Origin of the sequence: Roseomonas indoligenes, from assembly GCF_017813365.1 — a bacterium.
Taxonomy (GTDB): domain Bacteria; phylum Pseudomonadota; class Alphaproteobacteria; order Acetobacterales; family Acetobacteraceae; genus Roseomonas; species Roseomonas indoligenes.
In genome coordinates this window covers 331,711-387,459 of sequence record NZ_JAGIZA010000005.1, presented here as the reverse complement: position 1 = coordinate 387,459, position 55,749 = coordinate 331,711, and the positions used below count along the sequence as shown (strand labels likewise).

The 55,749-nt window shown below is 71.3% G+C and carries 49 protein-coding genes (2 of these 49 cut by a window edge); 20 read left to right on the top strand and 29 right to left on the bottom strand.

The annotated features are described in order from the left end of the window. Positions 1-1,826: the 5' portion of an efflux RND transporter permease subunit gene (locus J5Y10_RS11495; protein WP_209373629.1), read on the bottom strand. It extends 1,345 nt beyond the left edge of the window; 1,826 of the gene's 3,171 nt are visible here — the first part of the coding sequence; it begins with the start codon at positions 1,824-1,826; its stop codon lies beyond the left edge, outside the window. Positions 1,827-1,835: 9 nt separating this feature from the next. After that, the gene (locus J5Y10_RS11490; RefSeq protein ID WP_245214555.1) at positions 1,836-3,308 is read right to left on the bottom strand and encodes an efflux RND transporter periplasmic adaptor subunit; all 1,473 of its coding nucleotides are present in this window, start codon (positions 3,306-3,308) and stop codon (positions 1,836-1,838) included. A 268-nt stretch (positions 3,309-3,576) separates the two neighbouring features. Between J5Y10_RS11490 and J5Y10_RS11485 the strand changes: the two genes are divergently transcribed. The 3 genes from J5Y10_RS11485 to J5Y10_RS11475 all read left to right on the top strand — a co-directional run bounded on the left by J5Y10_RS11485 (position 3,577) and on the right by J5Y10_RS11475 (position 5,957). Beyond that, a complete protein-coding gene (locus tag J5Y10_RS11485; protein WP_209373625.1) occupies positions 3,577-4,410 on the top strand; it encodes an IclR family transcriptional regulator in 834 nt (277 codons plus the stop codon). 93 nt (positions 4,411-4,503) lie between these two features. After that, positions 4,504-5,553 (top strand): SPFH domain-containing protein, encoded by a 1,050-nt coding sequence (locus tag J5Y10_RS11480; protein WP_209373728.1) that lies wholly within the window; start codon positions 4,504-4,506, stop codon positions 5,551-5,553. Beyond that, entirely contained in the window at positions 5,538-5,957 is a 420-nt protein-coding gene (locus J5Y10_RS11475) for an NfeD family protein (RefSeq protein WP_342452896.1), read from the top strand. Before J5Y10_RS11480 ends, J5Y10_RS11475 begins: the two co-directional genes overlap by 16 nt. 1 nt (position 5,958) lies before the next feature. On the opposite strand, the gene glpK is transcribed toward J5Y10_RS11475, so the two are convergent. After that, positions 5,959-7,452 carry a glycerol kinase GlpK gene (gene glpK / locus J5Y10_RS11470; protein ID WP_209373724.1) on the bottom strand — a complete coding sequence of 498 codons (1,494 nt, stop codon included), beginning with the start codon at positions 7,450-7,452 and terminating at the stop codon, positions 5,959-5,961. A gap of 69 nt (positions 7,453-7,521) precedes the next feature. On the opposite strand from glpK, the gene J5Y10_RS11465 reads away from it, so the two are divergent. From J5Y10_RS11465 to J5Y10_RS11455, 3 genes are all read left to right on the top strand, one after another. Continuing rightward, entirely contained in the window at positions 7,522-8,220 is a 699-nt protein-coding gene (locus J5Y10_RS11465; RefSeq protein WP_209373623.1) for a glutathione S-transferase family protein, read from the top strand. Between the two features lie 3 nt (positions 8,221-8,223). Beyond that, positions 8,224-9,153: an AEC family transporter gene (locus tag J5Y10_RS11460; protein ID WP_209373621.1), complete on the top strand. Its 930-nt coding sequence runs from the start codon at positions 8,224-8,226 to the stop codon at positions 9,151-9,153. Between the two features lie 119 nt (positions 9,154-9,272). Then, the gene (locus J5Y10_RS11455) at positions 9,273-10,268 is read left to right on the top strand and encodes a Bug family tripartite tricarboxylate transporter substrate binding protein (RefSeq protein WP_209373620.1); all 996 of its coding nucleotides are present in this window, start codon (positions 9,273-9,275) and stop codon (positions 10,266-10,268) included. Positions 10,269-10,456: 188 nt separating this feature from the next. Here the strand turns inward: J5Y10_RS11455 and J5Y10_RS11450 are convergent, their stop codons facing one another. Next, on the bottom strand, positions 10,457-10,795 hold the full coding sequence (locus J5Y10_RS11450; RefSeq protein WP_209373619.1) for a hypothetical protein: 339 nt from the start codon (positions 10,793-10,795) through the stop codon (positions 10,457-10,459). Between the two features lie 415 nt (positions 10,796-11,210). Beyond that, complete coding sequence (locus tag J5Y10_RS11445) at positions 11,211-11,462, bottom strand: hypothetical protein (RefSeq protein WP_209373618.1); 252 nt, start codon at positions 11,460-11,462, stop codon at positions 11,211-11,213. 828 nt (positions 11,463-12,290) lie between these two features. On the opposite strand from J5Y10_RS11445, the gene J5Y10_RS11440 reads away from it, so the two are divergent. After that, positions 12,291-13,331 carry an SAM-dependent methyltransferase gene (locus J5Y10_RS11440; RefSeq protein WP_245214554.1) on the top strand — a complete coding sequence of 347 codons (1,041 nt, stop codon included), beginning with the start codon at positions 12,291-12,293 and terminating at the stop codon, positions 13,329-13,331. Between the two features lie 240 nt (positions 13,332-13,571). On the opposite strand, the gene J5Y10_RS11435 is transcribed toward J5Y10_RS11440, so the two are convergent. Both J5Y10_RS11435 and J5Y10_RS11430 read right to left on the bottom strand, forming a co-directional pair. Next, entirely contained in the window at positions 13,572-15,890 is a 2,319-nt protein-coding gene (locus tag J5Y10_RS11435; protein ID WP_209373616.1) for an NADP-dependent malic enzyme, read from the bottom strand. A 131-nt stretch (positions 15,891-16,021) separates the two neighbouring features. After that, positions 16,022-17,605 carry an ABC transporter substrate-binding protein gene (locus tag J5Y10_RS11430; protein ID WP_209373614.1) on the bottom strand — a complete coding sequence of 528 codons (1,584 nt, stop codon included), beginning with the start codon at positions 17,603-17,605 and terminating at the stop codon, positions 16,022-16,024. A gap of 110 nt (positions 17,606-17,715) precedes the next feature. On the opposite strand from J5Y10_RS11430, the gene mutS reads away from it, so the two are divergent. From mutS to J5Y10_RS11415, 3 genes are all read left to right on the top strand, one after another. After that, complete coding sequence (mutS, locus tag J5Y10_RS11425; protein WP_209373612.1) at positions 17,716-20,436, top strand: DNA mismatch repair protein MutS; 2,721 nt, start codon at positions 17,716-17,718, stop codon at positions 20,434-20,436. Beyond that, a complete protein-coding gene (locus tag J5Y10_RS11420; RefSeq protein ID WP_209373610.1) occupies positions 20,433-23,159 on the top strand; it encodes a [protein-PII] uridylyltransferase in 2,727 nt (908 codons plus the stop codon). Before mutS ends, J5Y10_RS11420 begins: the two co-directional genes overlap by 4 nt. A gap of 110 nt (positions 23,160-23,269) precedes the next feature. Continuing rightward, on the top strand, positions 23,270-23,608 hold the full coding sequence (locus tag J5Y10_RS11415; protein ID WP_209373608.1) for a hypothetical protein: 339 nt from the start codon (positions 23,270-23,272) through the stop codon (positions 23,606-23,608). Positions 23,609-23,623: 15 nt separating this feature from the next. On the opposite strand, the gene J5Y10_RS11410 is transcribed toward J5Y10_RS11415, so the two are convergent. The 4 genes from J5Y10_RS11410 to J5Y10_RS28725 form a co-directional block, all read right to left on the bottom strand. Continuing rightward, positions 23,624-24,829, bottom strand: coding sequence for an MFS transporter (locus J5Y10_RS11410; RefSeq protein ID WP_209373606.1), 1,206 nt, complete (start codon positions 24,827-24,829; stop codon positions 23,624-23,626). Positions 24,830-24,926: 97 nt separating this feature from the next. Continuing rightward, positions 24,927-26,318 carry an FAD-binding oxidoreductase gene (locus J5Y10_RS11405; protein ID WP_209373604.1) on the bottom strand — a complete coding sequence of 464 codons (1,392 nt, stop codon included), beginning with the start codon at positions 26,316-26,318 and terminating at the stop codon, positions 24,927-24,929. Positions 26,319-26,353: 35 nt separating this feature from the next. Then, a complete protein-coding gene (locus tag J5Y10_RS11400; RefSeq protein ID WP_209373602.1) occupies positions 26,354-27,232 on the bottom strand; it encodes a dimethylarginine dimethylaminohydrolase family protein in 879 nt (292 codons plus the stop codon). 62 nt (positions 27,233-27,294) lie between these two features. Further along, positions 27,295-28,416, bottom strand: a complete 1,122-nt coding sequence (locus tag J5Y10_RS28725; protein WP_342452899.1) for a sensor domain-containing phosphodiesterase — start codon at positions 28,414-28,416, stop codon at positions 27,295-27,297. 230 nt (positions 28,417-28,646) lie between these two features. Between J5Y10_RS28725 and J5Y10_RS11390 the strand changes: the two genes are divergently transcribed. Further along, entirely contained in the window at positions 28,647-29,414 is a 768-nt protein-coding gene (locus J5Y10_RS11390; protein ID WP_245214553.1) for an HpcH/HpaI aldolase family protein, read from the top strand. A gap of 114 nt (positions 29,415-29,528) precedes the next feature. Here the strand turns inward: J5Y10_RS11390 and J5Y10_RS11385 are convergent, their stop codons facing one another. The 3 genes from J5Y10_RS11385 to J5Y10_RS11375 all read right to left on the bottom strand — a co-directional run bounded on the left by J5Y10_RS11385 (position 29,529) and on the right by J5Y10_RS11375 (position 33,385). After that, positions 29,529-31,097, bottom strand: a complete 1,569-nt coding sequence (locus tag J5Y10_RS11385; RefSeq protein WP_209373598.1) for a Na+/H+ antiporter — start codon at positions 31,095-31,097, stop codon at positions 29,529-29,531. Between the two features lie 133 nt (positions 31,098-31,230). Then, positions 31,231-32,733 (bottom strand): tripartite tricarboxylate transporter permease, encoded by a 1,503-nt coding sequence (locus J5Y10_RS11380; protein ID WP_209373596.1) that lies wholly within the window; start codon positions 32,731-32,733, stop codon positions 31,231-31,233. Positions 32,734-32,764: 31 nt separating this feature from the next. Further along, positions 32,765-33,385, bottom strand: a complete 621-nt coding sequence (locus J5Y10_RS11375) for a tripartite tricarboxylate transporter TctB family protein (protein WP_209373595.1) — start codon at positions 33,383-33,385, stop codon at positions 32,765-32,767. Between the two features lie 276 nt (positions 33,386-33,661). Here J5Y10_RS11375 and J5Y10_RS11370 point away from each other — a divergent pair, with 276 nt between their 5' ends. Beyond that, positions 33,662-34,855 carry a M20 metallopeptidase family protein gene (locus J5Y10_RS11370; RefSeq protein WP_209373594.1) on the top strand — a complete coding sequence of 398 codons (1,194 nt, stop codon included), beginning with the start codon at positions 33,662-33,664 and terminating at the stop codon, positions 34,853-34,855. Then, complete coding sequence (locus J5Y10_RS11365) at positions 34,852-35,838, top strand: ketopantoate reductase family protein (RefSeq protein ID WP_209373593.1); 987 nt, start codon at positions 34,852-34,854, stop codon at positions 35,836-35,838. Before J5Y10_RS11370 ends, J5Y10_RS11365 begins: the two co-directional genes overlap by 4 nt. Positions 35,839-35,906: 68 nt before the next feature. Here J5Y10_RS11365 and J5Y10_RS11360 read toward each other — a convergent pair whose 3' ends face one another. The 3 genes from J5Y10_RS11360 to J5Y10_RS11350 form a co-directional block, all read right to left on the bottom strand. Further along, the gene (locus J5Y10_RS11360; protein ID WP_209373592.1) at positions 35,907-36,227 is read right to left on the bottom strand and encodes a hypothetical protein; all 321 of its coding nucleotides are present in this window, start codon (positions 36,225-36,227) and stop codon (positions 35,907-35,909) included. A gap of 106 nt (positions 36,228-36,333) precedes the next feature. Then, on the bottom strand, positions 36,334-37,176 hold the full coding sequence (locus J5Y10_RS11355; RefSeq protein ID WP_342452895.1) for a hypothetical protein: 843 nt from the start codon (positions 37,174-37,176) through the stop codon (positions 36,334-36,336). 143 nt (positions 37,177-37,319) lie between these two features. After that, positions 37,320-37,559 carry a hypothetical protein gene (locus J5Y10_RS11350; protein ID WP_245214552.1) on the bottom strand — a complete coding sequence of 80 codons (240 nt, stop codon included), beginning with the start codon at positions 37,557-37,559 and terminating at the stop codon, positions 37,320-37,322. Between the two features lie 111 nt (positions 37,560-37,670). Between J5Y10_RS11350 and J5Y10_RS11345 the strand changes: the two genes are divergently transcribed. Together J5Y10_RS11345 and J5Y10_RS11340 are read left to right on the top strand one after the other, a co-directional pair. Beyond that, complete coding sequence (locus J5Y10_RS11345) at positions 37,671-38,003, top strand: DUF1491 family protein (RefSeq protein ID WP_209373591.1); 333 nt, start codon at positions 37,671-37,673, stop codon at positions 38,001-38,003. Positions 38,004-38,091: 88 nt separating this feature from the next. Continuing rightward, positions 38,092-39,696 (top strand): ABC transporter substrate-binding protein, encoded by a 1,605-nt coding sequence (locus J5Y10_RS11340; protein WP_209373590.1) that lies wholly within the window; start codon positions 38,092-38,094, stop codon positions 39,694-39,696. A 6-nt stretch (positions 39,697-39,702) separates the two neighbouring features. Here J5Y10_RS11340 and J5Y10_RS11335 read toward each other — a convergent pair whose 3' ends face one another. From J5Y10_RS11335 to J5Y10_RS11300, 8 genes are all read right to left on the bottom strand, one after another. Beyond that, positions 39,703-39,948, bottom strand: a complete 246-nt coding sequence (locus J5Y10_RS11335) for a hypothetical protein (RefSeq protein WP_209373589.1) — start codon at positions 39,946-39,948, stop codon at positions 39,703-39,705. Between the two features lie 59 nt (positions 39,949-40,007). Further along, entirely contained in the window at positions 40,008-41,735 is a 1,728-nt protein-coding gene (locus J5Y10_RS11330; RefSeq protein WP_209373587.1) for a peptidoglycan -binding protein, read from the bottom strand. Between the two features lie 31 nt (positions 41,736-41,766). After that, the gene (locus tag J5Y10_RS11325) at positions 41,767-42,906 is read right to left on the bottom strand and encodes a MotA/TolQ/ExbB proton channel family protein (RefSeq protein ID WP_209373585.1); all 1,140 of its coding nucleotides are present in this window, start codon (positions 42,904-42,906) and stop codon (positions 41,767-41,769) included. A gap of 5 nt (positions 42,907-42,911) precedes the next feature. After that, complete coding sequence (locus tag J5Y10_RS11320; RefSeq protein ID WP_209373583.1) at positions 42,912-43,562, bottom strand: hypothetical protein; 651 nt, start codon at positions 43,560-43,562, stop codon at positions 42,912-42,914. Positions 43,563-43,608: 46 nt separating this feature from the next. Continuing rightward, positions 43,609-44,793 carry a GAF domain-containing sensor histidine kinase gene (locus tag J5Y10_RS11315; protein ID WP_209373581.1) on the bottom strand — a complete coding sequence of 395 codons (1,185 nt, stop codon included), beginning with the start codon at positions 44,791-44,793 and terminating at the stop codon, positions 43,609-43,611. Between the two features lie 60 nt (positions 44,794-44,853). Then, the gene (locus J5Y10_RS11310) at positions 44,854-45,729 is read right to left on the bottom strand and encodes an inositol monophosphatase family protein (protein ID WP_209373579.1); all 876 of its coding nucleotides are present in this window, start codon (positions 45,727-45,729) and stop codon (positions 44,854-44,856) included. Positions 45,730-45,739: 10 nt separating this feature from the next. Next, positions 45,740-46,309: an elongation factor P gene (gene efp / locus J5Y10_RS11305; RefSeq protein ID WP_209373577.1), complete on the bottom strand. Its 570-nt coding sequence runs from the start codon at positions 46,307-46,309 to the stop codon at positions 45,740-45,742. A gap of 342 nt (positions 46,310-46,651) precedes the next feature. After that, positions 46,652-47,638: a tripartite tricarboxylate transporter substrate-binding protein gene (locus J5Y10_RS11300; protein WP_209373575.1), complete on the bottom strand. Its 987-nt coding sequence runs from the start codon at positions 47,636-47,638 to the stop codon at positions 46,652-46,654. Between the two features lie 183 nt (positions 47,639-47,821). On the opposite strand from J5Y10_RS11300, the gene J5Y10_RS11295 reads away from it, so the two are divergent. Further along, positions 47,822-48,748, top strand: coding sequence for a manganese catalase family protein (locus J5Y10_RS11295; RefSeq protein WP_209373573.1), 927 nt, complete (start codon positions 47,822-47,824; stop codon positions 48,746-48,748). A 69-nt stretch (positions 48,749-48,817) separates the two neighbouring features. On the opposite strand, the gene J5Y10_RS11290 is transcribed toward J5Y10_RS11295, so the two are convergent. Beyond that, a complete protein-coding gene (locus J5Y10_RS11290; protein ID WP_209373571.1) occupies positions 48,818-49,201 on the bottom strand; it encodes a hypothetical protein in 384 nt (127 codons plus the stop codon). Between the two features lie 83 nt (positions 49,202-49,284). After that, complete coding sequence (locus J5Y10_RS11285; protein WP_209373569.1) at positions 49,285-50,394, bottom strand: lysine-2,3-aminomutase-like protein; 1,110 nt, start codon at positions 50,392-50,394, stop codon at positions 49,285-49,287. 105 nt (positions 50,395-50,499) lie between these two features. On the opposite strand from J5Y10_RS11285, the gene epmA reads away from it, so the two are divergent. The 3 genes from epmA (at position 50,500) to J5Y10_RS27825 (ending at position 54,074) form a co-directional block, all read left to right on the top strand. Beyond that, on the top strand, positions 50,500-51,519 hold the full coding sequence (gene epmA, locus J5Y10_RS11280; RefSeq protein WP_209373716.1) for an EF-P lysine aminoacylase EpmA: 1,020 nt from the start codon (positions 50,500-50,502) through the stop codon (positions 51,517-51,519). Positions 51,520-51,637: 118 nt separating this feature from the next. Further along, the gene (locus J5Y10_RS11275; protein WP_209373567.1) at positions 51,638-52,846 is read left to right on the top strand and encodes a nucleotidyl cyclase domain-containing protein; all 1,209 of its coding nucleotides are present in this window, start codon (positions 51,638-51,640) and stop codon (positions 52,844-52,846) included. 64 nt (positions 52,847-52,910) lie between these two features. Further along, entirely contained in the window at positions 52,911-54,074 is a 1,164-nt protein-coding gene (locus tag J5Y10_RS27825) for a tellurite resistance TerB family protein (protein ID WP_245214550.1), read from the top strand. A 7-nt stretch (positions 54,075-54,081) separates the two neighbouring features. Here J5Y10_RS27825 and J5Y10_RS11265 read toward each other — a convergent pair whose 3' ends face one another. Beyond that, positions 54,082-54,786 (bottom strand): FkbM family methyltransferase, encoded by a 705-nt coding sequence (locus J5Y10_RS11265; RefSeq protein WP_209373565.1) that lies wholly within the window; start codon positions 54,784-54,786, stop codon positions 54,082-54,084. An 84-nt stretch (positions 54,787-54,870) separates the two neighbouring features. Here J5Y10_RS11265 and J5Y10_RS11260 point away from each other — a divergent pair, with 84 nt between their 5' ends. Continuing rightward, the gene (locus J5Y10_RS11260) at positions 54,871-55,140 is read left to right on the top strand and encodes a hypothetical protein (RefSeq protein WP_209373563.1); all 270 of its coding nucleotides are present in this window, start codon (positions 54,871-54,873) and stop codon (positions 55,138-55,140) included. Between the two features lie 85 nt (positions 55,141-55,225). Here J5Y10_RS11260 and thiE read toward each other — a convergent pair whose 3' ends face one another. Beyond that, positions 55,226-55,749, bottom strand: the 3' portion of a protein-coding gene (gene thiE, locus J5Y10_RS11255) for a thiamine phosphate synthase (RefSeq protein WP_209373561.1). It continues 100 nt past the right edge of the window; only the last 524 of its 624 coding nucleotides appear in the window; the start codon falls outside the window, past its right edge — the gene reads right to left on this strand; it ends in the stop codon at positions 55,226-55,228.

Sequence of the window (55,749 nt, the reverse complement as noted above, 5' to 3'; positions counted from 1 at the left end):
ACGATCCCGAGCGTGCCCTGCACGGAGGGGATGGGGCGGACGATCTCCTCGATCTGGCGCACCACCTCGCGCGTGCGGGAGACGCTGGCGCCGGGCGGGAGCTGGGCCTGGACGAAGAAGGCGCCCTGGTCCTCCTGCGGCAGGAAGCCCGTGGGCGTGATCTTGCTGATGGTGAAGATGCCGAATGCCAGGCCGGCGGTGATCACCAGGGAGAGGGCGGCGACGCGGACGAGGCGGCGGACGCCGCCGGCATACTTGTCCCGCGTCCAGTCGATGCCGCGCAGCACGTAGCCGATCGGGCCGCGCCGGGGGCCATGATGCGGCTTGAGGATGATGGCGCAGAGGGCGGGGGAGAGGGTGAGGGCGTTGATCGCCGAGATCACCATGGCGGCGGAGATGGTGACCGCGAACTGGCGGAACAGCTCGCCGGACAGGCCGGGGATGAAGGCGATGGGGACGAAGACGGAGAGGAGGACGAGGGTGATGGCGATGATCGGGGCCGTGATCTCGCTCATCGCCTTCTTCGTGGCGTCGGGCACCGAGAGCTCGGGGTGCTCCTCCATCACGCGCTCGACGTTCTCGACCACCACGATGGCGTCGTCCACCACGATGCCGATGGCGAGGACCATGGCGAGCAGGGACACGGTATTGGCCGAGTAGCCCATGCCTAGCAGGATGATGAAGGCGCCGATGAGGGAGACGGGGACGGCGATGGTCGGGATGATCGTGGCCCGCCAGGAGCCGAGGAAGAGGTAGACGACGATGACGACGAGGACGAAGGCTTCCAGCAGGGTCTTGATGACCTCGTGGATCGTCTCGTTCACGAAGTCCGAGCTGTCGTAGAAGACCTCCGTGTCCAGGCCCTGGGGGAAGCGGGCGGAGAGTTCCTTCAGGCGCTGCTTGACGGCCTGGGAGACGGAGACGGCGTTGGCGCCGGGCGAGAGATAGATGCCGAAGGCGATGGCCGGCTGGCCGTTGAACCGGTTCTCCGTGTCCATGTTCGCCGCGCCGATCTCGACGCGCGCGACGTCCCGCACGCGCAGGACCGAGCCGTCCTGGTTGGCGCGGACGACGATGTTGCCGAATTCCTCGGGCGATTGCAGGCGGCCGCGGGTCTCCAGGTTGATCTGGAAGGACTGGTCGTCGCTGATCGGGCGGCCGCCGAGCCGGCCGACGGCGGCCTGGACGTTCTGGCCCTGGATGGCGGCGATGACGTCCTGCGCGGTCATGTTCAGGCTGGTGAGGCGGTCCACCTCGAACCAGATGCGCATGGAGTAGTCCTGCGCACCGAAGACGTTCACCTGGCCGACGCCGGAGACGCGGGCGAGGTCGTCCAGCATGTTGATGGTGAAGTAGTTGGAGAGGAAGAGCGGGTTGAGCGCGCCCTCCTTCGCGTAGAGGAAGGCGAACATCAGCACGGCGGAGGACTGCTTGCGGACGGTGACGCCACTGCGCTGCACCTCCTGCGGCAGACGGGCCATGGCGGCCTGGACGCGGTTGTTGACGTTCACCGTCGCCAGGTCGGGATCCGTGCCGAGCTGGAAGGAGACATTGAGGGAGTAGGTGCCGTCGTTCGCGGAGTTGGAGCGCATGTAGATCATGCGGTCCACGCCGTTCACCTGGCCCTCGATCACCTGCCCGATCGTCTGCTCGATGACGCCGGCGGAGGCGCCGGGGTAGCGGGCCGCGACCGAGACCTGGGGCGGCACGATGTCCGGGAACTGGGACACGGGGATGCGGATGAGGGAGATCGCGCCCGCGATGAGGGTGAGCAGCGCGATGACGATCGCCAGCCGCGGGCGATCGACGAAGGTACCGGAGATCATGGGGGCGCCTTACCGGGCCGTGCCGGACTGGTTGGCCGGTGGCTGCGCGGCCTGGGGCTGGGAGGTGCCGGGCTGGCCGGTGTTGGGCGCGGCCGGCGCGCCCGGCGGGGAGGCACCGGCGCCGTTGGGGCCGCCCTGCGCGGTGCCCTGGTTCGCGCGGCCGGGGGCGGCGCTGGCGGGGGCGTTCCCCGTCGCGGCGTTGCCTGCCGGGGTGTTGGAGTTGGCGGCGTTGCCCGAGGGGGCCGAAGCGGGTGCGGCGGCCGGCGTTCCGGCAGCGCCCTGGGCCGGGGGACCGGGCGGGGGATTGGCGGCGGCGGCATTCACCGGCTGGCCGGGGCGGACGCGCTGGATCCCCTCCACGATCACCTTGTCGCCGGGGTTCAGGCCTTCCTCGATCACTGCGGTCTGGGGCGTGCTGCGGCCGAGGCGGAGGTTGCGGCGCTGGGCCTTGTTCTCGGCGTCCACGACGAAGGCGTAAGTGCCCTGCTGGTCCTGCAGCACGGCGGAGCGGGGGATGGTGATGGCCTGGACGGGCTCCGCACCTTCCACCGCGACATTGACGAACTGGCCGTCGATCAGCTGGCGGTCGCCGCCCGGCCCGTTGGGCGGGTTGGGCACGCGGGCGCGGATCAGGATGCTGTCCGTGTTGCGGTTGATCTGGTTGTCGATGAACTCGATCCGTCCGGTCTGGGGATAGGTCTTCCCGTCCACGGTGCGGAAGCGGATCACCACGGCATCCACGCCGCCGCGTCCGGCGTAGCGGTCCCGCAGCTCCAGCGCCTGGCGCTGGGAGACGGGGAAGGAGACGCGCATCGGATCCTGGCTGACGATGACGGCGAGGGAGCCGGCGCTGGGCCCGACCACGTTGCCGATCGTCAGGTTCGTGCGGCCGATCTTGCCGTCGATGGGGGAGGTGATCTCGGTATAGCCGAGGTTGATCTCGGCGGCGCGGGCGGCGGCGCGTGCGGAGAGGAGCTGCGCGTTCGCCGTGCGCTCCTGCGCGACCGCGTTGTCCAGCGAGACGCGGGTGCCGGCGCCGGTGCGGGAGAGCTCCTGCGCGCGGGAGAGGGTGACGCGGGCATTCGCCAGTTCGGCATCCGCCGAGGCGACGGTGGCCTGGGCGCGGGCGAGGTCGGCCTCGAAGGTCTGGCGCTCGATCCGGTAGAGGGGGTCGCCCTTCTTCACCTCCTGCCCTTCCTGGAACAGCCGCTCCTGGAGGTAGCCGGTGACGCGGGCGATGATGTCCACCCGCTCCAGCGCCTCCACCCGGCCCACGAAGTCCGTGCTTTCCGTCACCGGGCGGCGGGCGGCTTCCATGATGCCGACGGCGGGCGGGCCCTGGGGGCCGAACTGGGCGAGGGCGGGGCTGGCGCCGGCCATGAGTGCGAGCAGGGGAAGGACCAGCAGCGGCGCGGCCCGCGGGACCGCGTTCCGGGGAGCGGCCCGACCCTGGAGGGCGATCGCGGGAGGATTGCGGCGCATCATGTTCCGGCATGTGGCCGAAGCTTCACCTTTCCGCAAGCACCCTGAACCGGACGGTCCAGTTTAGGCCGTACGGGCCCGTGCCAGCGCCGGAAACGACGGTGTTATTGAAAGTAATTCGCATTTAGGCCGCGTGACGTTCTGTCGTGTGATACAAAACACTTCCCGGCCTAACTTGGGATGGCCGATAGTCCGCGGGCGCGCCGGGGGCGGTGCCGCAGGCCAGGCCGAAGGGGCGGGACACCGCGCCGTTGAGGGAGTTCAAGCCTTGGAACCCAACGTGCTGACCGTTGATGCCGTCGCTGTCCGGGCGGACGCGCCGGTGATCCAGGCGGGACGGGGAACCGGCCCGGAGCGGACAGCCGAGCGTCCTGCCCCGCCGCGCGCACGGCTCCTCTCCCCGCCCTCCACCGCTTCCGGGGTCGCGGCGGTCGGACGGGCAATGACGGTGCTGGGCGCTTTCCGCCCGGGTGACACGGCGCTGCCGTTACGGGTGCTGGCGGCGCGGACGGGACTGTACAAGAGCACGATCCTGCGCCTGCTCGCTTCCCTGGAGCGGCACTGCTGCGTGAAGCGGAACGCGGACGGGTCCTGGTCCCCGGGGCCGATGCTGCTGCACTGGGGCTCCCTCTATACCCGCAGCCTGGGGCTGGAGGCGCTGGTGCCGCCGGTGCTGGATTCCCTCACGGAGGCGACGGGGCATGGCGCGGCCTTCTGGGTGAGGACGGATGACGAGCGGCGGATCTGCCTCTACCGCTCCGCGCCGCCGCGCACGCTGCGGGTCGCCGTGCAGGCCGGGGACATGATGCCGCTGGGCGGGGCCGCGACCGGGCGGGTCTTCGCGACCTGGGATCCGGGGATGGGCGAGGAGGCGGAGCCGGCGCCCGCGGTGGCCCCGGGGGGGCACCCCGTGGTGGCGACCCAGGGCAGCCGGGACATCGACCCGGCGGCGGTCTCGGCGCCGGTGTTCCAGCCCGGCGGGGCGCTTTGCGGGGCGCTGACGATCTCGGGCGCGTCAGAGCGGCTCTGGCCCGAGGCTGAGCGGGTGAAGGGGCTGGTGGCCGAGGCGGCGGCGGGGCTGACGCGGGGGCTGATGGGCTAGGCTGGGCAGCCCAACGGGGACGGCAGGAGAGCCGGGCCGCGCGCCCGGCCTTTTCGCGTTAGGGTGGGTTTCGATTCGGGAGGGAGGGACGTGATGGTCTCGGCGGGCGTGGTCGTCTTCGCGTTGATCCTGATCCTGGCCGTCGTGACGGCGGCGATGGGGATCCGAACCGTGCCGCAGGGCGAGGTGTGGACGGTGGAGCGCTTCGGGCGCTTCACGCGGCTGCTCCAGCCCGGGCTGAACTTCATCGTGCCCTATGTGGACGGCGTCGGGCGGCGGATGAACGTTCAGGAGGTGGTGCTCGACATCCCCGAGCAGTCCGTGATCACGCGGGACAACGCGACGGTGTCGGTGGACGGGATCGTCTACTACCGCGTGATGGAGCCGGCGAAGGCTGCCTACCAGGTGCAGAACCTGCAGGCGGCATTGACCGCGATCTCCATGACGAACATCCGCGCCGTGATCGGCGAGATGGACCTGGACCAGACCCTTTCCTCCCGCGAGCGCATCAACTCCGCGCTGCTGACGATTCTGGACGGGGCGACCGACCCTTGGGGCGTGAAGGTGGCGCGGGTGGAGATCCGCAAGATCGAGCCGCCGGAGAACCTGATCCGCGCGATGAACCTGCAGATGACGGCCGAGCGCGAGCGGCGCGCGACGCTGCTGAAGGCGGAGGGCGCGAAATCCGCGCTGGTGCTGGAGGCGGAGGGGCGGCGCGAGGCGGCCTTCCGTGACGCCGAGGCGCGGGAGCGGATGGGCCAGGCGGAGGCGGAGGCGGCGCGGATGGTGGCGGAGGTGGCCTCCGGCGCCGGGGCCGACGCGCTGCGCTACTTCATCTCGGAGAAGTATGTGGCGGCCTTCCAGGCGATCGCGGCCAGCCCGAATTCGCGCCTGGTGGTGGTGCCGATGGAGGCGACCGGGCTGGCGGGCGGCGTGACGGCGGCGCTGGAGCTGATGCGGGCCCCGACGGGTGGGCCCGCGCCCGCCGCGCCGAGGGCTCCGGTGGCGAGCCCGCCGAGGAGCGTTGCCTTGCCGCCGCTGCCGGGGCCGCCGCCTGCGCCGAGCGCCGCGCCGGCGTCCGTGCCATCTTCCGGGCCGCAGACAGGTCCGACGACAGGGGCGGGACCGTGGAGCCCTGGCTGATCTGGCTTCTCGCCGGGCTTCTGCTGCTGGGGGCGGAGATGGTGCTGCCGGGCGCCTTCCTGCTCTGGGCGGGGATGGCGGCGGTGGGAACGGGGCTGGTCGGGCTGGCCGTGGCGCCGGGCTTCCCGGTTTCCGTGGTGGTTTTCGCGGTGCTGCTGGCGGCCGGGATCGCGATCGCGCTGCGCCGGCGGCGGTCGGTCGGGAGCAGTGGGATCAACACGCCGGAGGCCGGGCTGGTGGGGCGGGAGGGGGTCGTCCAGCCCTCTGCCGGGCCGGGGCTGCGGGTGCGCGTGGGCGATAGCGACTGGGCTGCCCGGGCGGAGGGTGCGGCGCTGCCGCCCGGCGCGCTGGTGCGGGTGGATGCGGTGGAGGGGACGGTGCTGCTGGTGAGGGCGCTCGGTTAGGTCAGCCCCGGTCCGAAAGGACCTGCCCGACGGCGGTGCGCCAGGCCGCGTGCCGCCGGTCCGCCTCCTCAGCGGGCATGTCGGGCTCGAAGCGGACGCGGCGGCGCCAGTGGGTCGCGTCGTCGCCGGGGGGTGGGGCCAGGCCGGCCTGGACGCCGGCGAGGTAGGCCGCGCCGAGCGCGGTGGTTTCCGCGACCGCGGGCACGTCCACCGGGCATTGCAGCGCATCCGCCAGGAAGCGCATCGTCCAGTCGCTTGCGGTCATGCCGCCATCCACGCGCAGCACGGTCTCGCCGGTCTCCGGCCAGTCCGCGCGCATGGCGTCCAGCAGGTCGCGGGTTTGCCAGGCCACGCTCTCCAGCGCGGCGCGGGCGATCTCGGGCGCGCCGGCGCCGCGGGTGAGGCCGAGGATGGCGCCGCGCGCGGCCGCATCCCAATGGGGGGCGCCGAGGCCGGTGAAGGCGGGCACCATCACCACGCCGGAATGCGGATCGGCCCGCGCGGCCAGCTCGCCCGCTTCCGCGGCGCTGCCGATGATGCCGAGGCCGTCGCGCAGCCACTGCACCGCGGCGCCGGCGACGAAGATCGCGCCTTCCAGTGCGTAGGTGCGGGCGCCGCCGATCTGCCAGGCGATGGTTGTCAGCAGGCGGTGGTTGGAGCGCACGGGGGTGGCGCCGGTGTTCAGCAGCATGAAGCAGCCGGTGCCGTAGGTGGACTTCGCCATGCCCGGGCGGAAGCAGGCCTGGCCCAGCGTGGCGGCCTGCTGGTCGCCGGCCATGCCGCGGATGGGGATGGCGGCGCCGAGAAGGGCGGGGTCGGTGGTGCCGAACTCGGCGGCGCAGTCCCGAACCTCCGGGAGAAGTGCGCGGGGAATGTCGAGCGCGCGGAGGATCTCCTGGTCCCACTCGCCCCGGCGGATATCCAGCAGCATGGTGCGGGCGGCGTTGGTGGCGTCGGTCGCGTGGACGCGGCCGCCGGTGAGGCGGTGCAGAAGGAAGCTGTCCACGGTGCCGAAGGCGAGCTCGCCGCGCTCCGCCCTTGCGCGCAGGCCAGGGATCGTCTCCAGCATCCAGACGAGCTTCGTGGCGGAGAAGTAGGGATCGGCGAGGAGGCCGGTGCGCTGCGTCAGCAGTTCCTCGAGGCCTGCGGCGCGCAGGCGGTCGCAGATGGCGGCGCTGCGGCGGTCCTGCCAGACGATGGCGTTGTGCACCGCGCGGCCGGTGGCGCGGTCCCAGACGATCGTCGTCTCGCGCTGGTTGGTGATGCCAATGCCGGCGACGCGGCCGGGGTCGGTGCCGCCGCGCGCCAGGGCACCGCGCAGGCATCCCAGGGAATGGGCGAAGATCTGCTCCGGGTCGTGCTCCACCCAGCCGGGCTGGGGGAAGTGCTGGGGCAGCTCGATCTGGTGCGCGGCGCCGGGGTGCAGCGCGACGTCGAAGAGGATGGCGCGGGTGGAAGTGGTGCCCTGATCGAGTGCCAGCAGCGCGTCCGCCATTCCCGTCTTCCCCCAGCGCCCTTGGCCGCCCGCTTCCATGGCGGCGATTCCCGGCGCACGATAGGCGGCATGTCCGTGATCCTCCATGACCTCTGCGGCGCGGACCCCTCGCGGCGCTTCTCCCCCTATTGCTGGCGGGTGAGGATGGCGCTGGCGCACAAGGGCATCCCGCACGAGGCGCTGCCCTGGCGCTTCACGGAGAAGGCGACCATCGCCGATGCCGGCACGGACAAGGTGCCGGTTCTCAGGCATGACGGCCGCACGGTGCACGAGAGCTGGACCATCCTGGAATATCTGGAGGACCACTGGCCGGGCGTGCCGAGCCTCTTCGGCGGGGAAGGGGGGCGGGCGCTGGCGCGCTTCGTCAATACCTGGTCCGACGCGGTGGTGGCGCCGGCGATCGCGAAGATGGTCGTCTCCGACATCCCCGGGGTCCTGGCGCCGGAGGATGCGGCCTACTTCGTCCAGTCACGGGAGAAGCGGTTCGGGATGGCCCTGGCGGAGGTGACGGCGGGGCGGGATGCGGCGGTGGAAGCGTTCCGGCGCGACCTGCACCCGCTTCGCATGGTGCTGCGGGAGAGGCCCTGGCTTTCCGGCACCACGGCGGGGGCGGCGGACTACATCGCCTTCGGGCCGCTGCAATGGGCACGCTGCGTCTCGGCCTTTCCGCTGCTGACGCCGGATGATCCCGTGCATGCCTGGCGGGGGCGGCTGCTGGACGCCTTCGGCGGCATGGCACGGAACGCTCCTGCCGAGGACCTGACTTAGTTCGTGGGGCCCTGGCTCGACGCTTTCCTGCCGGCCTTCGGACTGATCGCCCTCGGCGCGGTGTTGAAGCGCCGGCTCCTGCGGGATGATGCGGTGTGGGCGGGGATCGAGAAGCTCGTCTTCTGGGTCCTGCTGCCCTGCCTGCTGGCCTCCTCGCTCTCCTCCGTGCGGCTGGGGACGGTGCCGATCGCCGGGATGGCCGCGGCGCTCTGGCTGGCGCTGCTGATCGGCGCCGGCGCTTCGCTGCTGCTGGCGCGGGCCTTCGGACAGGGGCATGCGGCCGGAACCTCGGTGCTGCAGGGCGGGATCCGGTTCAACAACCTGCTGGGCTTCGCCATCGCCGGCGCGGTGTTCGGGGCGCCCGGCACCGGGCTGGCGGCGGTCACGGTGGGGCTGATCGTGCCCTGCGTGCAGATCATCATCACGCCCGTCTTCGCGCTGGGCGGGGCCGGGCCGCGGCCGGATCCCTGGCGGGTGCTGCGTCAGGTGGCGCTGAACCCGCTCATCCTCGGCTGCGTGCTGGGCTTCGTGCTGGCGGGGCTGGGCGGGCTGCCGCCGGGGCTGGGGCCGCTGGCGCGCACCCTCGGGCAGGCTTCCGTCTCGCTCGGGCTGCTGGCGGTGGGCGCGGCGCTGGGGGCGGAGGCGATGCGGGACCGCTTCACGCTGCAGGCCGCGACGGCGGCGCTGAAGCTGACGGCGATGCCGGCCCTGACCCTCGCCCTGTGCCTGGCGCTGGGGCTGGAGGCGCTGCCGGCCACGATCGCCACGGTGTTCATGGCGCAGCCCACGGCCACCACCGCCTATGTCATGGCGCGGCTGATGGGCGGGGATGCGCCGCTAATGGCGGCAATGACCACGATGCAGCACGTGGTGGCCGTGGTGACCCTGCCGCTGTGGCTGTTCATTCTCTGGGCATTCCTGCCGCTGCCGTGATGCCGGGCTGGGCGGAGCGGCGCCCGGCAGTGCGATTCGTCGATGCGCCTCCGATTGGCGGCGCCCCGGTGCTGCCGCATGATGCGCGTCCGATTGCCTGCCTTCCCGGGAACCTTCCGATGCCGCCGCACCCCATCAACACCCGCCGAGGCCTCGCGCGCGGGGCACTCGGCCTCGGGGCCGCGGCGCTCGTCGCCCCCCGCGCCATGGCCCAGTCCGCCTGGCCGGACCATCCGCTGCGGCTGATCATCGGCTATCCGCCCGGCGGGGCCTCGGACCTGTTCGGGCGCATGATCGCCGCGCAGATGGGGCCGCGCCTCGGCCAGAACGTGGTGGTGGAGAATCGCCCGGGCGGCGGCGCGGTGGTGGCCAGCGAGGCGGTCTCCCGCAGCCCGGCGGATGGCTACACGCTGCTGCACGTCGATAACGGGATCCTCGTCTACAACCCCGCCCTCTATGCGCGCCTGCCCTACGACCCGGAGAAGGACCTGGCGGGCGTGGGCTTCATCGGGCGCTTTCCGCTGTTCCTCGTCGTGCGGGCGGATAGCCCGGTACAGGACCTGGCGGGCTATATCGCCGCGGCGAGGGCGAGGGTTCCGACCTATGGCACGCCCGCCGTCGCCTCCCCTCACCACCTAGCGATGGAAATGTTCAAGCGGCGCGCCGGGTTCGACGCGACGCATGTGCCCTATCGCGGAGGGCCCGCGGCCATGCAGGACCTGCTGGCCGGGACGGTGGACAGCGTGATGATCGACTGCGCCACCGGGACCGCCTTCATCCGGGACGGCAAGGTGCGCGCGCTCTGCGTGCTGAGCGAGGCGCGCTCCCCCACCTCGCCGGAGGTGCCGACGGCGCGGGAACTCGGCTTCGGCAGCGCGGTGGCTTATGGCTGGCAGGGGATCTGCGTACCGGCCGGCACGCCGGCGCCGGTCGTTGCCCGTCTCTCCACCGAGCTGGCACGCGCCATCGCCTCCGACGAGATGAGCGCCCGCTTCACAACCCTGGGAATCGAGCGCGCCAACTACTCCCCGGCCGAGTTCGCCGCCTTCGTGGCGAAGGAGAACGGGGAGTGGCGGCCGTTGATCCGGGAACTGGGCATCCGGCTGGATAGCTGATCCGATTCAACGGTGGCGTGAGGCTATTGTTCGGGAGCGGGCATCCTGTCGTCAGAACCGGCAGGCTGCTCAGCTCTCGACCTGTCTGTGGTCTTCTCGGCCTGTCGAGGCTTTCCGGACCCGGACTCACGTAACTTCGGTGCCGGAGCGAGGCGGACTTGCTGTCGCTCTCCGTTCGGTCTTGGGGATCAGCCGGAACTGGAAGCGTCATCCTGTCGATTGACGAGTGACCAGCCCGCCCGGAGCCACTTTCGGCCCAGGCTCTCTCCTGTTCGCTCCGGTGGTGACAGGAGTTGCAACGCCCGCTCCCTCTGCCCGTGCGCGGCATCGATCAGGCCGATCGCATCGTCGAGCCGGCACATCCCTGACCAGCCGTCGATAAGGTGGCCAGGCATGGTGATGCGAAAGAGCGTCGCCTGTGCGTTTCCGTCGATCGTCGCGCCGCGGTACAGGTAAGACGGGCCGCTGAGCGGTCCGCATCCGCTGATCATCGATGCTGGTCCTGCCGGCCCGATCGCGTCGAACAATCACCCACCCTCTCTGCAGCGGCTTGCGGTTCCCATCGGAGGAATGCAACCAAAGGTGGTCTAGGGCACTCACGAACGCGTTACCATATCTCTCCGTTAACGTTCTTGGCTTGTGGAGAAAGCTTCACCCGAAGCTCTCTCGCCATAGAACGGCAACGTCCCCTGTCCTTGCCCCGTGGTACAGCGCCTCCACTCAGGCTGGGGCGAGCACGTGGTGAACGATCCGATGCCCAGACTTATCCTGGAACGCCGCGGCCAGGTTTCCACGCAGTGGTGGTGGCTGGTGATGGCGCGCGGACGGACGCTTGCCAGCAGCAGTCGGTCCTACAAGGCCAGCGACGACGCCATAGATGCTGGCATGCCCGAATTGGAGCGGCTGACGGCGGAAGCGAAAAAGCGGGCGAGGCCGAGAAGGTCAGCGCTCGGCATCCATCATGCTGTCAATGGTCGGGGGCTCGGGATCGGAAGCGAAGACGGTCTTGGTTGAGCCATCGGTTCCGCGAACCTCGACGAAGGTATCGCTGCCGTTGAGGCCGAGCTTGGCCGCGACAGCCTTGGCGGCCGTGACAGCGCTCTCCTGAGACCTGTAGCCCGTATACTCGGCGTCGTTCAGCCGGATGACCCATTCCGAACCAACCTGGACAACCGTGTAAGTCAACTTCGCCATGTCAGTCCGCCCACTCAGGAAGCGCGGAACCTAGCTGAGGCTGGCTCCGAAGACGAGGTGGCCGGGGATAGCAGCCTTTCCTTCCTCAGATCATTCTGCGGCTCCGGCTCTATCCAGCTTGATCCCGTTAGCCTCGCACCACCTGTCGACCACCCAGTAGATCAGGTTGAGATCGCTCAGGCCTTTGCGTGGTGAGCCGGGCAGGCCGTCCAATTCCAACTCGTACCGTTGGCCTGTGTGGTCAGGGCGGATGATGGCCGGCCCGTAGCAGTAGCATTGGCCTTTGACGACCACTGGCTGAGTGCCAATCGGCTGTGAGACAGTGGGAGAGGCTTCGGGCATGCCCCCAAGCTGCTCCTAACGGGCTTTCAACGAACTGACGTTAGGCAGTGCAGCATGGCAGAGCCGGCCTGGACAGTCGTCGTTGTCGGGCCTGACACCAGGAAGTGGCTGATTGCCAAGGCCCCAAGGGCCTCGCCGCCTAAGGGATGTGGAGGTGCAGGCCGGTGCCGTCGGTCAGCTTCGTCGGGGCGTCCAGCTACCCGGGGCCGCTCCGACCAGTCCTAGACCATACCCGGTGGCCGGCGGAGATTGGATGGATCCGGATCGGACGCCATGCGGTGGGGGGCATGCCCGGCCCGCAACAGGCCCTGAGGCTGCCGCACTCTCCCGGAAGACACGGGAAGGTCTTCGGGAGACGGGTTGAGGCTGGGCCGCGGTTCCCTCCCCTGGTTCGCCCGGGGGTGGTCAGGGGCGGGGAGGCCCGGTAGGTAACGTGGTGGGCTGTTCCATACGGGGATGGCCCACCCTTTCTGGAACCCGCTGCCCTTGCTCCGTCGTCTCCGTTCCCTGGCCAAAGGCCTGAGCCGCACATCGCCGGGCCAGATCCTCGGCAAGCTGCATTCCCTGGAGGTCACCTCCGGCGCTGCCGCCCGCAACGCGGACCTGGCAGCCTGGAACACGAAGGTGATGGGTTCGGCCATGGCCAGCCAGTTCTACGAGGCCGGGCTAGCCGGGCGCCTGGCCCCCCTGCCGCCGGACCCGGTGGACACCGGCTATGGCGGTCGCCTGTGCCGGCAGGAGGACATCGAGAGCCAATGGCTGCGCCACTGGTGCGGCCAGATCGGCTTCGTGCCGCTGTACCACCGCAAGGTGTGGGAGGACTGCTACGCCCTGCAGGCCCTGTACGAGCGCGGCATGATGATGCCGGGCCGGCGCGGGCTGGGCTTCGCGGTGGGGGCGGAGTGGCTGCCGAGCTTCCTCGCGGCGCGCGGGGTGGAGGTGCTGGCCACCGATATCGACGCCGACGACCTGCGTGCGCGCAACTGGATCCAGACCGACCAGCACGGCGGTCGGGTGGAGACGATCTTCAAGCCTGGCCTGATCGATATGGAGAGCTTCAACGAGCGCGTCTCCATGCGCGCCGTGGACATGAACGAGATCCCGGCGGACCTGCATGGCGGGTTCGACTTCCTCTGGTCCATCTGCTCGCTGGAGCATTGCGGCTCCATCCGGCAGGGGCTGGACTTCGTGGTGGAGGCGATGAAATGCCTGCGCCCCGGTGGCGTGGCCGTGCACACCACGGAGTTCAACATGGACCCGGACGGCCCGACCATCGAGGAGGGCGGCACGGTCCTCTTCCAGCGGCGGCATATCGAGGAGCTGGAGGCGCGGCTGGCGCTGGCGGGACACCGCATGCTGCCGATGGACTTCGGCACCGGCACCGGCATCCTCGACCAGTTCGTGGACTTGCCGCCCTATCCCGGAAACGATGCGCCGCTGGCCATCCCGGAGGCGCCGCATCTGCGGCTTTCCATTCAGGGGCTGGTCTCGACCTCCATCGGGTTCATCGTGGAGAAGCGGGCCTGAGCCTGCGCTGACGGGATGTACCGGGGGAGAGGAAGAAGGAGTTCTTCCTCTCCCCGGACCCCTCACCATCATCCTTTTCTTCGAGTAGGAACCATTCGGCAGACGGAGCGCCTCGGCTCGTGGAGCCGAGGCGACTGCGAGGGCAGGACCCGTCCGTTCAGGTGGCGGCACCGTCGATCATCGCATCCGCGGCAGGCCGATACAGGTCCAGGGGGCGGAGCCCCCTGGAGCCGCCCGGTGCTACTTCGTCAGCGCGTCGTGCGCGGCGAGGCAGGCCATGTCGAGGATGTTGTTCACCCCGGCCGCGATGGAGAGGATCTGCGCGGGCTTGGACATGCCCATGAGCAGCGGGCCGATGGCGGGCGCGCTGGTGAGGCGCGGCACGGCCCGGGAGAGGATATGGGCCGCGTGCAGGCCGGGCATGACCAGCACGTTGGCCGGGCCGGTCAGGCGGCAGAAGGGGTAGAGGGCGCGCAGCGTGGGGTCGAGCGCGACATCGGCGGCCATCTCGCCCTCGTACTCGAAGCCGAGCTCGCTGCGCGCATCCAGCAGGCGCACCGCGTCGCGGACCGTCTCGGGGATGACGGAGTAGCGGGGGTCGCCGAAGTTGGAGAAGGAGAGAAAGGCGACGCGGGGTTCCAGGCCGAGGCGGCGGGCCTGGGCGGCGGATTGCACGGCGATCTCGGCCAGGGTTTCCGCGTCGGGGCGCTCGTGGATGGCGGTGTCGGCCACCAGCACGGTGCCGACGCGGCGGGTGAGCAGGAGCGTGAGGCCGAAGATCACGCCCTTGCCGCCATCGGAGGCGGGGGCGGGGTCGATGGCCAGCGCGATCTGCTTCAGACTGGCGGAGTAGGACCGGGTCGTGCCCGTGACCATCGCGTCCGCGTCGCCGAGCGCGACCATGCAGGCGGCGAAGACGTTGCGGTCCAGGTTCACGGCGCGCTGGGCGTCGCGGAACAGGAAGCCTTCACGCTGCTTGCGGGCGTAGAGGTACTCGGCGTAGCGGCGGTTGCTGTCGGACAGGGCGGCGTTGTGGATTTCGATGCCGTCCGGCATCGGCACGCCGAGGGATGCGACGGTGGCGTGGATGCGGTTCTCGCGGCCGACCAGCACGGGGGTGCCGTAGCCCGCGTTGCGGAAGGCGATCGCGGCGCGGATCGTCTTCTCCTCCTCGCCTTCCGCGAAGACCACACGGCGGGGGTTCTGGCGCACGCGCTCCGTAATGGCTTCCAGCGCGCCACCGGCGGCGTCCAGCTTCTGTGCCAGCATGCGCGCGTATTGCTGCATGTCCGTGATCGGCTTGCGGGCAACGCCACTCTCCGTCGCGGCCTTCGCCACGGCGGGTGAGACGCGGGAGATCAGGCGCGGGTCGAAGGCATGGGGGATGATGTAGTCCGGGCCGTAGCGCAGGCCGGCGCCGCCGCCGGCGCCCGCCACTTCCTCCGGCACGTCCTCCCGCGCGAGCATCGCGAGCGCCTGGGCGGCGGCGATCTTCATATGCTCGTTGATGGTGGTGGCGCGAACGTCCAGCGCGCCGCGGAAGATGAACGGGAAGCCGAGGACGTTGTTGACCTGGTTCGGGTAGTCCGAGCGCCCGGTGGCAACGATGCAGTCCGGGCGGGCGGCCTTGGCCTCGTCCGGGGTGATCTCCGGGTCCGGGTTCGCCATGGCGAAGATGATGGGCTTCTCGGCCATCGCCTTCACCATCTCAGGCGTCACGGCGCCCTTCTTGGACAGGCCGAAGAAGGCGTCCGCGCCCGCCAGGGCCTCGGCCAGGGTGCGGGCGCTGGTGTCCACGGCATGCGCGGACTTCCACTGGTTCATGCCCTCGGTACGGCCACGGTAGAGCACGCCCTTGGTGTCGCACATCGTGATGTTCTGCGGGCGCATGCCCATGGCGCGCAGGAGCTCCGCGCAGGCGATGGCGGCGGAGCCGGCGCCGTTGAGGACGAGCTTCGTGTCCTTCAGCTCGCGCCCCGTCAGGTGGCAGGCGTTGATGAGGCCGGCCGCGGCGACGATGGCGGTGCCGTGCTGGTCGTCGTGGAAGACGGGGATGTTCATGATCTCGCGCAGGCGCTGCTCGATCACGAAGCACTCGGGGGCCTTGATGTCCTCGAGGTTGATGCCGCCGAAGCTGGGGGCGAGGTAGCGCACGCAGTTGATGAACTCGTCCACGTCGGACGTGTCCACGCAGAGGTCGATGGAATCCACGTCGGCGAAGCGCTTGAACAGCGCGGCCTTGCCCTCCATCACCGGCTTGCTCGCGATCGCGCCGAGGTCGCCGAGGCCGAGCACGGCGGTGCCGTTGGAGATCACGGCCACCATGTTGCCCTTTGCCGTGTAGTCATAGGCCAGCGCTGGATCGCGGTGGATCTCCAGGCAGGGCTCCGCGACGCCGGGCGAGTAGGCGAGGGAAAGGTCGCGCGCGGTGGCGAGCGGCTTGGTGAGGCGGATCTCCAGCTTGCCAGGCTTGCCCTCCGCGTGCATCGCCAGCGCTTCCTCGCGCGTGATGCGTGCGGTGCGGGAATCCCCGTTTCCGGTGCGTCGCACGTCGTCCATGCCGGCTCCCTCCGCTCTCACCCCAGTATGGGGCGTCAGGAGGGCCGCGTGTAGCGGAAGCGGGACCGCCGGGGAATGCCCAGGCGGGTTTCTTGCATGCTGCGCCGCACCCTTCGCGCTGCGGCGAGGGGTCAGGTCCGGCGGATGTTCCAGGGATAGGGCGTGCTTCCCTCCAGCATTCCCGTCAGGTTGCGGCGAAAGGCGGTGCGGATGGTGAACTGGCCGAGCGGGATCGTCGCCACCTCGTCCAGCGCCAGGCGCCCGATCTCCCCGGCGAGGCGGGCGCGCGCGGCGTCGTCCGGTGCTTCGAGCCACTCGGTCGTCAGGGCCTCCGCGCGGTCGCTCTTCCACCAGCCGAACCAGCCGGCCTCGCCCTGGCCGCGGATGAGGGGGGACATGGCGGGGCTGCCATAGGTGTTGGAGGTGCCCGTGGTGTGGAAGATGCTCCAGCCGCCCTTGTCCACCGGCTCACGCGAGTTGCGGCGCTGGATCACCGTGCCCCAGTCGCTCTCGGCGAGGTCGATGTTCATCCCGGCGCGGCGCAGCGCGTCGGCCGTCACCTGGCCGAGCGGGCCGATATCCGGGAAGTCCGTAGGGTTGATGACGACGGTCCTGGCATTCGTGTAGCCCGCCTCCTTCAGCGCGGCGCGTGCGGCGTCGATGCTGCCGGGCATCAGGTCGGGGTTGTCACGGTAGTAGGGCGTGCGGCGCGGGTAGAGGCTGCGGCAATCGCTCCAGAGCGCGGTGTCGTCGCCCTGGGCCGCGCGCATGTAGTCCTGCTGCACCACGGAGAGGCGCACGGCACGGCGCAGGCGCACGTCGTCGAAGGGGGGCTGCAGGCAGTTCAGGCGCATCAGGGCCATGCGGCCCTCCACGTCCAGAACCTCCTGCCGGATGTCGCGGCTGCGGGTGAGGACGGAGCGGAGGTCGGAGAGCGGGCGCTCCCACCAGTCGATCTCGCCATTGACGAGCGCGGCGGCAACGGTGGAGGCGTCGGGGATGACGTGCCACTCGATGCGCTGGATATGGGCGACCTTGCCGCCCGAGGCCCGCTCCGGCGGCTCCTGCCGGGGCACGTAGCCGTCGAACTTCTCATAGACCACACGGGAGCCGGAGTTGTACTCGCCTGGGACGAAGCGATAGGGGCCGGAACCGATCATCTCGGTCACGGCGCGCGTCGCCTCGGTGGCCGCGAGCCGTTCGGGCATGATGAAGCACACGCTCGCATCGGGCTTGGCCAGGGCATCCAGCATCAGCGGGAAGGGGCGGGGCAGCAGCGCCTCGAAGGTGCGGTCATCCACGCTGCGCCATTCGGAGACGGCGCGGGCGAGGAGCTGGCCGAAGGGGTCGCGCACGCACCAGCGCTTGATGCTGGCGATGCAGTCGGCGGCGCGGACGGGGGTGTTGTCGTGGAAGCGCAGGCCTTCGCGCAGCCGGAAGCGCCAGCGGCGGCCGTCGTCCAGCACCTCGTGCCCCTCCGCCATCTGCGGCCGGGGGCGGTTGCCCGCATCGACGGCGTAGAGCGTGTCGAAGACGTAGTAGCCGTGATTGCTGGTGACGGTGGCCGTGGTCCAGACCGGGTCCAGGGCCGTCAGGTTGGCCTGGGGGACGAAGCGCAGGGTGCGCGCCCGGGCATCCTGGCCCAGCGCGGGCGCGGAGAGGCCGCCGAGGAGGGCCGCGCCCGCACCGGCGCGCAACAGGGTCCGGCGTTCCATCTTGTTTCGTCCTCCGCTTTCGCGGGAGCCTGCCCCTGCTCGGTGCGGGGTTGCAAGCATCGGGACGGGGGCGCTGGACCGATCCCGCGGCGCGCCATAGGAGTCCGGGCATGGACGCCGCCTCGCCCAGCACCGGTTCACCGATCCCCAGCGCGGCCGGCGCCACCCCCGCCATGGCCCAGTGGTTCGCGGCGAAGGCGGCGCATCCGGACGCGCTGATCTTCTTCCGCATGGGCGACTTCTTCGAGCTGTTCTTCGGCGACGCCATCACCGGCGGGGAGGCGTTGGGGCTGGCCGTGGCGCATCGGGGGGAGCATGGCGGGCAGCCGATTCCCATGGCGGGCGTGCCGGTGCACGCGATGGAGGCCTATCTCGCCCGGCTGATCCGGCGCGGGTTCCGGGTGGCGATCTGCGAGCAGATGGAGTCGCCGGAGCAGGCCAAGGCCCGCAAGGCCCCGGCGGTGCGGCGGGAGGTCGTGCGGATCGTCACCCCCGCGACGGTGACGGAGGAGTCGCTGCTGGAGGGCGCGCGGCCCTCCTGGCTGTTGGCCCTGGTGCCGGACGGGGCGGACCGGGTCGGGGCGGCCTGGCTGGACGTCTCCACGGGGCATGTCTGCACGGAGGGGCTGCCGGCGGCGGAACTGGGCGCCCTGCTGGCCCGGCTGGACCCGGCGGAGGTGCTGGCCCCCGAGGCCCTGGCCGGCGGTGATGTCCTGACCCCCCTCGGCTGGGTGGTGCGGGAGGCGTCGCCGCCGAGGGAAGGGGCGCGGCTGGCGGCCGAGGCCTGGGGCGTGGCCTCGCTGGATGCCTTCGGCAGCTTCTCCGAGGGCGAGGCGGCGGCGCTGGCCATGGCGCTGGACTATGTGCGCGCGACCTCCGGCGGCAGCCTGCCGCGGCTGGCGCCGCCGGAGTGCCGGGGCGGGGAGGGGACGCTGCGCATGGACGCGGCCACGCGGCGGTCGCTGGAGATCCTGAAGGCGGAGCGCGGGGGGAAAGACTGCCTTCTGGCCGCCGTGGATCGCACGCTGACGGCCGCGGGCGCCCGCGAACTGGCGGCCCGGCTGGCCGCGCCGCTCGCCGAGGCGGACCCAATCTCGGCGCGGCATGACGCGGTTGCCTTTCTTCTCGCCGCCACGACCGTCCGCGGCCGGCTGCGGGAGGCGCTGAAGGGCGCGCCAGACATGGCGCGCGCCCTGGGGCGGCTTTCGGTGGAGCGGTTCTTCCCCCGAGATCTGGCGGCGCTGCGCGATGGGCTGGCCCGTGCCGAGGCGATGCGGACGGCGCTTTCCGAGGCGGCGGGCGTTCCGCCGGTCCCGCCCCTGCTGCTGGCGGCCGGCGAGGCGCTGCTGCCCGGAAATTCGCCCCGCGCAGAGCTGGCCCGGGCGCTGGCGGCCGAGCTGCCGGCCCGGCTGGAGGAGGGGGGCGTCGTCGGCACGGGCTATGACGGGGAGCTGGATGCGCTGCGCCGCCTGCGGGACGACGCGCGGGGGGCCATCCTGGCCCTGCAGATGGACCTGGCGCAGGCCTGGGGCGTGGCGAGCCTGAAGATCCGGCATCATCAGCAGCTCGGCTTTCTGGCGGAGGTGCCGGCGGCGGCGGGGGAGGTCCTGCTGCGGCAGAAGCCGGAACCCGGCCCGATGGCGCCGGTGCACCGGCAGTCCATGGCCAATGCCCACCGCTTCACCTGCGGGGCGCTCTCTGATCTGGACCGCAAGCTGTCCCAGGCGCGGGACGAGGCCGGGAAGCGGGAGGCGATGGTGGTCCGCCACCTGCGGAAGCTGTGCCTGGATGCGGCGGCCGGGATCGCGGCCGCCGCCCGGGCGGCGGCGGAGGTGGATGTGCATGCGGCGGCCGCCGAACTGGCGGCCTTCGGCGGCTGGTGCCAGCCGGAGATGCCGGACCGGCCGGATTTCTGCATCACCGGGGGGAGGCACCCCGTGGTGGAATCGGCGCTGCGCCGGAACCGCGGCCCGGCTTTCGTGCCGAATGACGCGGATCTTTCGCCGGGGCGGCGGCTCTGCCTGCTGACCGGGCCAAACATGGCGGGCAAGTCCACCTATCTCCGCCAGAACGCGCTGATGGTGGTGCTGGCGCAGGCCGGGCTCTTCGTTCCCGCCGAATCGGCGAGGATCGGTCTGGTGGACCGGCTCTTCTCCCGCGTGGGAACGGCGGACGACATCGCGGGCGGGCGATCCACCTTCATGGTGGAGATGAGCGAGACGGCGGCGGTACTGAACTTGGCCGGGCCGCGGTCCTTTGTGGTGCTGGACGAGGTGGGGCGGGGGACCGCCACCTGGGACGGGCTGGCCATCGCCTGGGCGGTGCTGGAGGCGCTGCACGACCGGCTTCGGTCCCGCACCCTGTTCGCCACCCATTTCCATGAGCTGACGGCCCTTGCGGGCAAATTGCCCGAACTGGCCCCGGCGGCAATGAAGGTGCGGGAGCACCGGGGGCAGGTGGTGTTCCAGCACCTGGTCGGGCCCGGCGCCTCGGAGCGGTCCTGGGGGCTTCATGTGGCGCGGCTGGCCGGGGTGCCGCGCGAGGTGGTGGGGCGGGCGGAGACGGTCCTCGCCTCCCTGGAGGAGCGGGCGAGGGGACTCGACCCGCTCTCCGGGGAACTGCCCCTTTTCGCCGCGCCGGCCGCCGGGTCCGCGACCCCGACACAACCGGCAGTGGAGGCGGACCCCCTGCGCGCCGCGCTAGAAGGGCTGGACCCGGACGCCATGGCCCCCCGGGAGGCCCTGGAAGCCCTTTACCGGCTGAAATCGATGTTTCCTGTGCAGGGAACGGCTGTTGCGGCGCAGCGCGAGTCCTTATCTTCCGTTAGATGAACACTGCTGGCCTGGGCGCCGACGAAGCACAGATCGCGCCTCAACAGGGGCTGGAAGGCCTCGAATCCTCTCCCCCGCCCTCCCGCGACGCGGCCCTGGCGATGCTGCGCCGCCATCTCAGCCGCATCCAGGGCGGGATGCAGGAGCGGTTCGAGCGGGAGACCCTGCCCGGGCTCGTTGCCGCGCGGGCGCTCGCCTCGGAGATGGATGGGCTGATCGCCGCCATCCTGCGCTACAGCCTCCTGGCCACCTCGGGCCAGGTGGAGCCCGCCTTCGCGCTGGCGGCGACGGGCGGCTATGGCCGCGGGACGCTGGCGCCCTATTCCGACATTGACCTTCTCTTCGTCTCCGGGGAGCCCCTGGACGGGGCGGGCCGGCGGGCGGTGGAGTTCATGCTCTACCTGCTCTGGGACCTCGGGGTGAAAGTGGGGCACGCCACCCGCTCCATCGAGGAGTGCCTGGAGGACGCGAAGACCGACACGACGGTGCAGACCGCCCTGCTGGACGCGCGCTTCCTGGAGGGCGACCGGGGTATCTACGGGCGCTTCGCGGTGGCCTATGCCGAGGCCCGGAAGCAGTGGGGGCTGGGCCAGTTCCTCCATGCCAAGCAGATCGAGCGCGGGCTGCGCCATGCCCGCTACGGCGACAGCCCCTATCTGGTGGAGCCCCACATCAAGGAGGGGCGCGGGGGGCTGCGGGACCTGCAGACCATGTACTGGCTGGCCCGCTACGCCTTCGGCGTGGAGAAGATGTGGCAGATGGTGGGGCCGGACAGCCCCGGCGGCGGGCTGCTGACGGCGCAGGAGGCGCGGGCCTTCAAGCGGGCCTGGTCCTTCCTGTGGACCGTGCGCTTCCACCTGCATTACGTGACCGGCCGCGCCGAGGAGCGCCTGACCTTCGATCTGCAGCCCGTGGTGGGCGCCCGCATGGGCTACACGCGCCACGGCAAGCAGGACGGGGTGGAGCGCTTCATGAAGCACCTTTTCCTCACGGCCCGTGAGGTGGTGCGGCTGAAGCGGCTGCTGGAGCCGGCGATCGAGCGGGCGGCGCTGGGAATGCCGGCGCTGCAGCCCGCGCCGGACGAGGCGATGAAGCGGGCCGGGCTGACCCTGGCGGACGGCAAGATCCTCTTCGCCCCGGACCATGACATCCCCGCGGATCCGGCCGTGATGCTGCGGATCGTGCGGATGGCGCGGGACCGGGGGCTGGAGATCCACCCGCTCGGGCTGCGGGCCCTGATCCGCAATGCCCGCTACGCCGCGCGCCTGCGCGGGGGGGCTGAGGCGAACGCGCTCTTCCTCAACATCCTCACGGGCAAGCATAGCGGCCGCTGGCTGCGCGCGCTGAACGAGGCGGGCGTCCTGTCCCGGCTGATCCCGGAATGGGCGCGGATCGTCGGGCTGATGCAGTTCGACACCTACCATGTCTTCACGGTCGAGGAGCACACGATCGAGGCGGTGGGTGTCATGAACGCGCTGGAGCGCGGGGAGCTGGACACGGTCGCGCCCGTCGCCTCCGAGCTGGTGGGGCAGTTGCAGTCCCGCCGGGCGCTCTATGCCGCCCTTCTGCTGCACGACATCGCCAAGGGGCGCGGCGGCGACCACTCGGAGCTGGGGGCCGGCATCGCGCAGGAGCTCTGCCCGCGGCTGGGGCTCTCCCCGGAGGAGACGGAGACGGTCTCCTGGCTCGTGCTGAACCACCTGCTGGTGAGCCAGACGGCCTTCAAGCGGGACATCGACGATCCCAAGACCATCCTCGACATGGCGGAGGTGGTGCAGTCGCCGGAGCGGCTGCGCCTGCTGCTGGTGCTGACGGTCTGCGACATGCGCGCGGTGGGGCCGAAGGTGTGGAATGGGTGGAAGGCCACCCTGCTGCGGGAAATCTACTGGCGGGTCGCCGAGGTGCTGGCCGGCGGGCTCTCCGTGCCCGAGCGCGACGTTCGCGTGGCCCGCGCGCGGGAGGCAGCGGCGGGCGCCCTGGCCGGGCGGCCGCAGGCGGAGATCGACCACTTCCTCTCGCTCGGCTACCCCGGCTACTGGCTTTCCTTCGATCCCGACACCCATGCCCGCCACGCCGCCATGATCCGCGAGGCAGAGTGCATCCAGGCGCCGCTGACCGTGCGGACGGAGGTGCTGGAGGACCGGGCGGTGACGGAGGTGACGGTCTATACCGCCGACCATCCCGGGCTGTTCAGCCAGATCGCGGGGGCGCTGGCCATCGCGGGTGCCAGCATCGTGGACGCGCGCATCCACACCATGACCAACGGCATGGCGCTGGACACCTTCTGGGTGCAGGACGCGGCCGGCGGGGCGCTGGATGCGCCGCACCGGCTGGCCCGCCTCTCCGTCGTGATCGAGCAGACGCTGCACGGGCGCCTCCGGATCAGCGAGGAGATCCGCAAGGTGAAGCGCGAGCCCGCGCGGCTGCGCGCCGTGACGGTGCCGCCGCGCGTGGTGATCGACAACCACGCCAGCAACACCCACACCGTGATCGAGGTGAACGGGCGCGACCGGCCGGGCCTGCTGCACGATGTGACGGCCGCCATCTCCGGCCAGGGCGTGCAGATCGCCTCCGCCCATGTCACCACCTACGGCGTGCGGGCGGTGGACGTGTTCTACGTGAAGGACCTCTTCGGGCTGAAGGTGGAGAACGAGCGCAAGCTGGACGGGCTGCGCGGGGCCGTCCTGGCCGCGCTCGGGACGGCGCCGGCCCAGGCAGCCTGATCGGGGCAGCCTAATCGGGGCGGCCTGTCCCGGAATGCTTCCTTGGCGCCCCTTGGACAACCCCTCCCGGTACGGGGCGTTCCACTTCCGGATATACGGAGGACCGCACCATGGCCGATGACGGAAAGGGCAAGGGCCCTGTGGGGCGCGAGAGCGAAGTGCCGGGGATGCTGGAGAACTGGGGGCTGCAGACGAAGAATGCGCGCCCGGCCAGCGTCGGGCAGCACGACCCTCTGCGCGACCGGAACGGGGATGACTCCGCGCCGGGTATCAAGCCGGAGGCCGGATACAAGCCTGGCCCGGGGACCAACGAGGGCAATGCGGGCCCGGGCAAGTCCGAGCCGGATTCCGGCACCTCCAGCGTCATCACCCCCGGGGTGAAGGAGGCGACGGACATCAAGCCCGGCGCCGAGCGCGACGCACCGCCGCTCACGGGCCTTGTGGACTGATCTTGCCGCGCCCGGCTACCGCGTGAGCCAGAGGTAGCCGAGCGTGCAGGCGGCCGTGGCCGCAGCGAGGAAGAGCAGCCCGGTGGCGAGGCCGGCGGTGGCGACCACCGGGCCCGACGCGGCCTGAAGGATGGCGGCGCCGGCGAAGAAGGAAAGGTTTACGCCGGAGAGGGCCTTTCCCGCCTGTTCCGCGGGGACCGCAGCCCGGGTGGCGGCGAAGGCCAGGGGCTGAGACGAGATCAGCAGGAAGAAGCCGAGCAGCGTCGCGGCGTCCCAGGCCGGCGGCAGCGTGCCGAAGGGGCCTCCCGGTCCACCCAGGGCGGTGAGGCACAGGAAGGTGGCGGCGCCGAGATGGCCGGCCGCCAACAGGGCGCGGCGGTTGCCGATGCGCCGGTCCGCGATGCCCCATAGCGCCGGGCCGAGGACGAGGGCACAGGTGGCGAGAAGCAGGATGTTGCCGGCCTCCACGCGGGGCAGCCCCTTCACCTCCATCAGCCAGGGGCCACCCCAGAGGCCGCGCACGCCGATGACGATGGCGAAGGATGCGAAGCCCAGCACGACCACGCCGCGCAGCGCGGGTGAGGCGGCAAGGCGGAGCACGTCCCGGGCATCCGCGCCGAGGCCCGCGGTGGAGCCCGGTGGCGGGTCCTTCCGCACGAGGAGGGCGACGAGGGCGACGGCGATGAGGGCCAGGACCGCGCAGGCCAGGTAGCCGGCCCGCCAGTCCGCCGCTTCCACCAGCAGCGCGAGAGGGCTGGCGCTGAGGAGCATCCCGCAATTGCCCAGCGCCTGGATCAGGCCGGACCAGAGGCCGAAGCGCGCGGGGCTGAGGCGTTTCGCGGCGTAGGTGATGGGGCACATGAGCATGCCCGCGCAGCCCAGGCCGAGCACGATCTGCGCGAGGAGGAAGCCCGCCGCGCCCCCTGCAAGGGCTGCAAGCACGGCGCCGATGCCGGTGATGGCGAGGAGTCCGAGGGCGGTGCGGCGCACGCCGAAGCGGTCCAGCGCGACGCCGATCGGGATCTGGGCCGCGGCGAAGGCGAGGTTGTAGGCACCGGTGAGCGAGGCGAGGCCGCCGGCGGTGACGCCGAGGTCCCCGCCGAGCCGGTCCGCCGCGATGGCGGGCAGGGTGCGGACCGCGTTGGAGAGGACATGGCCCAGCGTGAGGGCAATGAGGGGGGCGGCGAAGGCCACGGAGGCCTCGCGCGCGTCTTCGTTCATAATGAGCTGCTTCCTCCGCGCCCCACCCCTGCATGGGGGCGGGGTCGCCGTGCTGCCGGGCGCGGGCGGGTCCCGCCGCTGCCCTGGTCCCGGGTCTCTAGTTCCGGAAGATCTTGCCGGGGTTCAGGATGCCCTTGGGGTCGAGGGCAATCTTCACGCTGCGCATGACGGCCAGCGCCTCCATCCCGTGCTCCTGCTCCAGGAACTCGGCCTTGCCCATGCCAACGCCGTGCTCGCCGGAGCAGGTGCCGCCGAGGGAGAGGCCGCGGGCGACGATCTGGCGGTCCAGCGCCCAGGCGCGCTCCAGCGCCGTGGGGTCGTCCTGGTCCACGAGGATGACGGTGTGGAAGTTGCCGTCACCGACATGGCCGACCATGGGGGCGGAGAGGCCGGAGGAGACGATGTCCTGCTTCGCGCCGAGGATGGCTTCCGCCAGGCGGGAGATCGGCACGCAGACATCGGTGGTGACGCCGCGGGAGTTCGGCTGGCTGGCGATGGCCGCGTAATAGGCGTTGTGGCGGGCGGTCCAGAGCTTGTTGCGCGTCTCCTGGTCCGCCGCCCAGGCGAAGCCGAGGCCGCCCATGTCGGTGACGATGCCCTCCACCGCCTCCGCCTGCTCCTTCACGCCGGCCTCGGTGCCGTGGAACTCGAGGAAGAGGGTGGGCAGGATCTGGAGGTTGTCGAGCTTGGAGTAGCTGATGCAGGCGGCGACCTGCACCTCGTCCAGCAGCTCGATCCGGGCGACGGGGATGCCGAGCTGCATCACCTGGATCACCGATTCCACGCAGCCCTTCATGTCCGGGAACTGCACGACGGCGGCGGAGGTGGCCTCGGGGATGCCGTGCAGGCGCAGGCGGATCTTGGTGACGACGCCGAGCGTGCCCTCGCTGCCGATGATCAGGCGCGTGAGGTCGTAGCCGTTGGAGGCCTTGCGGGTGCGGCTGCCCGTGTTGATGACGCGGCCATCGGCCATCACGACCTCAAGCCCCATCACGTTCTCACGGATGGTGCCGTAGCGGACGGCGTTGGTGCCGCTGGCGCGCGTGGCGCACATGCCGCCGATGGTGCAGTGGCTGCCGGGATCGACGGGGAAGAAGAGGCCCTGGTCACGCAGGTGGTCGTTGAGCTGGTGGCGGGTGACGCCCGGCTCGATGAGGCAGTCCATGTCCTCCTGGCTGACATCCAGGATGGCGTTCATGCGGGAGAGGTCGAGGCTGATGCCGCCGCGGACGGGGGTGACATGGCCTTCCAGAGAAGTGCCGGCGCCGAAGGGCACCACGGGGACGCCGTGCCGGTTGCAGAGGGCGAGGGTCTTGGAGACCTCCTCCGTCGTCTCGGCGAAGGCGACGGCATCCGGCTGGACGGGGGTGGTGGTGTCCTCGCCGCGGGCGTGCTGGTCGCGGATGGAGGCGTTAGTGGTCACGCGGTCGCCCATGAACTCGCGCAGGGCGGCGATGACGTGGTCGACGGGGCGGGTTTCGGCGGTCATGGGCTTCTTCCGGTTCAGTCGCGCGGCGGCGCGCTCTAAATATCACGCCGCAGCGGGCAGGTGAGGCAGTGGGGGCCGCCGCCGCCGGCGGTGAAGAGGGAGAGGGCGGGGTCCAGGACCTCCAGTCCTTCCGCGCGGAGGGCGGCGTTCAGGTCCGTGCTCTCCCGGGCGGATACCACGCGGCCGTTGCCGAGGGCGAGGATGTTGCAGCCGAGGTTCATGGCGGCGCGGTAGGGAACGTCGATCCAGCGGATGCCCTTGGCCCGAAGCCAGTCCAGGAAGGCGGGGTCCAGCGCGTCCTCGCAGGCAACGGCGAGGTTGTCGGCGGCCATGCCGAAGAGGACGTCGAGGTGCAGGAAATGCTCGTCGAAGGGCTCGACGCGGACCTCCCAGCCCTCCTCACGGAGCCAGCCGGCGAGCTGCTCGGCGCCCGTCTCGTCCGTGCGGCCGCCCGATGCGCCGATGGCCGCGAGGCCGGGGCGGATGACGTGGATGTCGCCGCCCTCCAGCGTGCCGGTGCTGGACTTCCGCCAGAAGCGGCTCTCATGGGCCTCGTGCCAGTCGGTGAGCGGCGCGTACTCCCCGCGGCGCTGGGGGCGCTCGAGCTGGCAGAGGACGGGGCCGTTATGCGTCACCACCACGCTGTCGCGCGTATAGGCCATGTAGGGCAGGTGGGGTTCGGGCGCGATCAGGTGGACCCGCGCGCCGCCCTGCTCGATGGCATGGACGAGTTCCGCGTGCTGCGCCTTCAGGTGGTGCGTGGCCGGGGCCTGGCGGCCCTCCGCGAGGGTGCGGCGGACGATGCTGTTCGTGGGGATCCAGCGGTAGTGGTCCGGTGGGCAGAGGAGGACCTCGCGCAGCGGCGCCGTCTCGGAGGAGACGCGCCAGGCGGGGCCGGGGGCGCTTTCGGGCATGGAGGGGAGGTTACGGGGCGCTGGCGGGATTGCCCACCCCGGTCGGCGGCCCCGGGGCGAACTCAGCCCTGGCTTGGCAGTTCCAGCACGGCGAGGGAGAGGCCGAGAAGCTCGCCCGTTTCGTCCCGCGCGGGAGCGGTGTGGCAGAGCGCGGCTCCGCGCCCGGCGGGCAGGAACCAGATCCGCGGCGGGATGGGCTCCCCGCGCCGGGCACGCTCCAGGTCGGAATGGACCTGGGCCATGGCATTCGGGTCGATCTCGCCGAGGCTGCGGCCGGACAGCGCCCGGGCGTCCATGCCCATCAGCGCGCTGAAATGGCGGTTGGCCGCGCCGATCCGCAGCGCACGATCCACGAAGAACAGCGCGACGGGGGCGGAGGAGTAGATGGCTTCCATCTTCGCCAGGCGCTGCTCGCCGGAGGGGTAGCGGCTGGTGGGCTCGAAGGCCATGGCGCCGCGGGCGTGCAGCATGGCCGGCACTTCCGTGGCCGGGACGGGGCGGCCGAAGAGCCAGCCCTGCGCGTATTCGCAGTCCAGCCGGGCCAGGGCTTCCGCCTGCGCTTCCGTCTCCACCCCTTCCGCCACCACGGGGGCACCGAGGCTGCGGCCGAGTCCGATCACGGCGCCGACGATCTGCCGGCTCTCCTCGGAGTCGGCCATGGTTCGGACGAAGCTGCCGTCGAGCTTGATCTCGTCGAAGGGCAGGGCGCGCAGGCGGGTGAGACTGGAATGGCCGGTGCCGAAATCGTCCAGCGCGATCTGCACGCCCTTACCGCGCAGCAGGTCGGCCGCGAAGCGCGCGCCCTCGATGTCGCCGATCACGGCCGTTTCCGTGATCTCGATCTTCGTGCGCTCGAGCGGGAAGCCTGTGGCCTGTACCGATTCCTCGAAGAGGGCCGGCATTGCCCTGTCCTGGAAGTGCAGTGGCGAGATGTTGAAGGCGAGCCGGAAGTCGCCGTTCCAGTCCAGGGCCCCGAGGCAGGCTGAGCGGATGATGTGCCGGGCCAGGCTGGCGGCCAGGCCGTGCCGCTCCGCCACGGGCACGAAGCGGGCGGGGGGCACGGGGCCGAAGCTCTCATCGGTCCAGCGGGCGAGGACCTCGAAGCAGGCGATGGCCCCGGTCTTGAGGTGAACGATAGGCTGGAAGGCCGGGCGAATGGCGCCACTGCGCAGCGCTGCCTCGATGGCCGTGGCTATCGCCTCTTCATCCTCGGTCGTGATGGCGTGTGCTCCCTTCCTCTGCTGCCCCGCAGCCGGCCTTGTGGCTAGCGCGGGCTACACCCCGTGGTTGCGGGCTCGCATAGGTTATAAACTTTGGAACGGATTCGGCACGAACTCGATGCATTGCGCCGGATGGGGCGAAGGGGAAGGATGCCCGCCGGCGGCGCCGTTTTCGGCGCATGATCAGAGGGGGGATGCGCGTGGCAAATGCGCTGAAGGAGGCCTGGAAGGCCGGGCGGCAAACAGTGAACGGGTGGCTTGCCATCCCGTCCGCCTTCTCGGCCGAGGTGATGTCGGGCCTCGGCTTCGACAGCCTGACGGTGGACCTGCAGCACGGGGTGCAGGACTACATGTCGGCGGTGGAGTGCTTCCAGGGCATGCAGCGGCACGGGCCGGTGCCGATGGCCCGCCTGCCCTGGAACGAGCCGGGGATCGCCGGCAAGCTGCTGGACGCGGGAGCGCAGGGGCTGATCTGCCCCATGGTGAATACCAGGGAGCAGGCCGAGGCCTTCGTCTCCTCCTGCCGCTACCCGCCGGCGGGCACGCGCTCCAACGGCCCTGTGCGGGCGGGGATCTATGGCGAGGTCGGGCGGTACTTCTACACGGCGAACGAGGATGTCCTCTGCCTGCCGATGATCGAGACGCGCGAGGCGGTGGCGAACCTGGAAGCCATCCTCGACGTCCCGGGCGTGGACGGGATCTATATCGGCCCGACCGACCTGGCGATCTCCCACGGCTACCTGCCGCCGGTGATGGAGCGGGAGGACAAGGAGATGCTGGATCTCTACGAGAAGCTGATCCGCGCCTGCCGGGACCGGGGAAAGTTCATCGGGCTGCATGCCATCACCGGCGCCTATGTGAAGCGCATGCACGCCATGGGCTTCGACTACGCGACGATGGGCAGTGACGTGAACGCGATTGTCTCCGGCGCTCGGGCCCAGATGGCGGCGCTGAAGGGGTAGTTGCGGGGACCCTCGCTGTTGGTCTGTCCCGGGGAGAGGAAGGAACTCTTCCTCTCCCTGGACCGCTCACGATCATCGTTTTCTTTGAATCGGGATGGTCCCGCTCCGCCACGCTCAGGCCAGCTGGTTGAGTTGCTGCGTCAGGCGCAGCTCCTCGTGATCGGTTTCGGAAACGAGGCCGACCAGGAGTTCTTCCGGGATCGGCTTCGCGCCGTGGTGGTCCAGCAGGGCTTGGCGTCCGGCGCGAATGGCGGCGAGGCGGATCTGGAGGCGGGCCTGCAGCTCGGCCTGCGGGCCGCCGGCGGCCACGCCGCTGAAGACGCGGTCGATGTCCCGGAACTCGCCCACGAGGTCGCGCGCGATGGCGCCGTCGAGCGGGCTGTCGAGGCGGCCCTGAACTTCCGCCAGGGCGGCATGCGCCATCAGGCGCCGGGCGGCGGCCTCCTGCGCGCCCATGCCCCTTTTGCCGGGCTCCATCACGCCGAGGCGGAGGATGAGCCATTCGAGCGTGGTGCCCTGGACCACGAGGGTCGCGAGGATGGCGACGAAGGCGAGGAAGATGAGGAGGTCGCGGTGCGGCACCGCCAGGGGAAGGGCGAGCGCGGTTGCGAGGGAGACGACGCCGCGCATCCCCGCCCAGCCGATGATGGCGGCGTGGCGGGGCCGGGGCAGGGCATGGTCGTGCGAGAGGGAGGGGAAGATCCGCGGCAGGTAGGCGAAGGGCATCACCCAGGCCAGGCGCGAGACGACGAGGGTGAGGGAGATGGCGAGGGAGGCGAGGATCACCGTGCCCGCGGCTTCCGCCGCCAGCCGTTCGAGGATCCCGTTGAGCTGCAGGCCGACGAGGATGAAGACGAGGCTGGTAAGGGTGAATTCCACGAAGCTCCAGGTCGCCAGGGCCTCCACGCGGGTCTGGGGCGCGAGGAGGGCGCGCTGGCGGCCTGAGACGATGATGCCGGTGGTGACGACGGCGATGACGCCGGAGACGTGCAGGGCCTCGGCCGCCATGAAGGCCGCGTAGGCGATGAGGAAGGTGACCGCGACCTCCAGGGCCGTGTCCTCCAGCAGCGGCAGGAGGCGTGAGGCGGCCCAGGCGACGGCCCAGCCGATCGCGAGCCCGCCAAGGGCGACGCCGAGGAAGGTGAGGGCGGCGATGGCGGGGCTGACGCTGGCCGTGGCCAGAGCCCCGACGGCGAGGCGGAAGAGGACGAGGGCGGAGGCGTCGTTCACGAGGCTCTCGCCCTCCAGCACCGTGACGATGCGGCGGGGCAGGTGCAGGCGCTGAAGGATGGCGGAGGCGGCGACCGCGTCGGGCGGCGCGACGACGGCGCTGAAGGCGATGGCGGCCGCCCAGGGCAGGTCCGGCAGGAGGAGCTTGGCCACGAGGGCCACGCAGGCGGCGGTGAAGAGCACGGCGCCCACCGCGAGCAGCAGGATCGGGCGGATGGAGGCACGGAACTCCTCCCAGTCGGTGCGCCATGCGCTGGCCTGGAGGAGCGGGGGCAGGAAGGCGGCGAGGGCGAGGTGGGGATCGAGTTCCACCCGTGGGATGCCGGGGATGAAGGCCAGGGCCATGCCGCCGATGATCAGCACCACGGCGTAGGGCAGGCGCGTGCGCCGGGCCAGGACGGCCAGGGCGACGCAGGCCCCGAGCAGGGCGAGGATGACCTCGAGCAGATTCATGGGGGAATTCTGGGGCCGCTTGGCGAAGGGGTATAGGACGATGCTGCGGTGGCGGCGCGCATCAGCCATGAAAAAGGCCGCCCCGGTTGCCCGGGGCGGCCTTTCCCGTTCCGCGGCCAGGGCCGCGGGGGGACTACTCGGCCAGGGCCTTGTCCTTGCCGGCGCGGAGGCCCGGCAGGAGCATGGCGGCCAGCACGATCGCGCCGAGAGCCAGAAGCGTCGCGCTGATCGGGCGCTCCACGAAGACGATAGGATCGCCGCGGGAGAGCAGCATGGCGCGGCGCAGGTGCTCCTCCATCATCGGGCCGAGCACGAAGCCGATGAGGAGAGGGGCAGCCTCCATCCGGAGCTTGGAGAAGATGTAGCCGAGGATGCCGAAGAACAGGGTCTGGTAGACGTCGAAGACCGAGTTGTTCAGCGAGTACACGCCGATGGCGCAGAACACGAGGATCGAAGGGTAGAGGTACTTGTAGGGCACCTGCAGCAGCTTCACCCACATGCCGATGAGCGGCAGGTTGATGACGAGCAGCATCAGGTTGCCGATCCACATGGAGCAGATCAGGCCCCAGAACAGGTCCGGCTGGGCCTCCACCATGCGGGGGCCGGGCTGGATGCCCTGGATGATCAGCGCGCCGACCATCAGCGCCATCACGGCGTTGGCCGGGATGCCGAGGGTGAGCAGCGGGATGAAGGAGGTCTGGGCGGCCGCGTTGTTGGCCGATTCCGGACCCGCCACGCCCTCGATGGCGCCGTTGCCGAACTCATGGCGGTACTTCGAGAGCTTGCGCTCCATCATGTACGAGCCGAAGGCCGCGAGCGAGGCGCCGCCGCCGGGCAGGATGCCCAGCACGGAGCCGACCACCGTGCCGCGCAGCACGGAGGGGATGGAGCGGCGGAACTCGGCGCCCGTGAGCATCAGGCTGCCGACCTTCCCGGACATGACCGAGCGCGCCTCGGGGCGCTCGAGGTTCAGGATGATCTCGCCGATACCGAAGATGCCCATGGCGATGGAGACGAAGCCCAGGCCGTCGGACAGTTCGGGAACGCCGAAAGTGAAGCGCTGCTGGCCGGTCTGCACGTCCGTGCCGACGAGGCCGAGGGCGACGCCGAGCACCACCATGGCGATGGACTTCAGGATCGAGCCCTGGGCCAGCACCGCGGAGATGATCAGGCCGAGCAGCATGAGCGAGAAGTAGTCCGCCGGGCCGAAGGACAGCGCCACCTGGGTCAGCGCCGGGCCGGAGGCCGCGACGAGGACGGTGGCGACGGAGCCGGCGAAGAAGGAGCCGACGGCGGCGATGGTCAGCGCCGCGCCCGCGCGCCCGTTGCGGGCCATCTTGTAGCCTTCGAGCGTGGTCACCACGGAGGAGACCTCACCCGGCAGGTTCAGCAGGATGGCGGTGGTGGAGCCGCCGTACTGCGCGCCGTAGTAGATGCCGGCGAGCATGATGATGGCGGTGGTTGCGGGCTGGCCGAAGGTGATCGGCAGCAGCAGCGAGATGGTGGCGACCGGCCCGATGCCGGGCAGCACGCCGATCGCGGTTCCGATCAGCGCGCCGAGCAGCGCGAAGAGCAGGTTGTCCAGCGTCAGAGCGACGCCGAACCCGTGCGCCAGATTGGCGAGTAGTAGTTCCATGGGTTTGTTCTGGCCCTTCCTGTCTTGGCGCTTAACCGAAGATGGTCGGCCACAGCGGAACCCGGATATCGAGTTCCTTGATGAAGACGAACCAGCAGAGGACGCAGAGGAAAACCGTCATCCCCGCGATGCTGATGGGGTTGTGCTCGCGGTCCGCCAGGGCGGAGAGGATGCAGAGGAAGACGATCGCGAGGATCAGCCCCAGCGGCTCCAGCGCGAGGCCGAAGACGGCGAAGGAGGCGAGCGTGAGGCCCAGCGGGCGCCAGGCCGGCGAGATGGCCAGCACGAGCAGCGCCACGAGGCAGGCGCCGCCGACCTGGATGTAGTTGTTGTTGTAGCCCGCGGCTTCCATCACCCGCCAGATCACCACGCCGACGATCACGCTCGCGGCCAGGGTGGTGAGGTCAAGCTTCGTCCAGCGCTCCAGCGGGTCGGGCCCGCCCGTGAGGCCGACCAGGAACACGATGGCTCCGAGCCCGAACTGGATCCAGAAGACGAGCATCGGCATGTAGCCGGGGCCCATGCGGCGGGCGGTGCCGAGCGTGTGCTGCTCAAGCCCCAGCCCGAGGAAGCCGCCGTTGATGTAGAGACCCAAGACCGCGAGGAAGACGAGAAGTCCCCCTGCCCATAGGTCCTTGGCGCTGATCTTCATGAACACTCCACCCCTAAGTCCCTCGCAGATACCGTCCAGCGGGAGGAGCGTCGGGGATGATGAGTGGGCACGCTGCCGCCCGCGGAAGCCCGAGAGGGCTCCGCGGCCGGCATCTTCCGTGCCTTATCCATGCTTCCTGACGCTCCCCCCGAAAGAGAGAGGTGCCGCAACCTATTTGGCTGCGGGCGATGTCACAAGCACCGGATTGAGGCCCTTCTTGTCATGGATGCTTCTTCACCTACGATGCAGCGCAACATCGTTGCGAGATTTCATGTCATGACAGCCGCGCAGGTCACGGGAATCAATGAGCCGGGGCGCCGGATCGCGGAGGAGGCGGCGGCGCTGATGCCCGCGCTCTCGGCGATCCGGCGTGACATTCATGCACACCCCGAACTTGCCTTCGAGGAGGTGCGGACCGCGGGAATCGTCGCGGCCGAGCTGGCGAGGATGGGTATTCCGCACCGGACCGGGCTGGGGAAGACGGGCGTGGTCGGGATCATCGAGGGTGGGCGGCCTGGGCCGACCCTCGCGATCCGGGCGGACATGGACGCGCTGCCGATCCACGAGGAAACGGGGCTGCCCTTCGCCAGCACCGCCGACGGGAAGATGCATGCCTGCGGGCACGACATCCACACCGCCACCCTGCTGGGGGTGGCGGAGGTGCTGCGCGGCATGGCGCCGATGCTGGCAGGGCGGGTGGCGCTGGTGTTCCAGCCGGCCGAGGAGGTGCTGGGCGGCGCCGCGGCCATGATCGCGGACGGGGCGGCGGAGGGGATCGACCTGGCGCTGGGCTTCCACAACGCGCCGGACATGCCGGTGGGGGAGACGGGGTTCACCCGCGGCGCCTGCCTTGCCGCCTCCGACCGGTTCGACCTGGTGGTGCGCGGGAAGTCCGGCCATGCGGCGCATCCGGAATCGGCGGTGGACCCGATCGTGGCGGCCGCCCATTTCGTCGCCCAGGTGCAGACGGTGGTGAGCCGCGAGGTGGACCCGCTGCGCCCGGTGGTGGTGACGATCGGCATGTTCCAGGGCGGCGCGACCTACAACATCATCCCCGAGCGGGTGCACCTGAAGGGCACGGTGCGGACGCTGGACGAGGGGACGCGGGACATCGCCGAGGCGGCGATCCGGCGGCTCTGCGCCGGGCTGGAAACCGGGTTCCGGGTCGAGTGCGCCCTGGACTACCGCCGGCTGGTGCCGCCCCTGGTGAACCACGATTCCGTGCTGGACCGGATGCTGGCCGCCGTGACCGCCCAGATGGGCCAAGCCCCCGCAGCCGGCGTGCCGAGCATGGGGAGCGAGGATTTCGCGGAATTCGCGAAGCTCGTGCCCGCGGCCCATCTGCGGATCGGCTCCGGCGCGCCAGGGCGGGCGGACAAGCTGCACAATGCGGGCTATCAGCCGGATGAGGGCTGCATCGCCGTGGGCGTGCAGGCCCTCTCGCGCGCGGCGCTGGAGATCCTGGCATGAAGGTTTGCGTTTTCGGGGCGGGTGCCATCGGTGGGCACCTGGCGGGGCGGCTGGCGCGGGGCGGCGCGGAGGTGAGCGTGGTGGCGCGGGGTGCCGCCCTTGCCGCCATCCGCGAGAAGGGGCTGACGGTCCAGGCGCCGGACGCGACCTTCACGGTCCGGCCCGCGGCGAGCGACGATCCTGCGGCGCTGGGCCCGCAGGACGCGGTGGTGGTGACGGTCAAGGGGCACCAGCTGGCGGGCGTGGCGGCGGGGATCGCGCCGCTGCTGGGGCCGGAGACGGCCGTTGCCTTCGTGATGAACGGCATCCCCTGGTGGTACTTCGACCGGCATGGCGGCGAGCTGGACGGGCGGGCCCTGCCGGCGCTGGATCCGGATGGCGCGGTGCGCGCAGCCGTGGGCGTGGGGCGGACAATTGGCGGGGTGGTCTATTCCGCCTGCACGGTGACGGAGCCCGGGACGGTCCATGTGGAGAACGCGGGCGGGAAGGTGATCCTGGGCGAGCTGGACGGAAGCATCAGCGCGGGGGTGCAGGCGCTCTCCGCGGCGCTCTCGGCCGGGGGGCTGTCGAGCCCCGTGGTGCCGGACATCCGGCGGGAGGTGTGGCTGAAACTGGTCTCCAACATCTCCTTCGGGCCGCTCTGCCTCCTCTCCCGCCAGGGGATCGGGCCGACGCTGGCGGAGCCGGCGCTGCGGGCCGCCGCTGTGCGGGCGCTGGAGGAGGCGGGGTCGATCGCGCGCGGGCTGGGCATCCCGCTGGAGTTCGACGTGGATGCGCGGGTGAAGGGTTCAGAGAAGGTCGCGCACAAGCCCTCGATCCTCCAGGACATGGAGGCGGGGAAGGCCGTGGAGATGGAGGCGATGCTGGTGCAGCCCCTGGCGCTCGCGCGCATGGCGGGGGTGGAGACGCCGACGCTGGACCTGCTGGTGGGGCTTGCGCGGAAGGCGGCGGAGGCCTCGGGGCAGTACGTGCCGGCCGCCTGAGCGCCGGGCATGAAAAAGGCCGGACGGGGGAACCCGTCCGGCCTTTTCTCCGGGCTCTGCTCCCCGGCTTACCAGCCGTAATACGGCCGGTATGCCACGCGGGGGGGGTAGTAGTAGGCCGGCGGCGGCGGCGCGTAATAAGCCGGCGGGGGCGGCGCGTAGTAGACCGGCGGCGGCGCGTAATAGGCGCGCGGCGCGTAGTAGGCGGGCGGGGCCAGCGTGGCGCCCGCGATGGCACCGAGCGCGAGGCCGCCGACGATGGCGCCGGCAACGGCGCCGCCGCCGCCACGATGGCGGTGCCAGCCCTGGGCCTCGGCGGGGGCCGCGGAGGCGGCCGTCAGCGCGGCGACCGCGACGCCGGCAAGGGCGAGAGTGCGAAACCTGGTCATCTGATCGGCCCTCCGGGGCTTCCTTGATGGTGCGATCCTGGCGGCGAAGTGGCGCGGGATTATGGCAGAGGCGGGGTGACTTCGTGGTCCCCCGTGACGGCCAGTTTCAATTCGCCCGCGGCGTCTCGTCGTAACGCCCATATGGGGTGCCGGCTGCGGGAAGGGGAGGGGGAGGCGGAAGGGCGGTCTGGCCGAGGACCCATCCCTCCCAGCGGCGGACCCAGGGGTCGTCCGGGATGAAATCCGGGCGGGCGCCGTCCAGCACGGCGACGACGCAGAGAAGGCCGAGGAGGCTGTCGAAGCGGTCCTCCCCGGCGGCATCCCGGCCGAAGCCGGTCGCAATGGCGGCGTCCAGGCCAGGGGTGGGGCGGACTGCCAGGCGCTCCATCGCGGCGCGCAGGTCCGGGGCGGCGGCGAGACGGGCGGGCTGGGCTCGCTTGCTGCCGGGCAGGCGGATCCCGAGCTGGCGCATGGCCTCGGCGGGATAAGTCTCGGCAAGGACCGCGGTGCCGGGGGCGAGAAGGGCGTGCAGCCCGCCCTCGAAGGGCCAAAGCCGGTAGGGGGCACCCGCCAGAAGGGCGGGGGAGAGCCAGTCCCGCCAGGCGGCGATCGCGGCCTTGCCGGTCTGGTTGGCCCCGAGGGTCCAGAAGAGCGGCGCGCCGGCTGGACGCTCGGCGGTGGCGCGGTCGCAGAGGCGGGAGAGGTCGGCGGGGCTCATGAAGCCGAGGGCGGCGGCATGGGCGGCGCGGGTCATGCCGCGCAGGCCGTGGCGGGGGTAGAAGGGGCGATCGGGGCCGACGGTCTCCAGCGTGTCGCTCACCTCCAGGAAGCCGGGGGGCAGGGCGCGGAGGAAGGCGGGAAAGCCGGGCTCCGGCCGCGCGGCGGCCCAGGCGCGGGGCAGGCCGAGGGGCAGGTCCAGGCCCAGGACGAGGGGCGGGCCCTCCGCCACCAGGGCGGCGGTGCGGGCGGCCGGGTCGCCGACCGGGGCCGGCGCCTCGGCCAGCCAGGCGCCGGTCCGCTTCCGGGCGATGGTGATCCAGCGCTTGGCCGGGTGGGCGGACCAGTCGGCGTGGGCCGCCGTGAGGTCGCGGATCAGGAGCCCTTCAGGGGCTGCTGGGCGCGGTCCAGCAGGCGGCGGAAGAGGTTGGGCTTCTTCGCGGGCTCCGTGGCCGCGCTGCGGGCTGCGGCGGCCCCGGCGGCGGCGCGGCGCTCCTCCTCCCGCTCCTTCTCCTTCGCGGCGAGCCATTTATCGAGGGACATGCCGGCCTTGGCGGCGCGGCGGCTCTCATAGGCGCGTTGGGCGTCGGTCATGCGCGGCGGCGGGTTGGCCATGCGGAGGTCTCGCGGAAAAAGGGCGGCAGATCGGCTGCCCGTGAATGGCGCGGCGGCGGGCGGGCATCAAGCCCCTTCCACAGCGGCGCCGGGGGTGGGAAGAGGCCGGGCATGGAAGCACGGGTGAAGGCGGGGCTCTGGGCCTCGATGGCGCTGCGGATGGGGGACGCCGCAGGGCGACCCGGCGCGGTGCTGCGGAAGGGGGATCCGGACAGCGGCGGCATCCTGGTGGTGCTGCGCGGGCGGGAGGGGCTGGTGGCCCTGGCCCAGACGCGGGACGGCCAGGGGCGGCCGGCCTGGGTGCGGGGCACCGGGGCGGCGCCGGTGGATGACGCGACGGTGGATGCCTATGTGGCCCGGCAGGTGAAGCGGGATCCGGACCTCTGGGTGCTGGAATTCGAGACGCCGGACCTGCTGCCGCCCTTCGAGGCGGTGATCCTTTAGCCAAATCATGGCATGGGCCTTGCGTTTCTGCCGCTGAGTGCCGCACGGGCCAGTGCCCGGCGCGGGCCCTGAGTAGCAGGACGATTCCATGACCCTTACGCGCCGATCCGCCCTTGGCCTTTCCCTTGGGATCGGGGGCGCCATGGTGGGGGCGGTGGCGGCGCCCCGCCTCTCGCAGGCGCAGGGGGCGCGCGTGCTGCGCTTCGTGCCGCAGGCCGACCTGACGAATTTCGATCCGGTGCTGACGACGCAGCAGGTGGTGCGGAATGCCAGCCTGCTGGTCTGGGACCAGCTCTACGGTATCGACAGCCGGTTCGAGCCGCAGCCGCAGATGGCGGAGGGGCACGAGGTTTCCGCCGATGGGCTCACCTGGACCTTCCGGCTGCGGCAGGGGCTGAAGTTCCATGACGGGGAGCCGGTTCTGGCGAAGGACGCGGTCGCCTCCATCCGGCGCTGGATGCCGCGCGACGTGATGGGGATGCGTCTGCGCGCGGTGCTGGACGAGATCGCGGTGGTGGACGACCGGAGCTTCCGCATCCGGTTGGGGCAGCCCTTCCCGAAGCTGCTCTTCGCCTTCGCCAAGAGCACGACGCTGCTGCTCTGCATCATGCCCGAGCGGATCGCGAGCACCGACGCCTTCAAGGCCATCACGGAATATGTCGGATCCGGGCCGATGCTGTTCAAGCGCGACGAGTGGGTGGCGGGCGCGAAGGCCGTCTTCCAGCGCTTCGACGGCTACGCGCCGCGGGAGGGGACGAGCGACTGGCTGGCCGGCGGCAAGCGTGTGAACTTCGACCGGGTCGAGTGGATCACCATGCCGGATGCCGGCACGGCCGCCGCCGCGCTGCAGGCCGGCGAGGTCGACTGGTGGGAGCAGGCGGTGAACGACCTGAGCCCCGTGCTGAAGCGCAACCGGCAGGTGAAGGTGGACGTGGCGGACCCGCTTGGGAATGTCGGGCTGCTGAAGGTGAACCACCTGCACGCGCCCTTCACCGACCCGCGGGCGCGCCAGGCGCTGCAGTGGCTGGTGAACCAGGAGGACTACATGGGCGCGGTGGCTGGCGATGACACGGCCCTGTGGAAGACCATGCCAAGCTTCTTCACCCCTGGCACGCCTTACTACACCGAGGTGGGCGGGGAGCGGCTGAGGGGCGCGCGCCGGGTGGATGAGGCGAAGCGGCTGCTGGAAGCGGCGGGCTACAAGGGCGAGGCGATCGTTCTGCCCGTGGCCACCGATGTGCCGAACGTAAAGAACCAGGGCGACGTGACGGCGGACATGCTGAAGCGCGCCGGGGTGAACGTGGACATGATCGCGATGGACTGGGGCACCCAGTCCGCCCGCACCAACAACAAGGGAGTGCCGTCGCAGGGCGGCTGGCATCTCAGCCACACCTGGGTGGCGGGGGCGGAATGCGTGACGCCGGCCGGGCACAAGGCACTGGATGCGGGCGGGGGCAGCTCGCTCTCGGGCTGGGCGAAGTCGGATGAGGTGCAGGGGGCGATCAGCGAGTGGTTCACGCTGACGGACCCGGCAGCGGCCAAGGCTTCCATGGACAAGATCAACCGCATGTCCATGGACTTCGTGACGGTGATCCCGACAGGGTTCTTCGTCGGCAGCACCGCCTATCGCACCAGCGTCTCGGGGATGGCGAAGTCGCCCTATCCGCAGTTCTGGGGCGTCTCCAAGAGCTGAGAGGCTTCAGTCGATGCGGGGAATAACGCTGTCCACGGCCTCGCAGACCGCGCCGATCCCCGAGCCCACGGCGCAGACGCCGTCCCAGAGCGCGCCGCCAGCCCGGGCTGCGAGTTCCGCCACCTGGCTGGCATTGTCGAGGCCGATGATCGTGTCGCTCCAGCCGGATTCGGTGGGGCGGGCGGCGGCCTTAGCGCGCTCAACCTCCTCGGCATTCGCGGCGGCGATCTCGGCGAGCTTTTCCGGGTCCATTGCGGGTCCTCCCACTTGCCACCTGCTGGTGGCGGATGGTCGTTTCAAGCCCGGCCCGGTCAGCGATCCGTGAGGCGCAGCTCGATGCGGCGGTTGCGGGCGCGGGCGGCGGGGGTGTCCGCCGTGTCGATGGGCTGGAACTCGCCGAAGGCGGTGGCGGCCACGCGGTTGGTAGGCAGGCCGTTCTGGATCATCAGCTGCGCGACCGCGATGGCGCGGGCGGAGGAGAGCTCCCAGTTGCTGGCGTAGCGGGCGCCGGGGCGGACGGGGGAGTTGTCGGCATGGCCGTCCACGCGCAGCACCCAGTTCGTGCCCTCCGGGATGCGGCCGGCGATGTCCAGCAGCAGGCGGGTGACGTTGGCGATCTGCTCCCGGCCCGTGTCCGACATCTCCGCGCTGCCGATGGGGAAAAGGACCTCGGACTGGAAGACGAAGCGGTCACCGGCGATGCGGATCTCCGGCCGATCGCCCAGGACGTCGCGCAGGCGGCCGAAGAAGTCGGAGCGGTAGCGCTGCAATTCCTCCACCCGGGCGGCGAGGGCGGCGTTCAGGCGCTGGCCTAGGGCGGCGATCTGGGTGTCCTTCTCGCGATCCTGGCTCTCCTGCGCGTCCAGGGCGGAGGCGACGCGGCGGAGCTCGGCGCGCAGTGCGTCCAGCTGCTGGGTGAGGAGGGCGGCCTGGGCGCGGGCGCTCTCGGCGAGGCGCCCGTACTCGCCGGCCTGGCCTTCGGCGGCGCGGCGGGCCTCGGCTTCCGCGCGGGCGGTGCGGGCGGCGTCGGCGAGGAGGGTTTCGGCGGCGCTGCGGCCGCGCGCGGCCTCGGCCAGGGCGGTCTCGGCCGTCCGGCGGGCTGTGGCGGCCTCGGTCGCGCGCGCCTCGGCGGCTCCCTGCGCGCGGGTGGCCAAGGCTGCGGTGGCCTCGGCGGCCTGGCGGGCGGTGGTGGCGTCGGCGGTGGCGGTTTCGGCGGCCTGGCGGCGGCGCTCCTCGTCGCCGGCGCGTGCCAGGGCGTCGCGGGCCTGCCTTTCGGCCTGTTCCCGCAGGGCGGCGAGGGCGCGGAGCTGCTCGTTCAACCGGGCGATGTCGGCCAGCCGTGCCTCGATCGTCCCGCGGTCCGTCACGCCCTGCTGTCCCAGCCGCTCGGCTTCCGCGCGGACGGCGGCGAGGTCGCGGCGGGCGGCCTCGAGCGCGGTGCGGGTCTCCGCGAGGGTTCGCTCGGCACCCTGGCGGGCCGCGCTTTCGGTGGCGAGGGCGCGGCGGGTCTCGGTCAGGCCGCGCACGGTGCGGGCGGTGTCGGCGCCCGCGGCTTCCACCCCTGACAGGGCCTCGGCGAGGCGGGCCTCAAGGCTGGCGATGCGCTGGCCGTTGCCGGATGCGGCCAGCTCCGCATCCGCCAGCCGGGCGGCGAGGCGGTCCCGCTCCTCCCGCGCCGCGTCACGGGCGGAGGTGGTGCGGGCGGCGTCGCCCTGCAGGGTGGCGAGGTCGCGGCGGGCGGCGTCGCGCTCCGCCCCGATCGTGCGGGCTTCCTCCTGCGCGCGGCCGAGGGCGGCGCGCAGTTCCTCCGCCCCGCCGCGCTCAAGCGAGAGAAGCTCGGCCAGCTCGGCCACCTGGCGGTTCAGCCGGTCCAGCGCGCGGTCGCGCGAGGAGAGGGCGACGGAGAGGAAACCCTGGGCGAGGACGAAGACGAGCAGGACGAAGATGATGATGATGAGCAGCGTGGCCAGGGCGTCCACGTAGCCCGGCCAGGCGTTGATGGCCTCGCCCCTGTTCCGCCGGGGGTTGCCTAAGGCCATCGGTGCGTGGCCCCTGGGTGCGAGGCCGTCGTCACGATTGCGGCGGCGCCTCGGCCATGGCCGCGATGGTGCGGGCCAGCACCTTGATCTCGGAGCGGATCTCCTGGGTCGATTGCGCGCGGCCCTGGGCGCTCTCCTCCAGCAGGCGGGCGAGGTAGAGCTCCACGTTCCGAAGGTGGTTGCGGGACGCGGCCTCATGCTCCCCGATCTCGCCGAGGCGGGCGAGGGAGGGGGCGAGGCCGGACTGGGCCTCCGCCACGCGCTGCATCAGCGTCTGGCCGGCGCGCATCTGGTCGGTCAGCACGGTCAGGCGCTCGGCCAGGGTCTCGAGCGCACGCCCGGCCTGCGCGCTGCGCTCCTCGCCTCGGGTCAGGATGCGCTGCAGGCCCTCCAGGTTCTCGGCGGTCTGCTCCAGCAGGGCCTGGACATAGGCGGGGACGGATCCGCCCTCGCCGCCCGCTTCCCCGATCACGCCGGAGGAGAGGCGGGTGACGCCGGCCAGCCACTCCTCCAACTCGTTGTAGAAGCGGGTCTGGGCCTGCCCGGCGGTGAGGTCGAGGAAGCCCAGGACCAGCGCGCTGGCGAGGCCGAGCATGGAGGAGGAGAAGGCGACGCCCATGCCTTGGAGGGGCTGGGCGAGGCCGGATTTCAGCTGGTTGAAGAGGGTGGTCACGTCGCCCGAGCCGACGGACATGTTCTGGATCACGTCTGAGACGGACCCGATGGTGAGGATGAGGCCCCAGAAGGTGCCGAGCAGGCCGAGGAAGATCAGCAGCCCCGTCATGTAGCGGGACAGCTCCCGCTGCTCATCCAGGCGGGAAGCGATGCCGTCCAGCACGCTCCGCATCGCGCCCGTGGAGAGCATCAGCCGGTCGGATCGGCGGGTGGCCAGCATGGAGGCCATGGGGGCGAGGAGGCGGGGCGGCCGGGCGGTGGCCGCAGCAGGCTTCGGGGCGCGGAAGGCCTCCAGCCAGTCCACCTCGTGCTTGAGGAGGAGGACCTGGCGGATGCACCAGCCCGCGCCGAGGACGAGCACCGCGAGAATGAGGGCGTTCAGCACGGGGTTCACGGCGAAGGCGTGCCGCAGCTCCCCGGACAGGAGGGCGCCCACCAGCGCTACCACCACGAGGAACAGCACCATGCGGAGCAGGTAGCGGGTGGGGTTCGTCATGGCGCTCAGCCGCCCCTCGGGGCGGGGTTGGGGCGGGGCGCGCCCGATGCCGGAGGAGCGGTCCGGGGGGCGGGAGCGGCCGCGGCCGCCTCCTTCGGCCGCGGGGCCGGCGGGGCGAGGATGTCGATCACGTCCAGCCCTTCCGGCGTGCGGCCCATCGGGCGGAGGTCGATCCGCGTGGTGGCCAGGCCGCCGCGGACGAGGGAGGCCTTGACCGTGATGGCGCGGGCGAGGCTGGTGCGGCGGGCGACGGAGGGGTCGTCCTCCGGGCCGCTGACCTGGGCGATGACCGTGACCCGGCCGGTGCTCTGGTTGGCGAGGTAGCGGCCGATCGTCTCGATCGAGAGGCGGGAGCCGTGGTCGGGCTCGCCGAGGCCGGTGCGCCCGGAGAGACGCCAGCCGCCGGCATGCTGCCGCGCGAGTTCCGGGGCGAGGACGAGGTTCGCCACCTCCATCGGCTCCGAGGGGCGGGGGCCGGCGGAGAGATCGGCGGGGGCGGGCGCGGCCGCGGCGGGGTCGCCCGGCTCCTCCTCCTCGGCGCCGGGCGGCGGGGCGGGGGACTGCGCGAGGACCGGCGGGGCGAGGACCGGCAGGGCAGCGGGAGGAAGGGCCAGGGCCGCGGCAAGGGCGGCCCGGCGCAGGGCGGGGGCGATCACGCCGGCAGGGTAGCCCAGGACGGCACGGGCTTGAAGCGACGCCGCGTCAGCCGGCGGGCATCTGGAGGGTGAAGCGGGTTTCGCTCTCATCCGAGGCGACCTCGATCCGCCCGCCATGGGCCTTCGCGATCTGGCCGGCGATGTAGAGGCCGAGGCCGAGGCCCTGCGAGGCGAGGCCGGTGCGGCCCGGCGTGCCGCGGGAGAAGGGGCGGAACAGCGCGGCCCGGACCTCCGGCGGGATCGGCCGGCCGGCATTCGCGACCCAAAGCGCGAGCTGCCCGTCCCGTACCGTGCCGCCGACGCGGACCGGGCCTTCCGGAGCGCCGTGGGCGATGGCGTTGCTCAGCAGGTTGGAGAGAAGCTGGGACAGGCGGGCGTGGTCGGCGACGACCGGCAGGTCCAGGTCCAGATCGGTGTGGATTTCCCGGTTCGGGTGAACGGAGCGCAACTCCGCCACCGCCTGCTCCACCGCCGGACGGACGGACTGTGCCGTTGATGCCTCGATGCTCAGGCCTTCGCCGAGGCGGGCGCGGGCGAAGTCCATAAGATTGCCGATCAGGCCGGTCATTCGCAGGACGCTGCCTTGCATCAGGGCGAGGATGCTGCGCCCGCCCTCGTCCGTGACGCTGCGGCCGAGCAGCCGGACGCCGGAGGCGATGGACGCCACGGGGTTGCGGAGGTCGTGGCCGAGGATGGCGATGAACTCCTCCCGCAGCCCTGCCATGGCCCGATGGCTCGTCAGCTCGGCCTGCGCGTCGCGCAGCGCCTCCTCGCTGGAGATGTGGGTGCCGATCAGCTCGGCGAAGAGCCGGAACATCCCGAGCGTCTCGGGGGTGTTGACCCGCAAGGGGCGGGGGTCGATCGCGCAGAGCGTTCCGAAGAAGCGGCCGCCCTGCAGGAGGATGGGGACGGAGATGTAGCTCTGGAAGCCGTACTGGGCCGGCGTGTGGTGGCCACGGAAGGCGGGGTCCTCGGCCACGTGGTCGATCGCCACCGGCTCGCGGGTGCCGCAGATCTCGTTGCAGATGGTGGTCTCGAGCCGCAGCTCGCTGCCGGGCAGCAGGCCGAAGGCCATGCGGTCCAGGACCTGGCAGGCGATCCACCGATCATCCGTGACCCGGGCCACGGCGGCGAATCCCATGCCCGTGGTCCGGCACACGACGTCGAGGATCCGGGGCACCGCCTCGATGCGGCCGATCAGCTCGACGTCGTGCTGGTGGGAATCGCTCATCTCATGCCTTGCCCGGCGGGGCAGGATCGCCGGGAAGGCGGCGCAGTTCAACCCGCCGGATCAGGCGGGGCCTGCCTCACTCGCCGCAGTGCCGCGGCGTTCCGCGACATAGCCGATGCCCTCCACCACCGCTTCCCGCAGCTTGCCGTGCAGGAAGGGGTTGCCGGCGACGATGTTGCCGGTGGCGTAGGGGTCTTCCTCACCGGGGCCGGTCACGTAGCCGCCGGCCTCCTTCACCATGATGATGCCGGCCGCGCAGTCCCACTGCTTCAGGCCGAGTTCCCAGTAGCCCTCGTAGCGGCCGGCCGCGACCCAGGCGAGGTCGAGTGCCGCCGAGCCGAAGCGGCGGATGCCCGCGACATGCGGCATGAGCCGGGCGAGGGTGGTGGAGAACTCCGCGCGGTGCGGCACCTTCGCGAAGGGGATGCCGGTGGCGAAGAGGGCGGCGTTCATGTCCCGCCGGCCGGAGACGCGCAGGCGCCGGTCGTTCAGGAAGGCGCCGCGGCCCTTCTCGGCCCAGAACAGCTCGTCCGTGGCGGGATTGTAGATGACGCCGGCGGCGATCTCGGAGGTGGTCGGCGTCAGGCGGTGCTCGATGCCGACGGAGATGCACCATTGCGGGATGCCGTGCAGGAAGTTCGTGGTGCCGTCGAGCGGATCGACGACCCAGCGCCACTCCCAGTCGGCATCGCCGCTCGCGCCCGATTCCTCCATGAGGAAGGCGAAGCCGGGGCGGGCGCGGCGCAGTTCCTCGCGCAGCGTCTCCTCGGAGCGCAGGTCGGCCTGGGAGACGAAGTCGCCGGGGCCCTTGCTGCTGACCTGGAGGTTCTCCACCTCGCTGAAGTCGCGAAGCAGGCGCCGCCCGGCCTTGCGGGCGGCGTTCACCACGACGGTCAGCGCGGGCGAGAGGCGTGCGGAGGATTGTGCGCCGGACATGCTGTCTGGATCAGCCCTTGGCGCGTTCGAGGTAGGAGGCGTCCTCGGTGCGGACGACGATCTTCTCGCCGGCGGTGATGAAGGGCGGAACCATCGTCTTCACGCCGTTCGAGAGAAGGGCGGGCTTGTAGGAGGAGGAGGCGGTCTGGCCCTTCACCACCGGGTCGGCTTCGACGATCTCCAGCACCACCGTGTCCGGCAGCTCCATGGCGACCGGCTCGCCCTCGATGAGGCGGACGTTGACGGTCATGTTCTCGACGAGGAAGGGCAGGCGCTCGCCGAGGATGTCCTTGGAGACGGTGGTCTGCTCGAAGGTCTCGGGGTCCATCAGGACGATGTTGTCGCCCTCGGCGTAGGAGAAGGTGAACTCCTTGTCCTCGGTCTGCAGGCGCTCGACGGTGTCGGCGGTGCGCCAACGCTGGTCCTTCTTGGACCCCGTCTTGATGTTGCGCATGTCGACCTGAATGATCGCGTTCCCCTTGCCGGGGATCATGATGTTCTGCTTCAGGATCGTGTAGCGCTGGCCCTCGAATTCGATGACCATGCCGGCGCGCATCTGATTGGCCTGCATCTTCGCCATTGGGGGCGTCCTGTTCGTCGTCTGGGGCGGCGCAGGGGTGGCGCCGCGGAAGGGAAGGATCAGGCGGCGGGCTCTACACGCGGGTCCTGGGCTTGGCAACATTTTGGCGGGGTGCCGGCCCGCACGATGCGTCCAGGGCGGGCGGAGCGATGCGCCCTGGTGCACCCGCAGCGAGCCTCACGGTTTCGAGAGCGCACTTAGTGGGAAAAGCTGTGGGACAGCCGCCGTACTGACCCACAACAGATTGAAAAGCCTCACAGGCCAACGGAAAGGACCTGTGGATAACCCTGTTGGCAACGAGTGCCGGCGGCGCGCCCTCCCTGGGGATGACGCCCGGCCGGATCAGTCCGCATAGGCGTTGGTGGCCTCGATCACCGGCTTCCACTTGGCGATATCGGCCGTCCAGAAGCGCTGGTGCGCTTCGGGCGTGGCATCGGCCTGGGAGACGGGGGCGGTGCCGATCTCACTGAAGCGCTGGACGATGCGCGGATCCCGCAGCGCGGCCTGGAGGGAGGCGGTGAGGCGGGAGCAGATCGGGGCGGGGGTGCCCTTCGGGGCGTAGAGGCCGTGCCAGACGGTGACGATGAAGTTCGGCAGTCCGCCCTCGGCCGTGGTGGGGATCTCCGGCAGAGTGGCGATGCGGGTGCGGGACGGGGTGGCGAAGACCTTTACGGAGCCGCCGCGGATGTATTCCGTGGTCTGCGTGGTCTGGTCGCAAAGCAGGTCCACGCGGCCGCCGAGGATTTCCTGCATCGCCGGCCCCGTGCCGCGGAAGGGGATGACGGTGGGTCTCGCGCCGATGGCGTTGGCGAAAAGCGCGCCGCAGAGGGCGGAGGAGGAACCGATCCCGGCATCCGCCAGGTTGAAGCGGTCGCCCTGCGACTTCATCAGGGCCACCAGCTCCGCCAGGCTGTTCGCGGGAAGCTCCCGCCGACCGACCAGCGTCATCGGCACTTCCGTGACCAGGCCCAGGGGCTCGAAGCCGTGCACGGGATCGTAGGCCAGGCGGCGGTACATCGTGGGGATCACTCCCATGCCGATGTGGTGCAGGAGCACGGTGTAGCCGTCCGGCCGGGCCTGGGCGACGCGCTGGGCGCCGATGGTGCCGCCGGCACCCGTGCTGTTCTCCACCACCACGGGCTGGCCGAGATCCTTGCCCATGCTCTCGGCCAGGAGGCGGCCGACGATGTCGGTGGGGCCGCCGGCGGCGAAGGGGATCACCATGGTGATGGCGCGGCTGGGGAAGGCGGCCTGGGCACGGGCGATGCGGGGGGAGGCGAGCGCGGCGAGGCCGGTCGCCGCAAGGGCGCGGCGGGTGAAGTCGGTCATGGATGTCTCCCCGGTGGTGCCCGTTCGCGGGCACCGTTTGTGGGGGTATGTTGAACCGGCTGGCCACAGGAGGGAAAGGGGCGCGGGTTTCATCGAAACGGCCGAACACGGGTTCGTCAGGTCTATAACCCAGGACAGTCCCACCCGTTCTTCAACGCAACCGCCTTCGTTGGAGACCAACCTATGTTTATGCGCGTCGACAAGCTCCAGGCCGAGCTTCCCCCGCCCAAGAAGCAGGATCCCAACGCGGGCGCTGCCTTGCAGGAGCTGCTGGGTGGCAAGTACGGCGAGATGTCCACGCTCGGGAACTACATGTTCCAGAGCTTCAATTTCCGTTCCAAGGACAAGCTGCGCCCCTTCTACAGCCTGGTGGCCTCCATCACGGCGGAGGAGCTGGGCCATGTGGAGCTGGTGAGCAACGGCGTCGCGATGCTCAACAACGGCCCGGACGTGCCCGGCGCCGATCAGGGCGATGGCGGCGATATCTCCATGTCGCCCTTCGAGGCGATGAAGGAGATCCGCTCCGCCGCCTCCTTCCTCTCGGGCGCCGGCGGCTCGATGCCGGTGAACAGCAACTCCATGTCGTGGAACAACGACATGATCACGACGACGGGCAATGTCGTCGTGGACCTGCTGCACAACTTTCACCTGGAATGCGGCGCGCGGCTGCACAAGCTGCGCGTCTATGAGACGCTGTCCGATCCGACGGGTCGCGAGGTCTGCGGCTATCTCCTCGTCCGCGGTTCCGTGCACGCGCATGCCTACGCGCTCGCGCTGAAGCAGATCACGGGCGTGGAGCTGGAGAAGTTCCTGCCGACGCCGAACATTCCGCTGAGCAAGATCCCGGAGTGCCAGAAGTACCTGCAGGAGGGCTCGCACCGCCGGCTCTATACCTGGAGCCCGAATGACTACAAGGAGATCGCGGGCATCTGGGGGAATGGCGAGCAGGCGCTGCCGGCCGATCCGCCGGGCGAGCTGACGGTGGTGGACGGCATGCCCGAGGGCGGCAAGATCCACCAGCTTGTCGGCGTTCCCTCCGCCTTCACGCCGGACTATGCGCCGGAGGAAATGTTCGAGATCGCGACGAAGCTGTACAAGAAGTCGCGTTGATCGGCTCCAGGCCGGTGAAGGGGCCCGGGTGGCATGTGCCGCCCGGGCCCTTTCTCGTTTGGATGCAGGTCAGGCGTCGGTCTTCCTCGTGCCGTCCGGGGCAAGCATGTCGCGGAGGTCCGGCAGGTACTCGGCGTGCAGGATGTCTCCTCCGTCAGGGTACATGACGAAGATGTCCCAGGCGCCGACGATGCCTCTCAGCAGTCTCTCCATGTCGATGGCGTGGACAAGGTGCCGGGGGACGCGGGCAAGTGCCTGGCGGCTCTCCGCGACGGTCACGCACATCCGGTCGGGCCGGGGAGACTTGGTGATGAAAAGCTGCAGCTCGTCGCCCTCCGCCACGGCGACGACGAAGAGGCGCGAGTGGACGAAGACGGGCAGGACCTCGGTCATATCGCGCCGGGCGCGCGCCTCCGCGAAGGCGGCCTTCAGCGGGGTGGGAACAGCTTCCATCGGCCTCACGTCCTCAGCGGTCGGGAAAGCAGCATAGCGCGAGGCTGTCGTTCCGAAACCGGTTCGTTCGATGCGGCGCGGGATCAGCCTGCCGTCGGGCTGCCCTCCGAGGTCGCCCCGTCCGCCTGGAAGTGCCCGCCGCCGAGCGGGCCGCGCACCTGCCACCCACCCTCGGCGCGCTCCGCGAAGTCCGGGCCGATCGGGGCCTTTCCCTGGCCGCCCGGCAGGTCCAGGGCGTAGGTGGGCCAGGCCAGGCCGGTGACGCGGCCGCGGAGGGATGCCAGCAGGGCGCGGCCTTCGGCGATCGGCACCTCGAAGCGCGCGGTTCCCGGGGCGCGGTCCAGCTGGTGCAGGTAGTAAGGCTTCACCCGGCACTCCAGCATCGCGCGGAGCAGGGCTTCCAGGCTCTCGGCGGTGTCGTTCACACCGCGCAGAAGGACGGTCTGGCCGAGCAGGGCGACGCCGGCGCGGGAGAGGCGGCGCAGGGCGGCGCGGGCCTCCGGCGTGAACTCGCGCGCGTGGTTGGCGTGCAGGCAGAGGAAGAGGGCGGTTTCCGTGTCCAGCGCCTCTGCCAGGGCATCGTTCACGCGGGCGGGGTCGGCAACGGGCACGCGGGTGTGCAGGCGGATGATGCCGATATGCGGCATTGCCGACAGGCGGCGGATGATGTGGCCCAGCCGTCGCGGGGAGAGCATCAGCGGGTCGCCGCCCGTCAGGATGGCTTCCTTCACCTGCGGATGGGCAGCGAACCAGTCGAGCGCGGCTTCCAGCTCCGCCTCGCTCAGGACACCGCCGGAGGGGCCGACCTGTTCGCGGCGGAAGCAGAAGCGGCAATAGACCGGGCAGGCCAGGAGGGGCTTCAGCAGTGCGCGGTCGGGGTAGCGATGGACCACGCCCGTCACCGGGGTGTGCGGATGGTCGGCGATCGGGTCCTCCAGCTCCAGCGGGGAGGCTTCCAGCTCCGCCGGGTGGGGAAGGTACTGGGCGGCGATGGGGTCCTTGGGATCGGAGGGGTCGATCAGGGCGGCCATCGCGGGGGTGACGGAAACGGCGTAGCGCGCCGCCACCGCGCGCAGCGTCGGCAGGGAGCCGGGCGGGACCAGGCCGGCGGCCGCCAGGGCGTCGGCATCGCGCAGGGGGCGCGCGGCCGGTTCCGGCAGAGGGCGGTTCGGGGGGAGGGAGCCGTCGGGCATGGCGGGGGCTGGTAGCCCGGGACGGGTGGTTGTGTCACGGGAAGCCTGCGGAACGGAGGCCCGAGCGTGGCGTATGACCCTCTTCCCCCATGGCACCCGGAGGCTATGGCGGCGCGGCTGCCGGCCTTGCGGCGGCGGGCGGCGCTGGTCCGGGAGACCCGGTCTTTCTGGGAGGACCGGGGCCTGATGGAGGTGGAGACGCCCTGCCTCGTGCCCGTGCCGGGGATGGAGGTGCACCTGCACGGCTTCCGCAGCCGCTTCGAGCCGCATCTCGGGCGCGGGGAGGGGCAGGATCTGTGGCTGCGGACCTCGCCGGAGCTTGCGATCAAGCGGCTGCTGGTGGGGGGCGCGGGAAGCGTCTTCGAGTTGGCGCGGGTCTGGCGGAACGGGGAGGTCTCGGCCCGACACGCACCCGAATTCACGATGCTGGAGGTCTACCTGCTCGGCGCCGGGCTGGAGGGGCTGATGGACGCGGTGGAGGACTATCTGCGCGCCGTGCTGCCACCCCGCGTGGCGCATGCCGGTGTGGAAACGGACCTTTCCGCCCCCTTCGAGCACGTGACGGTGGCGGAGGCCTTCGCGCGCGTGGGGGTAGACGTGCTGGCCTCCGTCGATCCCGTCACGGCGGAAGGGGATGCGGCCGTGCTGGTGTCCTCGGCGCGCGGTGCGGGGCTTTCCGTGCCGGAGGGGCTGGGGTGGGAGGACCTCTTCTTCCGGCTGATGCTGGAGCATGTGGAGCCCGGGCTCGGGCGCGGGCGCGGGACCTTTCTGACGCACTGGCCGGCGCCGCAGGCGGCGCTGGCCCGCCGAGACCCGGCCGATCCGCGCGCGGCGCTGCGCTTCGAGGTCTTCGCGGCCGGGCTGGAACTCGGCAACGCCTTCGACGAGCTTCTGGACCCGGCCGAGCAGGCCGCGCGCTTCGCCCGCGACGTGGCGGAGCGGGAGGCGCTGCATGGCGCCGCCTGGGGCGTGGACGAGGACTTCATCGCGGCGCTGCGGCAGGGGATGCCGCCCGTGGCGGGGATCGCACTGGGCTTCGACCGCTTGGCGATGCTGGCGGCCGGGGTGCCGGACCTCGACGGGGTGCGCTGGCTGGGCGGGTGGCCTTACGGGGCTCCGGGTTAAGGCAGGTATATTCCGAAGCATGAATTCAACCGTAAGTTGACCTTTGAGGTTCGATGCTCATGCTCCGGTCGGCGGCATGGGGCGGGCGCATGATTCCCTGGGACAGGACATCCTGGCGTTGAGCGGGGCCGCGCTGCTGCTGCTCCAGGCGATTCTCTACTTCGGCACGATGGCGGTGCTGTTCCGGGCGCGCGGGGCGCTGGGAACCGGCGTCTTCGTCTGCGGCCTGGGGGTAATGCACTTCCTGGAGACGTATCTGGCGGCGGTGTTCTTCATCCAGCTGCCCTTCGGGCTGATCTCGCCCGGCTCCGTGGTGCTCTTCTCCGGCAAGCTGGCGATGGTGCTGCTGCTCTACGTGAAGGAGGACGCGGAGGCGGTGCGCCAGCCCGTCTACGGGCTGCTGATCGGCAACATGCTCGTCGTCGCCACCTGTCTCCTCCTGCGCTTCTACACGCCCGTGACGTTCGGCGGCGCGCCGCCCGATGTCGGCTTCGTCGACCAGATGGGCGTGCTGATGGTCTGGGGCACGCTGCTGCTCTTCGTGGACAGCCTCATGCTCGTCCTGCTGTACGAGGGGGTGGCGCCGCTGTTCGGGCGGCTGCACGGGCTGCGGATCATCTTCTGCCTGGCGGTGGTGCTGACCTTCGACCAGCTCGCTTTCTTCGCCGTGCTGCGGCTGGTGGCGGGGGTTCCGCTGGCGGCGCTGTTCGGCGGCTGGGCCGCAAAGATGGGGGCGGCGCTGGTCTATGGCGCGCTGCTGGCGGGTTATCTCCGCCACTTCGAGACGCGGGGCGATGCCGGCATGCGGCGTCCTCTGGGCGACCTTTTCGAGTTGCTGACCTACCGGCGCCGGACGGCGGCGGAGCGGGGGTTGCGGCGGGATCCCGCGACGGGGGCGCTCTCTTCCCACCTTCTCGGGGCGGTGGGGGCGGAGCGGTTCCGGCAATCCCGGCGGCGGGGGCGGGGGATCGGGCTGCTGCTGGTGGAGCTCTCGGCGCCTGAGGAGGGTGTGCCGATGCGGGATCTGGCCCTGGCCCTGGCCGGCGCGCTGCGGATGGACGACCTGGTGTTCCGGCATGGTGCCCGGAGCTTCGCGCTGCTGCTGGACGGGATTCCGCCGCATGCGGCGCAGCGGCTGGCGGAGGACCTGCCGAGGCTGATCCCGGAGCGCCTGGGGCCGCAGGACCCGTTCCACCCCGGACCCGGGGCGGCGTTGCGGGTGGGCGTGGCCGCTGGGCCGGGCAGGGCGGAGGATTTCGCAGCGCTGCTGCGGCAGGCGGAGGCCGGTCTGGGGCAGGGTGCCGCCCGGGCTGGCGCCACCGCCTGAAGGCGTGGCGGCGCATCGAAGCGCGGGCTGTCGCGTTTCTCCGGTCTGATCGGGAGAGACGCTAATGTTTGATACGAAGGGGCTGCTGGACGGATTCCTCGGAGGAGGCTCCGGTGGCGGGCGCTGGACGGACTCCCGCGGGGGCGGCGGGATCGGCAGCCTTGGCGGCGGCGCGGGCGGTGGCGGATCGCTGCGGGACGTGCTGGGGGGCCTGTTGGGCGGCGGGATCGGCAGCCTTGGGAGCCAGGGCGGATCGCGTGGCGGCGGCATGTTCGGCGGGCCGATCGGCAGCCTCGGCGACGAGGGCCGGTCGGGGAGCGGGGGCGGTTTCTTCGGCGGCCCGATCGGCAGCCTGGGCGATGAGCGCGACACGGCCGGCACCGTGGCGACGCCGGGCCGGGCGGGCGACCAGGACAGCGACCGGAGCGGTGGCGGCTTCTTCGGCGGACCGATCGGCAGCCTCGGTGGTGCCGCGGGCAGCGGGACCGGCGGTGGGCTCGGTGGCGGCCTTGGGGGAATGCTCGGCGGCGGCATCGGAACGGCCGCGGCCGGCGGGCTGCTCGGCTCCCTTCTCGGCGGTGGCCGGCGCAGCGGCGGCGGCGGGCTGCTGCGGATGGGCGGCATGGCCGTGCTGGGCACGCTGGCTTATCGCGCCTGGAAGCAGTGGCAGGATTCCCAGGCGCAGGGTGGCGCACCGGCGCCGTCCTCCATGCCTTCCGGCTCGGCCTCAGTTCCTTCGACGGGCCCCTGGTCCGGCGCCGCACCCGCGCAGGGCGCGCCCGCCCTGCCGCCCCCGACGGAGTTCGCCCGCGACGACGCGCCGGGGGCGGACGGGCATCCCTTCGGGCTCTCCCTTATCCGCGCGATGATCGCGGCGGCGAAGGCGGACGGGCACCTGGACGATTCGGAGCGCAACCGGATCTTCGACGAGGTGGAGCGGCTGGGCCTGGATGCCGATGCCAAGGGCTTCGTCTTCCAGGCGCTGGACGCGCCAGTCGATCCCGCCGCGATCGCGGCGATGGCGCGCACGGATGCCCAGAAGTCCGAGATCTACATGGTCTCCCGGCTGGTGGCGGAGCCGGACACGGCGGCGGAGCGTGCCTATCTGGACGCGCTGGCGCATCGGCTGGGGCTGGCCGCCGGTCTGCGGCAGTCCCTGGAGGCCCAGGCCGCGGAGGCGCACCAACTGGTGCAGTCCGGCGAGCTGAGCGCGCCGCAGCAGGGCTAAGCCGGCCTTAGTGTTGGAGGAGCGCGCGGGCTTCCGCCGCGCGCTCCAGCGGCCAGGCGTAGAAGTTGAAGATATAGGGGTCCGAGGCCTCGAACACCGAGGGGTCGGGGCTCGCGCGCTGCATGGTCGGGCGATGCAGCGCCGCCATAGGGTGCCAGCGGCCCTGGTGCGCGAAGCAGGTCTCGTATCCCAGGGCGTCGAGGAAGGCGGGCACGGCCCAGGTGCAGCCTTCCGCGTGGCGCTCCTCCAGTTCCAGGGTCAGGACGGGGCGGCAGCGGGCCAGGGTTTCCCGCGCGCCGCGCAGAACGGCGTATTCGGCGCCCTCCGCGTCGATCTTCAGCGCGGTGAGGTCCGGGATCGAGAGGCTGTCCAGGGTGATGACGGGAACGGGGTTCCGGCGCACGGACACCCGTGCGCTCTCATGCGCGGCGTAGCCCTTCGCGGTGCTGGCCCATTGCCACTGCGGCACGCCGTCCAGCACTGGGACGGACAGATCGAGCACGCCCGGCGCGTCGCCCAGGGCTTCCGCGCGGATCGTGATCCCGCCGGCGCGCCCCGCCAGCACCGCCCGGGCCTCGGCCAGAGGCTCGAAGGCGATCACCCGCGCGCCTGGCAGGGCGGCGAGGGGAAGGGAGAGAAGGCCCTCATGCGCACCGACATCCACCAGCGTGCCCGGGCGGTGCAGGGCGGCGAGGAAGGTCAGTTCGTCCATGGCACGGTCTTGGCCGGGGCCACGCCGCGGTGCAACCGGGGAAAAGGGGGGGCGTTGACCGGGGGATCAACTCGGAGGTCCACCATGCGCATTCTTGCCATCGCGGCGACCGCTGTGCTCGTCGCTGCTCCGGCCCTGGCCGACATGCGGGACGGCCGCACCAACCACCGCTCCCCCGGCCCGCCGATCGACCGGGGCGGCCGCACCGCGGATTCGGATCGCGCCTACAACGGCGGCGGCATGGTGCTGGAGGGCGCGCCGGGCGCTCCGGCCCCGATGCCCCAGCAGACCGCGCCTGCCGGCTCGATCACGCCGGAGGGCACGCGTTCGCCGGGCGTTTCCATCGTCCGCTAGGACCGGTTCCCGTCCGGCCCGAGGGCCGCGCCTCCTGACCGGGGGGCGCGGCCTTTCGTGTTTCCGGGCCGTGGATCCGGCCGGCTCAGGCCGCGGCGATGGCGGCGTTCATCGCGCGCACGCCGGCGGCGGGACCTTCCCGATGGCTCCACACCGCGCCGACCACGGCCAGGAAATCGGCGCCGGCGCGGACCAGCGGGGCGCAGTTCTCCGCGGTGATGCCGCCGATCGCGACGCTCGGGATCTCGAAGAGCGAGGACCACCACTCCAGGATCTCGGGCTCGGCATGGTGCTGGGCGTCCTTGGTCGTGGTGGGGAAAAAGGCGCCGAAGGCGACGTAGTCGGCCCCCAGTTCCCCCGCCTCCATCGCGAGGTGGCGGCTGGCATGGCAGGTGATGCCGAGGGTGCCGTCCTTCAGCAGCTGCCGGGCGCGCGCGTGGTCGCCGTCCTCCTGGCCGAGATGGGCGCCGTCGCAGCCCGTGCGCGCGGCCAGTTCGGCGTTGTCGTTCAGCAGGAAGGCGACGTCCCGCGCCTGCGCCACGGGCCGCAGCGTGTCGATGGCGCGGCGCACCTCGTCCTCCGGTGCCTCCTTCAGGCGGAGCTGCAGGC

What these genes read in the sequence shown, in the direction of transcription:
- J5Y10_RS11375 (WP_209373595.1), bottom strand. Translation starts at nt 33,385, where the DNA reads ATGAAGATCAGCGCCAAGGACCTATGGGCAGGGGGACTTCTCGTCTTC.
- J5Y10_RS11310 (WP_209373579.1), bottom strand. Translation starts at nt 45,729, where the DNA reads ATGTCCGGCGCACAATCCTCCGCACGCCTCTCGCCCGCGCTGACCGTC.
- J5Y10_RS11285 (WP_209373569.1), bottom strand. Translation starts at nt 50,394, where the DNA reads ATGCCCGACGGCTCCCTCCCCCCGAACCGCCCTCTGCCGGAACCGGCC.
- J5Y10_RS11345 (WP_209373591.1), top strand. Translation starts at nt 37,671, where the DNA reads ATGGAAGCACGGGTGAAGGCGGGGCTCTGGGCCTCGATGGCGCTGCGG.
- efp (WP_209373577.1), bottom strand. Translation starts at nt 46,309, where the DNA reads ATGGCGAAGATGCAGGCCAATCAGATGCGCGCCGGCATGGTCATCGAA.
- J5Y10_RS11260 (WP_209373563.1), top strand. Translation starts at nt 54,871, where the DNA reads ATGCGCATTCTTGCCATCGCGGCGACCGCTGTGCTCGTCGCTGCTCCG.
- J5Y10_RS11480 (WP_209373728.1), top strand. Translation starts at nt 4,504, where the DNA reads ATGGTCTCGGCGGGCGTGGTCGTCTTCGCGTTGATCCTGATCCTGGCC.
- epmA (WP_209373716.1), top strand. Translation starts at nt 50,500, where the DNA reads ATGGCGGCGCGGCTGCCGGCCTTGCGGCGGCGGGCGGCGCTGGTCCGG.
- J5Y10_RS11325 (WP_209373585.1), bottom strand. Translation starts at nt 42,906, where the DNA reads ATGACGAACCCCACCCGCTACCTGCTCCGCATGGTGCTGTTCCTCGTG.
- J5Y10_RS11435 (WP_209373616.1), bottom strand. Translation starts at nt 15,890, where the DNA reads ATGGACGACGTGCGACGCACCGGAAACGGGGATTCCCGCACCGCACGC.
- J5Y10_RS11385 (WP_209373598.1), bottom strand. Translation starts at nt 31,097, where the DNA reads ATGAATCTGCTCGAGGTCATCCTCGCCCTGCTCGGGGCCTGCGTCGCC.
- J5Y10_RS11295 (WP_209373573.1), top strand. Translation starts at nt 47,822, where the DNA reads ATGTTTATGCGCGTCGACAAGCTCCAGGCCGAGCTTCCCCCGCCCAAG.
- J5Y10_RS11390 (WP_245214553.1), top strand. Translation starts at nt 28,647, where the DNA reads ATGCGCGTGGCAAATGCGCTGAAGGAGGCCTGGAAGGCCGGGCGGCAA.
- J5Y10_RS11400 (WP_209373602.1), bottom strand. Translation starts at nt 27,232, where the DNA reads ATGCCCGAAAGCGCCCCCGGCCCCGCCTGGCGCGTCTCCTCCGAGACG.
- J5Y10_RS11290 (WP_209373571.1), bottom strand. Translation starts at nt 49,201, where the DNA reads ATGGAAGCTGTTCCCACCCCGCTGAAGGCCGCCTTCGCGGAGGCGCGC.
- J5Y10_RS11420 (WP_209373610.1), top strand. Translation starts at nt 20,433, where the DNA reads ATGAACACTGCTGGCCTGGGCGCCGACGAAGCACAGATCGCGCCTCAA.
- J5Y10_RS11365 (WP_209373593.1), top strand. Translation starts at nt 34,852, where the DNA reads ATGAAGGTTTGCGTTTTCGGGGCGGGTGCCATCGGTGGGCACCTGGCG.
- J5Y10_RS11265 (WP_209373565.1), bottom strand. Translation starts at nt 54,786, where the DNA reads ATGGACGAACTGACCTTCCTCGCCGCCCTGCACCGCCCGGGCACGCTG.
- J5Y10_RS11465 (WP_209373623.1), top strand. Translation starts at nt 7,522, where the DNA reads ATGTCCGTGATCCTCCATGACCTCTGCGGCGCGGACCCCTCGCGGCGC.
- J5Y10_RS11350 (WP_245214552.1), bottom strand. Translation starts at nt 37,559, where the DNA reads ATGGCCAACCCGCCGCCGCGCATGACCGACGCCCAACGCGCCTATGAG.
- J5Y10_RS11370 (WP_209373594.1), top strand. Translation starts at nt 33,662, where the DNA reads ATGACAGCCGCGCAGGTCACGGGAATCAATGAGCCGGGGCGCCGGATC.
- J5Y10_RS11340 (WP_209373590.1), top strand. Translation starts at nt 38,092, where the DNA reads ATGACCCTTACGCGCCGATCCGCCCTTGGCCTTTCCCTTGGGATCGGG.
- J5Y10_RS11315 (WP_209373581.1), bottom strand. Translation starts at nt 44,793, where the DNA reads ATGAGCGATTCCCACCAGCACGACGTCGAGCTGATCGGCCGCATCGAG.
- J5Y10_RS11360 (WP_209373592.1), bottom strand. Translation starts at nt 36,227, where the DNA reads ATGACCAGGTTTCGCACTCTCGCCCTTGCCGGCGTCGCGGTCGCCGCG.
- J5Y10_RS11445 (WP_209373618.1), bottom strand. Translation starts at nt 11,462, where the DNA reads ATGGCGAAGTTGACTTACACGGTTGTCCAGGTTGGTTCGGAATGGGTC.
- J5Y10_RS11380 (WP_209373596.1), bottom strand. Translation starts at nt 32,733, where the DNA reads ATGGAACTACTACTCGCCAATCTGGCGCACGGGTTCGGCGTCGCTCTG.
- J5Y10_RS11335 (WP_209373589.1), bottom strand. Translation starts at nt 39,948, where the DNA reads ATGGACCCGGAAAAGCTCGCCGAGATCGCCGCCGCGAATGCCGAGGAG.
- J5Y10_RS11405 (WP_209373604.1), bottom strand. Translation starts at nt 26,318, where the DNA reads ATGACCGCCGAAACCCGCCCCGTCGACCACGTCATCGCCGCCCTGCGC.
- J5Y10_RS11410 (WP_209373606.1), bottom strand. Translation starts at nt 24,829, where the DNA reads ATGAACGAAGACGCGCGCGAGGCCTCCGTGGCCTTCGCCGCCCCCCTC.
- J5Y10_RS11300 (WP_209373575.1), bottom strand. Translation starts at nt 47,638, where the DNA reads ATGACCGACTTCACCCGCCGCGCCCTTGCGGCGACCGGCCTCGCCGCG.
- glpK (WP_209373724.1), bottom strand. Translation starts at nt 7,452, where the DNA reads ATGGCGGACGCGCTGCTGGCACTCGATCAGGGCACCACTTCCACCCGC.
- J5Y10_RS11415 (WP_209373608.1), top strand. Translation starts at nt 23,270, where the DNA reads ATGGCCGATGACGGAAAGGGCAAGGGCCCTGTGGGGCGCGAGAGCGAA.
- J5Y10_RS27825 (WP_245214550.1), top strand. Translation starts at nt 52,911, where the DNA reads ATGTTTGATACGAAGGGGCTGCTGGACGGATTCCTCGGAGGAGGCTCC.
- J5Y10_RS11430 (WP_209373614.1), bottom strand. Translation starts at nt 17,605, where the DNA reads ATGGAACGCCGGACCCTGTTGCGCGCCGGTGCGGGCGCGGCCCTCCTC.
- J5Y10_RS11455 (WP_209373620.1), top strand. Translation starts at nt 9,273, where the DNA reads ATGCCGCCGCACCCCATCAACACCCGCCGAGGCCTCGCGCGCGGGGCA.
- mutS (WP_209373612.1), top strand. Translation starts at nt 17,716, where the DNA reads ATGGACGCCGCCTCGCCCAGCACCGGTTCACCGATCCCCAGCGCGGCC.
- J5Y10_RS11330 (WP_209373587.1), bottom strand. Translation starts at nt 41,735, where the DNA reads ATGGCCTTAGGCAACCCCCGGCGGAACAGGGGCGAGGCCATCAACGCC.
- J5Y10_RS11490 (WP_245214555.1), bottom strand. Translation starts at nt 3,308, where the DNA reads ATGCGCCGCAATCCTCCCGCGATCGCCCTCCAGGGTCGGGCCGCTCCC.